Origin of the sequence: Pseudarthrobacter defluvii, from assembly GCF_030816725.1 — a bacterium.
Lineage (GTDB): Bacteria > Actinomycetota > Actinomycetes > Actinomycetales > Micrococcaceae > Arthrobacter > Arthrobacter defluvii_A.
Genome location: NZ_JAUSYG010000001.1, coordinates 1310841 through 1368511, shown reverse-complemented (window position 1 = coordinate 1368511; position 57671 = coordinate 1310841). Strand labels below are relative to the sequence as shown.

46 protein-coding genes, 2 tRNA genes and 2 pseudogenes (2 of these 50 cut by a window edge) are annotated in these 57671 nt (G+C 66.8%); 21 read left to right on the top strand and 29 right to left on the bottom strand.

The genetic code is table 11. The features are described 5' to 3' along the window. Positions 1-19 carry the 5' portion of an MtrAB system response regulator MtrA gene (mtrA, locus tag QF031_RS06425; protein ID WP_307425586.1) on the bottom strand. Its footprint begins 656 nt before the window's first position, so 19 of the gene's 675 nt are visible here — the first part of the coding sequence; the start codon lies at positions 17-19; its stop codon lies off the left edge, out of view. Positions 20-713: 694 nt separating this feature from the next. Here mtrA and QF031_RS06420 point away from each other — a divergent pair. Genes QF031_RS06420 through QF031_RS06390 form a run of 7 tightly spaced genes read left to right on the top strand, consistent with a single transcriptional unit; the run spans position 714 to position 6621 of the window. Next, a complete protein-coding gene (locus QF031_RS06420; RefSeq protein WP_307433186.1) occupies positions 714-1733 on the top strand; it encodes a DUF7847 domain-containing protein in 1020 nt (339 codons plus the stop codon). After that, a complete protein-coding gene (locus QF031_RS06415; protein ID WP_307425584.1) occupies positions 1723-2358 on the top strand; it encodes a DUF4129 domain-containing protein in 636 nt (211 codons plus the stop codon). The genes QF031_RS06420 and QF031_RS06415 overlap by 11 nt, the downstream gene beginning before the upstream one ends. Continuing rightward, positions 2355-2534, top strand: a complete 180-nt coding sequence (locus QF031_RS06410) for a hypothetical protein (RefSeq protein WP_307425581.1) — start codon at positions 2355-2357, stop codon at positions 2532-2534. The genes QF031_RS06415 and QF031_RS06410 overlap by 4 nt, the downstream gene beginning before the upstream one ends. Continuing rightward, positions 2531-3580, top strand: coding sequence for a DUF4350 domain-containing protein (locus tag QF031_RS06405; protein ID WP_307425578.1), 1050 nt, complete (start codon positions 2531-2533; stop codon positions 3578-3580). The genes QF031_RS06410 and QF031_RS06405 overlap by 4 nt, the downstream gene beginning before the upstream one ends. After that, complete coding sequence (locus QF031_RS06400; RefSeq protein WP_307425575.1) at positions 3577-4590, top strand: AAA family ATPase; 1014 nt, start codon at positions 3577-3579, stop codon at positions 4588-4590. Before QF031_RS06405 ends, QF031_RS06400 begins: the two co-directional genes overlap by 4 nt. Then, positions 4590-5882 carry a DUF58 domain-containing protein gene (locus tag QF031_RS06395; RefSeq protein WP_307425572.1) on the top strand — a complete coding sequence of 431 codons (1293 nt, stop codon included), beginning with the start codon at positions 4590-4592 and terminating at the stop codon, positions 5880-5882. Before QF031_RS06400 ends, QF031_RS06395 begins: the two co-directional genes overlap by 1 nt. 25 nt (positions 5883-5907) lie before the next feature. Beyond that, the gene (locus QF031_RS06390) at positions 5908-6621 is read left to right on the top strand and encodes a DUF4166 domain-containing protein (protein WP_307425570.1); all 714 of its coding nucleotides are present in this window, start codon (positions 5908-5910) and stop codon (positions 6619-6621) included. Between the two features lie 3 nt (positions 6622-6624). Here the strand turns inward: QF031_RS06390 and QF031_RS06385 are convergent, their stop codons facing one another. The 9 genes and pseudogenes from QF031_RS06385 to QF031_RS06345 all read right to left on the bottom strand — a co-directional run bounded on the left by QF031_RS06385 (position 6625) and on the right by QF031_RS06345 (position 17297). After that, on the bottom strand, positions 6625-7656 hold the full coding sequence (locus tag QF031_RS06385; protein WP_307433184.1) for a hypothetical protein: 1032 nt from the start codon (positions 7654-7656) through the stop codon (positions 6625-6627). Positions 7657-7688: 32 nt separating this feature from the next. Further along, complete coding sequence (locus QF031_RS06380; protein WP_307425566.1) at positions 7689-8096, bottom strand: chorismate mutase; 408 nt, start codon at positions 8094-8096, stop codon at positions 7689-7691. Positions 8097-8208: 112 nt separating this feature from the next. After that, positions 8209-9889: pseudogene (locus tag QF031_RS06375) on the bottom strand (ABC transporter ATP-binding protein). 47 nt (positions 9890-9936) lie between these two features. Then, positions 9937-10980: an ABC transporter permease gene (locus QF031_RS06370; RefSeq protein ID WP_307425563.1), complete on the bottom strand. Its 1044-nt coding sequence runs from the start codon at positions 10978-10980 to the stop codon at positions 9937-9939. 1 nt (position 10981) lies between these two features. Further along, positions 10982-12073, bottom strand: coding sequence for an ABC transporter permease (locus tag QF031_RS06365; protein WP_307425560.1), 1092 nt, complete (start codon positions 12071-12073; stop codon positions 10982-10984). 127 nt (positions 12074-12200) lie between these two features. Next, on the bottom strand, positions 12201-13841 hold the full coding sequence (locus QF031_RS06360) for an ABC transporter substrate-binding protein (protein WP_307425558.1): 1641 nt from the start codon (positions 13839-13841) through the stop codon (positions 12201-12203). 257 nt (positions 13842-14098) lie between these two features. After that, on the bottom strand, positions 14099-15232 hold the full coding sequence (gene mnmA / locus QF031_RS06355) for a tRNA 2-thiouridine(34) synthase MnmA (RefSeq protein WP_307425556.1): 1134 nt from the start codon (positions 15230-15232) through the stop codon (positions 14099-14101). A gap of 125 nt (positions 15233-15357) precedes the next feature. Next, positions 15358-16587: a cysteine desulfurase family protein gene (locus QF031_RS06350; RefSeq protein ID WP_307425553.1), complete on the bottom strand. Its 1230-nt coding sequence runs from the start codon at positions 16585-16587 to the stop codon at positions 15358-15360. A gap of 44 nt (positions 16588-16631) precedes the next feature. After that, entirely contained in the window at positions 16632-17297 is a 666-nt protein-coding gene (locus QF031_RS06345) for a helix-turn-helix transcriptional regulator (RefSeq protein ID WP_307425550.1), read from the bottom strand. Between the two features lie 90 nt (positions 17298-17387). Here QF031_RS06345 and QF031_RS06340 point away from each other — a divergent pair, with 90 nt between their 5' ends. Next, positions 17388-17810, top strand: coding sequence for a hypothetical protein (locus tag QF031_RS06340; protein ID WP_307425548.1), 423 nt, complete (start codon positions 17388-17390; stop codon positions 17808-17810). Positions 17811-17908: 98 nt separating this feature from the next. Here the strand turns inward: QF031_RS06340 and QF031_RS06335 are convergent, their stop codons facing one another. Then, positions 17909-18646 carry a hypothetical protein gene (locus tag QF031_RS06335; protein WP_307425545.1) on the bottom strand — a complete coding sequence of 246 codons (738 nt, stop codon included), beginning with the start codon at positions 18644-18646 and terminating at the stop codon, positions 17909-17911. Between the two features lie 158 nt (positions 18647-18804). Between QF031_RS06335 and QF031_RS06330 the strand changes: the two genes are divergently transcribed. The 4 genes and pseudogenes from QF031_RS06330 (at position 18805) to QF031_RS06315 (ending at position 21946) form a co-directional block, all read left to right on the top strand. Continuing rightward, positions 18805-19746, top strand: a complete 942-nt coding sequence (locus QF031_RS06330) for a J domain-containing protein (RefSeq protein WP_307425542.1) — start codon at positions 18805-18807, stop codon at positions 19744-19746. Between the two features lie 22 nt (positions 19747-19768). Beyond that, a pseudogene (locus QF031_RS06325) lies at positions 19769-20237 on the top strand (tRNA (cytidine(34)-2'-O)-methyltransferase). A 211-nt stretch (positions 20238-20448) separates the two neighbouring features. Next, the gene (gene sigK, locus QF031_RS06320; RefSeq protein ID WP_307425539.1) at positions 20449-21057 is read left to right on the top strand and encodes an ECF RNA polymerase sigma factor SigK; all 609 of its coding nucleotides are present in this window, start codon (positions 20449-20451) and stop codon (positions 21055-21057) included. 10 nt (positions 21058-21067) lie between these two features. After that, entirely contained in the window at positions 21068-21946 is an 879-nt protein-coding gene (locus QF031_RS06315) for an anti-sigma factor (protein ID WP_307433181.1), read from the top strand. Positions 21947-22010: 64 nt separating this feature from the next. Here the strand turns inward: QF031_RS06315 and QF031_RS06310 are convergent, their stop codons facing one another. The 4 genes from QF031_RS06310 to QF031_RS06295 all read right to left on the bottom strand — a co-directional run bounded on the left by QF031_RS06310 (position 22011) and on the right by QF031_RS06295 (position 26447). Beyond that, a complete protein-coding gene (locus QF031_RS06310; protein ID WP_307425537.1) occupies positions 22011-22790 on the bottom strand; it encodes a PIG-L deacetylase family protein in 780 nt (259 codons plus the stop codon). Positions 22791-22794: 4 nt separating this feature from the next. After that, positions 22795-23742 carry an electron transfer flavoprotein subunit alpha/FixB family protein gene (locus tag QF031_RS06305; protein WP_307425534.1) on the bottom strand — a complete coding sequence of 316 codons (948 nt, stop codon included), beginning with the start codon at positions 23740-23742 and terminating at the stop codon, positions 22795-22797. A gap of 13 nt (positions 23743-23755) precedes the next feature. After that, entirely contained in the window at positions 23756-24547 is a 792-nt protein-coding gene (locus QF031_RS06300) for an electron transfer flavoprotein subunit beta/FixA family protein (protein ID WP_307425531.1), read from the bottom strand. A 256-nt stretch (positions 24548-24803) separates the two neighbouring features. After that, positions 24804-26447: a trypsin-like peptidase domain-containing protein gene (locus tag QF031_RS06295; RefSeq protein ID WP_307425528.1), complete on the bottom strand. Its 1644-nt coding sequence runs from the start codon at positions 26445-26447 to the stop codon at positions 24804-24806. A gap of 283 nt (positions 26448-26730) precedes the next feature. Between QF031_RS06295 and QF031_RS06290 the strand changes: the two genes are divergently transcribed. The 3 genes from QF031_RS06290 to QF031_RS06280 all read left to right on the top strand — a co-directional run bounded on the left by QF031_RS06290 (position 26731) and on the right by QF031_RS06280 (position 31208). Then, a complete protein-coding gene (locus QF031_RS06290) occupies positions 26731-28794 on the top strand; it encodes a TPM domain-containing protein (protein WP_307425524.1) in 2064 nt (687 codons plus the stop codon). A gap of 107 nt (positions 28795-28901) precedes the next feature. Next, complete coding sequence (locus QF031_RS06285; protein ID WP_307425521.1) at positions 28902-29690, top strand: PspA/IM30 family protein; 789 nt, start codon at positions 28902-28904, stop codon at positions 29688-29690. Between the two features lie 90 nt (positions 29691-29780). Further along, positions 29781-31208, top strand: a complete 1428-nt coding sequence (locus tag QF031_RS06280) for a cryptochrome/photolyase family protein (protein ID WP_307425519.1) — start codon at positions 29781-29783, stop codon at positions 31206-31208. 24 nt (positions 31209-31232) lie between these two features. Here the strand turns inward: QF031_RS06280 and QF031_RS06275 are convergent, their stop codons facing one another. The 5 genes from QF031_RS06275 to QF031_RS06255 all read right to left on the bottom strand — a co-directional run bounded on the left by QF031_RS06275 (position 31233) and on the right by QF031_RS06255 (position 37098). Continuing rightward, positions 31233-32165 (bottom strand): cytochrome b/b6 domain-containing protein, encoded by a 933-nt coding sequence (locus tag QF031_RS06275; protein ID WP_307425516.1) that lies wholly within the window; start codon positions 32163-32165, stop codon positions 31233-31235. A 139-nt stretch (positions 32166-32304) separates the two neighbouring features. Beyond that, positions 32305-32378: transfer RNA gene (locus QF031_RS06270), tRNA-Met, on the bottom strand. A gap of 148 nt (positions 32379-32526) precedes the next feature. After that, a tRNA-Met gene (locus QF031_RS06265) sits at positions 32527-32600 on the bottom strand. Between the two features lie 121 nt (positions 32601-32721). Next, positions 32722-35706, bottom strand: a complete 2985-nt coding sequence (locus QF031_RS06260; RefSeq protein ID WP_307433179.1) for a UPF0182 family membrane protein — start codon at positions 35704-35706, stop codon at positions 32722-32724. A 180-nt stretch (positions 35707-35886) separates the two neighbouring features. After that, positions 35887-37098: a YlbL family protein gene (locus QF031_RS06255; protein ID WP_370874493.1), complete on the bottom strand. Its 1212-nt coding sequence runs from the start codon at positions 37096-37098 to the stop codon at positions 35887-35889. A gap of 136 nt (positions 37099-37234) precedes the next feature. Here QF031_RS06255 and QF031_RS06250 point away from each other — a divergent pair, with 136 nt between their 5' ends. Further along, positions 37235-38665, top strand: a complete 1431-nt coding sequence (locus tag QF031_RS06250) for a zinc-dependent metalloprotease (RefSeq protein WP_307425513.1) — start codon at positions 37235-37237, stop codon at positions 38663-38665. 92 nt (positions 38666-38757) lie between these two features. On the opposite strand, the gene QF031_RS06245 is transcribed toward QF031_RS06250, so the two are convergent. The 3 genes from QF031_RS06245 to nudC are packed head-to-tail and all read right to left on the bottom strand — an operon-like array spanning position 38758 to position 42594. Further along, positions 38758-39384, bottom strand: coding sequence for a M48 metallopeptidase family protein (locus QF031_RS06245; RefSeq protein WP_307425511.1), 627 nt, complete (start codon positions 39382-39384; stop codon positions 38758-38760). Next, positions 39381-41516, bottom strand: a complete 2136-nt coding sequence (locus tag QF031_RS06240) for an ATP-dependent helicase (protein ID WP_307425509.1) — start codon at positions 41514-41516, stop codon at positions 39381-39383. The genes QF031_RS06245 and QF031_RS06240 overlap by 4 nt, the downstream gene beginning before the upstream one ends. 55 nt (positions 41517-41571) lie before the next feature. Continuing rightward, entirely contained in the window at positions 41572-42594 is a 1023-nt protein-coding gene (gene nudC / locus QF031_RS06235; RefSeq protein WP_307425505.1) for an NAD(+) diphosphatase, read from the bottom strand. 141 nt (positions 42595-42735) lie between these two features. Here nudC and QF031_RS06230 point away from each other — a divergent pair, with 141 nt between their 5' ends. Next, entirely contained in the window at positions 42736-44034 is a 1299-nt protein-coding gene (locus QF031_RS06230) for a macrolide 2'-phosphotransferase (protein WP_307425502.1), read from the top strand. A 63-nt stretch (positions 44035-44097) separates the two neighbouring features. Here the strand turns inward: QF031_RS06230 and QF031_RS06225 are convergent, their stop codons facing one another. Genes QF031_RS06225 through QF031_RS06215 form a run of 3 tightly spaced genes read right to left on the bottom strand, consistent with a single transcriptional unit; the run spans position 44098 to position 51418 of the window. Then, on the bottom strand, positions 44098-47628 hold the full coding sequence (locus tag QF031_RS06225) for an ATP-dependent DNA helicase (RefSeq protein WP_307425498.1): 3531 nt from the start codon (positions 47626-47628) through the stop codon (positions 44098-44100). Next, a complete protein-coding gene (locus QF031_RS06220; RefSeq protein ID WP_370874492.1) occupies positions 47625-51005 on the bottom strand; it encodes an ATP-dependent helicase in 3381 nt (1126 codons plus the stop codon). The genes QF031_RS06225 and QF031_RS06220 overlap by 4 nt, the downstream gene beginning before the upstream one ends. After that, a complete protein-coding gene (locus tag QF031_RS06215) occupies positions 51002-51418 on the bottom strand; it encodes an MGMT family protein (RefSeq protein ID WP_307425496.1) in 417 nt (138 codons plus the stop codon). The genes QF031_RS06220 and QF031_RS06215 overlap by 4 nt, the downstream gene beginning before the upstream one ends. A 63-nt stretch (positions 51419-51481) precedes the next feature. Here QF031_RS06215 and QF031_RS06210 point away from each other — a divergent pair, with 63 nt between their 5' ends. The 4 genes from QF031_RS06210 (at position 51482) to QF031_RS06195 (ending at position 54983) form a co-directional block, all read left to right on the top strand. Beyond that, positions 51482-52192, top strand: a complete 711-nt coding sequence (locus QF031_RS06210; RefSeq protein WP_307425493.1) for a 3'-5' exonuclease — start codon at positions 51482-51484, stop codon at positions 52190-52192. 326 nt (positions 52193-52518) lie between these two features. Continuing rightward, the gene (locus QF031_RS06205) at positions 52519-53472 is read left to right on the top strand and encodes an ABC transporter substrate-binding protein (RefSeq protein ID WP_307425490.1); all 954 of its coding nucleotides are present in this window, start codon (positions 52519-52521) and stop codon (positions 53470-53472) included. Between the two features lie 12 nt (positions 53473-53484). Further along, the gene (locus QF031_RS06200) at positions 53485-54249 is read left to right on the top strand and encodes an amino acid ABC transporter permease (protein ID WP_307425486.1); all 765 of its coding nucleotides are present in this window, start codon (positions 53485-53487) and stop codon (positions 54247-54249) included. Then, positions 54246-54983, top strand: a complete 738-nt coding sequence (locus QF031_RS06195; protein ID WP_307425483.1) for an amino acid ABC transporter ATP-binding protein — start codon at positions 54246-54248, stop codon at positions 54981-54983. The genes QF031_RS06200 and QF031_RS06195 overlap by 4 nt, the downstream gene beginning before the upstream one ends. Before the next feature lie 131 nt (positions 54984-55114). Here QF031_RS06195 and hemL read toward each other — a convergent pair whose 3' ends face one another. The 3 genes in view from hemL to hemB are tightly spaced (at most 50 nt apart) and all read right to left on the bottom strand, a layout consistent with a single transcriptional unit that may run on beyond the window. Next, positions 55115-56446, bottom strand: a complete 1332-nt coding sequence (gene hemL / locus QF031_RS06190) for a glutamate-1-semialdehyde 2,1-aminomutase (protein ID WP_307425481.1) — start codon at positions 56444-56446, stop codon at positions 55115-55117. Between the two features lie 50 nt (positions 56447-56496). Continuing rightward, positions 56497-57570 (bottom strand): LLM class flavin-dependent oxidoreductase, encoded by a 1074-nt coding sequence (locus QF031_RS06185; protein ID WP_307425478.1) that lies wholly within the window; start codon positions 57568-57570, stop codon positions 56497-56499. Beyond that, on the bottom strand, positions 57567-57671 hold the end of the coding sequence (hemB, locus tag QF031_RS06180; RefSeq protein ID WP_307425475.1) for a porphobilinogen synthase. 879 nt of this gene lie beyond the right edge of the window; 105 of the gene's 984 nt are visible here — the last part of the coding sequence; the start codon falls outside the window, past its right edge; it ends in the stop codon at positions 57567-57569. Before hemB ends, QF031_RS06185 begins: the two co-directional genes overlap by 4 nt.

Here is a 57671-nt window from a genome sequence, read left to right as displayed (position 1 = left end):
CCAGAATGCGTGCCTTCATAGCTATATATTCCCTTATCGGGATGGGTTTGTCCTGTTGAGCGGCTTCCGGCATGGCGGGGTACTAGGCCGTCCGACGCCGGAACTATAGTCTTGGGGTCATGTTCCGCGCTGCCGGTGCGCGCCCTCCGGCGGGCGGCATGCGCGGGCCAGGCGGACTGGTATTGGGGGAGGAATCAGTGTCACCACAGGAGTCGGGGCCGGGAGAGCCCGCACAGGAGCGGCCGGTCGATGGGCCGGACGGCGGCAAACCTGCGTCAGCAGCCACGCCCGGACAAGGGGTGTCCGGTCCAGCGACGCCCAGACCAGGCGGGCCTGGGTGGGAACAGCCCTGGGCCATGCCAGGCCAGCAGTCACAGTCCGGGCAGCAACCACCCTCCTGGCAGCAACCACCCGGACAGCCACCTTCAGGCAACAACCCGTACCCCGGCAGCTCTCCATACGGCGGACACGCTTACGGTGGACAGGCCGATCCAGGCCAGGCCTATGGCGGTAAGCCGTACGGTGGGCAGGCCAACCCGGGCCGGTCTTACGGCGGTCCGGCGTACGGCGGGCAGGGCCAAAGCGGCTCTCTTTATAACGGCTCCCCGTACCCAGTTGCGCCATCCGGAGCCCCTGGATACGGGGCCTCACCCTACGGACAGCCCCGCTACGCAGCTCCACCCAAACCGGGCATCATCCCGCTGCGGCCCTTGATGTTCGGGGAGGTCCTGGACGGATCCTTCCAGGCCATCAGGCGCAATGCCAAGGCGATGCTCGGCGCGAGCCTGCTGGCGCAGTCCCTGTCGGCCATCCTCGCGGCGGTGCTCACAGGGGTCCTTGCCACCTCGACGAGATCCATCGAGGCCTGGGCAGAGACGGCGAACAGTGCCGACGTCGCTTCCCTGGGGATCGGGATGATGGCTGGCTTCGCCGTCCTGTCCATCTTGTCGGTGTTCATCTCAGCCGTCCTCCAGGGCGCCATGGTGGTGCCCGTGGCGCGGTCCATCCTGAACCGGCCCACCGGCTTCCGCCGCATGCTGGCGCTGGCGCGTCCGAGCTTCGGCGCCCTGATCAGGCTGGCGGCGCTGCTGGTGGCGGCGGTTCTCGTCACCGCGGCACTCTTCTTTACCGTCATCGTGTTCCTGTTCTCCAACGTGCGGGGCGCAGGCGTGCTGCTGGTCCTTCCCCTCATGCTGGCTTTCGGCGTCGCGGCCGCCTGGGTGGCGGTCAAGGTCATGGTGGCCCCCGCCGCCGTCGTTGTCGAAGAACTCGGCGCCGTTGCCGGAATCCGCCGCTCCTGGGAGCTGACCCGGGCCAACTGGTGGCGCATCCTGGGCATCACCTTGGTGGTGGGGATCCTGGTCGGGGTGATCACCCAGGTGGTCCTTATTCCGGCAAGCATTCTTCCCACGGTCCTGTCCGGGGTTGTCTCACCGCACGGCGGAAGCGGGCAGGACGCCGCGTTGGGCATCGTCATGGGCATCGTTACAGCAGTGCTCGGCGCCTTGGTGGGCGCGGTGGCTTACGCGTACCAGACGTCCGTCATGGCGCTGCTCTATATGGACCTGCGGATGCGAAAGGACGGCCTGGACATCACGCTGCTGCGCCAAATGGAGACCGGCGCCGATCCCAGCGGCGTGCCGGGACGGGGAACGCAGGCAGGCAGCACCCCGGCGTACCCCGGGTACGGAACGCCGCCAGGATCACCCGGGGCATGGCCGTATGGGCGCTGAACCCCCCGTGCTCCCAGATGCCGGCGAGGCACGGCGCTGGGCCGCCGAGGAGCTGGCCAAACCCGAATACCGGGAGGCCGCCCCGTCCTGGCTGGACACCCTCTGGCGGAACTTCCTCGACTGGTTGCAGTCACTCGACGGCTCCCCGGGAGACGCCGCGCCGGTGCCCAGCCCGGTCATCGCCCTCGTCATTGCGGCCATCATCGCAGCCGCCGTCATCCTCGCCCGCCCCCGGCTGAATGCCCGCGCCAGGAAGGCCAGGGACGTCTTCGAAAGGGAAGTAACCATGTCCGCCGTGGACTACCGGAACCGTGCAGAAACGGCGGCCGGAGCCGGGAAGTGGGGGGACGCCGTCGTCGACCGTTTCCGGGCGGTGGTCCGCAGCGCCGAAGACCGCACCATCCTGGACCCGCAACCGGGCCGCACCGCGGACGAAGCAGCACGTGCGCTGTCCGTGCCCTTCAACAGCGAAGCCGCGCGTCTGGCCCGGGCTGCGGCCCTCTTTGATGGCATCCGGTTTGGGAACAGGGCAGCCGGCAGCTCGGACTACCAGGAAATGGTGGGGCTGGACGCCGCATTGGAAGCGACGAGGCCCGCCCCGCTCGGCGCGGTACAACTGTCATGAGCGGGCCCTCCACTGCCGGAACCAGCCCCCGGGGCCCGGCCGACGTTCTGGAAGGGACCACCGGTGCCACGCCACAGCGCCGCTTTCACGCCGGCAAGCTCGTGGGCCGGCTGCGGCAGCACCGCGGACTGACGGCAGCGGGCGCGCAGTGGTGGTGGCTGCCCTGGCTCTCGTGATCGGCACGCAACTCGCTCCCAAGGGCGACACGGTGCCTCTCTCCGTCCACAATGCCCGGCCTGACGGTGCCAGGGCACTCGCGGAAATCCTGGGCCGGCACGGAGTCACCGTCCACACACCCGCGCGGTTCGATGCCGCGCTGGATGACCTGCGCTCCAGCTCCTCCACCCTCCTGCTCTATGACAGGAATGGGATCCTGGGCGAGCCGCAAGTGGCCGCCCTGATGGCGGCCGCGGACAAAGTGGTGGTGGTCTCCCCCAGGTTGGAAACCCTCGCCGCCCTTGACGGCGGCATTCGCCAGGCCGGTGTGGTTCCCGATGGCTTCCCGGTCCTGGAGCCCGGCTGCGCCCAGCCGGATGCGGAGGCAGCGGGACAGGTCACCGGTCAAGGCGGCTTCGTGTACGACGGCGGGACGTCCTGTTACCGTGCGGCAGGAACCGCCGGGATGCTTGCGGTCAGCGGTGACGGACGGCTGGCCGTGCTCGGCAGCGCGGCGGTGCTGGGCAATGACAAGCTGGACGAACTGGGCAACGCCGCGCTGGCGATCCGGATGCTTGGCGCGTCGCCGGACCTCGTCTGGTACCTGCCCTCGCTTGAGGACGTGGCAGTGAGCGAATCCGGGAAAACACTCGATGAACTCGCACCGGGCTGGGCCCGCTTCCTGGGTCCCTGGTTGCTCCTGGTGGCAGTGGCGGCCGTCGTGTGGCGCGGACGCCGCCACGGTCCGCTGGTCTTCGAGCCGCTGCCGGTGGTGGTCAAGGCTGTTGAGACTGCCGAGGGGCGCGCGCGGCTCTACCAGGATTCCCGCTCCATCGGCCAGGCCCGGGACAACCTGCGGGCCGGGCTGCTGGTGCGGCTCTCCGGAAAGCTCCGGCTGGGCCCTGGCGCCACGGCCGAGGACACCATAGCGGCGGCGGCCCGGCTCCTCGGCAGGGACGCCGCGGCCATCCGCACGCTGATTGGCGAACGCCCTGCAACCGAAGCCCGGCTGGTGGCCTGGTCGCAGGCCCTGGACACACTCGAGAAAGAGGTCATGACGCGATGAGCGAACACAGCAGCGGCCCCGGAGTCCTCAATGCAAGGAACTCCGGCAGCCCCATGGACGACGACGATGCACGGCAGGCGCTCCTTGCTGTCCGGCGGGAGGTGGCAAAGGCAGTGGTGGGACAGGACGCCACCGTCAGCGGCCTCCTGATTGCCCTGCTTTCGCAGGGGCATGTGCTGCTGGAGGGCGTACCCGGGGTAGCCAAAACCCTGCTGGTCCGTGCGCTCTCCTCCGCCCTGAGCCTGGACACCAAGCGTGTGCAGTTCACCCCCGACCTCATGCCTGGTGATGTCACCGGTTCACTCGTTTACGACTCCCACACGTCCGAGTTCAGTTTCAGGGAGGGGCCCGTCTTCACCAACCTCCTGCTCGCGGATGAAATCAACCGCACCCCGCCAAAGACGCAGGCGTCACTGCTCGAAGCCATGGAGGAGCGGCAGGTATCCGTTGACGGAGTGTCCCGGCGGCTGCCCGCCCCGTTCCTGGTGGCGGCCACCCAGAATCCGGTGGAGTACGAGGGGACCTACCCCCTGCCCGAGGCACAGCTGGACCGGTTCCTGCTCAAGCTCACCATGCCGCTGCCCGGGCGCGGGGACGAAATTGAAGTCATCCGACGCCATGCCGCCGGGTTTGATCCCCGGGACCTGGCAGCAGCGGGCGTCAGGGCGGTGGCAGGGGCAGCGGACCTGGAGCGCGCGCGGGAGGCTGTGACCCGTGTGGCGGTGGAGCCGGAAATCATCGGCTACATCGTTGACCTGGTGCGGGCAACCAGGGCCGCCCCCTCGTTCCAGCTCGGGGTTTCACCTCGCGGTGCCACCGCTCTGCTGAACACTTCCCGGTCCTGGGCATGGCTCTCCGGCCGTCCATTCGTTACGCCTGACGACGTGAAAGCGCTGGCCCTGCCGTGCCTGCGGCACCGCGTGGCGCTGCAGCCCGAAGCCCAGATGGACGGGGTCCGTGTGGACGACGTCCTGGGCAGCATCCTCGCGTCCGTCCCCGTTCCCCGCTGATGGCCATTTCGGGCCGGTTCGTGGCTCTGGTGGTGCTTGGCCTGGTGCCGGTCCTGCTGTCTCCCGGGTGGCTGACCGTACTGGCCACTGCCGCCGTGCTCGCGGCCCTGCTGGTTGCCGACCTGCTGTCCGCGGCAGCGCTGCGCAAGGTCGGGATCACCCGTGCGGAACCGGAAAACGTGACGCTCAATAATTCGGTGGACGCCGTCCTCACGGTCCGCAACGGCGGTACCCGCCCGCTCCGCGGCACACTGCGGGATGGCTGGCAACCCTCCGCCGGTGCGCTGAACCCGGTCCAGGACATCGACGTCCCGGCCGGTGAAGGCAGGCGGTACGCGGTCAGCCTCCGGCCGGTCCGGCGGGGCGACCTCGCGGCGCCGCACGTGACGCTTCGCTCTTTCGGACCGCTGCGCTTGGCTGCCCGCCAGCGCACCATTGAATGCCCTGGTTCGGTGCGGGTGCTGCCGCCCTTCCATTCCAGGCGGCATCTTCCCTCCAAGCTGCGGAAGCTGCGCGAACTCGACGGGAAGGCCGCCGTGCAGATCCGCGGCGCCGGGACCGAGTTCGACTCCCTGCGTGACTACGTCCGCGGGGATGATGTCCGGTCCATTGACTGGCGCGCCACCGCCAGGCGCTCCTCCGTCGTCGTTCGGACGTGGCGCCCGGAACGGGACCGGCGGGTGGTGATGGTCCTCGACACGTCCCGCACGTCCGCGGCCAGGATCGGTGATGAGACGCGCCTGGACACCGGGATCGAGGCAGCGCTCCTCTTGGGTGTCCTGGCAGAACGTGGCGGTGACCGGGTGGACTTTGTGGCCTTCGACCGCAGGGCCCGGGCGCGCGCCGGCTCTGCCGGGCAGGGCACCATTCTGGGCCGGCTGGTCCAGGCCATGGCTCCGCTTGACGCCGAACTGATCGAGATGGACTGGCCCGGTGTCCCTGCGCAGGTCAGGGCGGTATCCGCGCACCGGTCCCTCGTGGTGCTGCTGACATCGCTGGACAGCGGGGCCCCGGAAGAAGGCCTGCTGCCGGTGGCCGAGCGGCTGGCCGGCCAGCACGTCGTGGTGGTGGCAGCCGTCCGCGACCCGCAACTGGGCGCCATGCTCAGGGAACGCAATGATGCAACCGGGGTCTTCCGCGCGGCTGCGGCTGAGCGGGCCCTCCTCCAGCGCGCGGCGGTCACCGCCGAGCTGCGCCGCTACGGGGTGGAAGTAGTGGACGCCGAGCCCCACGAGCTGCCGCCCCGGCTTGCCGACATGTACATCCGGCTCAAGGCTGCCGGTAGATTGTGATCACAGGCAACAGGAGGTCCACTTCATGAGCGTTCCCATCTACCAGCAGGCCCTGGGCGCGGAGTTCTCCCGGCTGCAGCCCGAGCTGCAGGAGTACTTCTCCCTGGCGCCGGGATCCGGGCACTACGGCGTGGGGGAAGGAACGTTCGACGTCGTGGGGTGCCGTCAGCGGTGGCTGCGCCCTTTGCTGCGGCTCACCGCGGGCGAAGAGGCCTTCTTCCCTGAGTACGGCGAGAACATCCCGTTCCGGATTGAGAACCACGCGCACCAGGATCCGTTCGGCCGCTCCAGCCTCACCGCCCGCCGCGAAATCCGTTTCCCGGGACGCACCAGGCTCTTCCAGGACACCACCAGCGCCACCACCCGAAGCGGCTCCACGCAGCTGGTGGACTACGTGGGACGGTATCGGCGCCTGGTAACGGACCTGAACCTGAGCGTCACCCTGGAAGGAAGGCTTCGAGGTGTTTCGGAGGCTTCGAGGCTGTTCCTGGGGCGACTTCGGGTGCCCCTTCCGATGGCGCTTGACGCCAAGGCGTACGCCGAACAGTGGTGGGACCCGGCGGAGGGCCCCACCGGACGGCACCGGATCCAGGTGAAGGTCATCCAGCCGCAGATCGGCCTGGTCCTGGTGTATGCGGGAGCCTTCGATTACCGGCTGCGCCCCTACACCGGCGGCAGCTCCGCGCAAAGCTACCTTCCCCGCTACGCGCAGCCTGACCGCTGGGAGAACAGGGCCTGATGCCTAGCCCAGTGCCCGCTGGTTGAGGCCGTCGGCCACCTGGGTAAGCCGGCCGAGGACCGCGGTGGCCTGTGCCGGTGTGATGCCGGCAAGTCCTGCCGACGGCGTCACCCTGGCGGCGCCGAGCAGTGCCGCGGGAAGGCCCAGTTGGCGCCAAGGAGTCCATACTGACTCAACGCAATCTGCAACCCTGGGCAGCGGCCCGGCGGACACATCGAGGGCGCCGGCCCAGAACTGTTTTCCGGCCTCCACCGCTCCGGCCACCATCTCCCACTGGCGGTTGGTCAATGCCTTCAGCGGCAGGGCGACACCGTCAGCGCCTGCGGCCAGGGCCAGTTCGATAGGGGCTTCGATCTCCGGGAATGACACCACCACGTCGGCGGCACCGGCTGCGCGGAGGGCATCCATCACCAGGCGCCAGGATTCGCGCGCTTCCGATGCCGCCACGGCACGAAGGGTGCGGTAGCCGCTGGCGGTGGGGATGGTTCCGGCCAGCACGGCGGCGACGGCTGGCTCGTCCATCTGCACCACCAAACGGGTGCCCGGAACGGCCGCAGCCACCCGGGTAAGGTAGCCCACCACTCCCGCTGCAAGGGAGGCCGCAATGTCACGGCGAGCGCCGTGGTCCAGCAGCGCACGCTCACCGTTGTGCAGGTACAGGCCTGCGGCAAGGCTCAGCGGCCCAACCAGCTGCACCTTGAATTCGTCAGCAGGAACGTCTTCTGCGCCGGCCACATCGGCGAGGACATTCAGGTCGGTGGAGAGCGCAGACACGGCCCGCCGCATGTCCTTGCCCGGGCGGTCCACCAGCCGCCACCCGTGGGGCTGGACGTCCACCGCGAGTTCCTCAAGGAGGGAAGCGGTGCGGCCCAGGGCGTCGGAACCGACTCCCCGGTCCGGAAGCTCGGCCAGGAATGGCAGGTGCGGGCTGCCGAGTTCGCCGCGGATGATCCTGGCGGCTTCGAGCGGGTCTTCGCCAGGCCACGGACCCAGGGCAGTGGCCGTGACCTCCTTGGCCGCAGCCTCAGCCGGCAGCTGGGCGGACCCCCGCTGGTGCTGTTCCGGGCTCACGCCAGCGCTGAGGTCTGGGACTGCTGGCCGGAGGAGGCCTGGTGGTCCTCTGCGATGGCCTCGTGGTGCCGGATCACCTCACCGATGATGAAGTTGAGAAACTTTTCGGCGAACGCCGGGTCAAGATGGGCGTCCTCGGCGAGGCGCCGCAGGCGTGCGATCTGGGCGGCTTCCCGTCCCGGGTCACCTGCGGGCAGGCGGTGGGTTGCCTTGAGGAAGCCCACCTTCTGGGTGGCCTTGAAGCGCTCGGCCAGGAGATACACCAGGGTGGCATCGATGTTGTCGATGCTGGAACGAATGGACAGCAGTTCAGCCATCACCGAATCGTCCACGTGACCTGCCAGGGAACTGGCGGAGGGATCAAAGTCATCGGAGCCAGGAGAGCTGGGGTTGTGCTGCGTCATGGCTCCAGTCTATGGGAGCCGACTGAATCACCGCGGGTGTGAAGCGCCGGTGGCGGTGCCGGTGCCGGCAGCCGCCGGCACCGGCGCTTTCCGCCGCGGTATCCTTGCAGGGTCAGATGCCCAGGAGCGCCCGGTGTTCCTCCCTGCGTTTTGCCTGTTCGGCCGGATCAGGCACCGGCAGCGAGGCAATCAGCCGCCGCGTGTAGTCATGCTGCGGATTGCCCATGACCTGGCTTCCGATCCCCTGCTCCACCAGCTTGCCTTTGTACAGCACGCCCACCCAGGAGGACAAAATGTCCACCACGGCGAGGTCATGGCTGATGAACAGGCAGCCGAACCCGAACTCCTCCTGGATGTCCTTGAACAGCTCCAGGACCTTCGCCTGCACCGAAACGTCCAGGGCCGACGTCGGCTCGTCCGCAATCAGCAGCCGCGGGTTCAGGCTCAGGGCCCGTGCCAGAGATGCCCGCTGCCGCTGGCCGCCGGACAGTTCGTGCGGGTACCGGCCCGCGTACGACGCCGGCAGCTGGACTGACTCGAGCAGCTCACCGACGCGTTTGCGCGCCTGGGCGTCGCTCGGCTTGGTGTGGATGATCATCGGCTCGGCGATGCACTCGCCGATGGTCAGCTGCGGGTTGAAGGAGGCGGCAGGATCCTGGAACACGAAGCCGATATCCTTGCGCAGCGGCTTGAAAGTGCGTTCCCGAAGGTTCAGCATTTCGTAGCCCAGTACCTTGAGGCTCCCGCCGGTGGTCCGGTTGAGGCCGGCAATGGCACGGCCAATGGTGGTCTTGCCGGACCCCGACTCCCCCACCAGACCAAACACCTCACCCCTGGACAGGGTGAAACTGACCCCGTCCACGGCTTTGAAGGCGGGCGTCCCCAGCCGCCCCGGATACTCGATCTCGAGGTTCTCTGCAGCCACCAGGATTTCCTCATCCTGGTGGCGACGCTCGGTCAGGCCTGCCGACGCCGAATTGCGGCCCAGGTGCGGCACTGCGGCGAGGAGGTTGCGGGTGTAGTCCTGCCTGGGTTCGGCGAACAGCGTCTTCGCGGGAGCTTCCTCCACCACGTCACCCTGGTACATCACCACCACACGGTCCGCCAGGTCTGCCACCACGCCCATGTTGTGCGTGATCAGCACAATGGAGGTGCCGTACTTGTCCCGCAGATCCCGGAGGAGCTCCAGGATTTCGGCCTGGACGGTGACGTCCAGGGCGGTGGTGGGTTCATCTGCCACGATGAGCCCTGGGTTTAGCGCCAGGGCCGCGGCAATCACTACACGCTGCTTCTGCCCGCCCGAAAACTGGTGCGGATAGTAGTTGACGCGGTGTTCGGGATCGGGGATGCCCACCTTGCCCAGCGCCTCGATGGCCCGCGCTTTGGCTTCCTTCGCGGATACCCGTCCCCCCGCCGTTGGCGCCGGCGTGGGCACGAATGCCTTCGGCAATCTGCCAACCCACGGTGAAGACGGGGTTCAGGGCTGTGGAGGGTTCCTGGAACACCATGGCCACGTCCCGGCCGCGGATCTGGCGCAGCCGCCCCGGACTGAGGCTGATGACGTTGGCACCGTTGATCAGCACCGTTCCCGAACTGACAGCCGTTTCGGGGAGCAGGCCCAGGATGGTTTTCGCGGTGACCGTCTTGCCTGACCCGGATTCGCCGACGATGGCCAGCACCTCGCCGGCCCTGACGTCCAGGCTGACATCCTTGACGGCGTGCACGTCGCCACCGTCCGTGGCGAAGGTGACCTTCAGGTGGTCTATGTCCAGGACTGTCTTCCGGTCGTGGATGTGCTGATCGGATAGTGAACCGAGGTTTTCGGAACCGGGGTGTTCGCTCACGGGTTGCTCAATTCTGTTTCGGGGCCGGATCCACGAGGAGCGGTGGTTGCAGCAGGCACGGCCGTAGCGGCAGCAGTCCCCTTGCGTCCGCTCCGTTTGCGCCCGCGGAGCCGAGGATCGTTGAGGTCATTGATGCTTTCGCCCACCAGAGTGAGCCCGAGAACGGTCCAAACGATGGCCAAGCCGGGGAACAGACCCGTCCACCAGATGCCCGATGTGGTGTCGGCGAGCGCCTTGTTGAGGTCGAAGCCCCATTCTGCCGCCGAGCTGGGCTCAATACCGAAGCCGAGGAAGCCCAACCCTGCAAGGGTCAGGATGGCCTCGGACGCATTGAGGGTGAAGATCAGCGGCAGCGTCCGGGTGGCGTTTCGGTAGATGTGCCGGGTCATGATGCGGATGTTCGACGCCCCCACCACCTTGGCGGACTCAACGAAGGGCTCTGCCTTCAGCCGGATGGTCTCAGCCCGGATCACCCTGAAGTACTGCGGGATGAACACCACGGTGATGGAGATGGCGGCTGCCAGGATGCCGCCCAGCAGGCTGGACTGGCCTCCGCTGATGACGATGGCCATCACGATGGCAACCAGCAGTGACGGAAACGCGTAGATCGCGTCAGCCACAACCACCAGGATGCGGTCCAGCCACCCGCCGATGTAGCCGCTCACCAGGCCGAGGATGACGCCGGCGAAGATGGAGAGGATTACGGCCACGATGATGACCAGCAGTGCTGTCTGGGTACCCCAGATGACACGTGACAGGACGTCGTAGCCGCCCACCGTTGTGCCCAGGAGGTGTTTGCCGCCCGGCGCCTGCTGGGTGGGGAAACTGCCGTCGGCGTCCGACAGCTGCGCGAAGCCGTAGGGCGCCAGCAGTGGTGCGGCAAGCGCGGTGAGCAGGAAGATGCCGGTGAGAACGAGCCCCACCACCAGCATGAAGCGCTGCAGGCCGACGCTCTTGTTGAAGTGCGAAACAACCGGCAGCCGCCGGATGAAGGAAGCCCGCGGGTTGGCGGTGGGTTCGAGAGTGGGAGCGGTGGTCATGTCAGTACCTCACGCGGGGGTCGATCAGCGCGGCGATGATGTCCACGATGAAGTTGGTGACGGCGACGATGACGGCCAGCAGCACCACAATGCCCTGGACAGCCACGAAGTCGCGCGCCGTGAGGTAGTTGGCCAGCTGGAACCCGAGGCCCTTCCATTCGAAGGTGGTTTCCGTGAGCACGGCGCCGCCCAGCAGCACAGCGATCTGCAGGCCCATGACCGTGATGATTGGAATCAGCGCCGGCTTGTAGGCGTGCTTGGTCACCAGCCGGAACTCACTGACGCCGCGTGAACGGCCGGCCTCGACGTAGTCCTTGCCGAGGGTGCCGATGACGTTCGTCCGGACCAGGCGCAGGAACACCCCGGCGGTCAGGAAACCCAGTGCCAGCGCCGGAAGGACGGCGTGGGACATGACGTCGCTGAAGGCCGCCATGTTTCCGCTGCGCAGCGCGTCCAGCCAGTAGATCCCGCTGGGAGCCTGCAGTGCGGTGAGGGACAGTTCGGTCCTTGTGCCGGCGCGGCCGGCCACGGGAAGCCAGCCCAGCCATACGGAGAACACCAGCTTAAGCAGCATGCCCGCGAAGAAGACCGGGGTTGCATAGAACAGGATGGCCAGGATACGGAGTACCGCATCGGGCAGGTGGTCACGCCGGTGTGCGGCGACCATGCCCAGCGGGATGCCGACCAGCAGGGCGACGATAAGCGCGTTGATGGCCAGCTCCAGTGTGGCCGAGCCGTAGGTGGTCAGCATCTCGGTGACCTGTCGGTTGTCCGAAAGCGTTGTGCCAAAGTTTCCTGTGACCAGCTGGCCCAGGTATTCGAAGTACTGCACGAGCAGCGGCCGGTCGTAACCGGCAGCATGGATCCGTTCCTGCAGCTGTTCCGGGGGCAGCCGGCCACCCATGGCGGCCGTGATGGGATCACCGGTGATCCGCATCAGGAAGAACACCATGGTGACGAGGATGAGGATGGTGGGGAAGATCAGCAGGAAGCGGACCAGGATGTACTGGCCCAGCCCTCCGCCAGCCTGCTTTTTCTTGGGCGGAAGGAGTGCGTCCGCGTCACTGGGTGGCGCGTCAATCAAAGTTGTCATCGGTACCTGAATTCGTGGTGACCGGGAGCCAGCAGTCCCCTCGGTGCTGGCTGATGACCGGCAAAAGGCGGGACACCGTTGCGGCGTCCCGCCTCTGGCCTGTCAAAGCCCGATGGGGGTGGAGTGCTTACTTGGACAGGACGCCAAGGCGGGTCTTGAAGGAGGGATCAAGGGTCTTTTCGACACCCTTGACGTCTTTCCCTGCCACCAGCAGCTGCGAGCCCTGGAGGAGCGGCAGCGTGGACAGGTCCTTGGCGACAGCCGTCTGTACGTCGCCGATCAGCTTCTGGCGCTCGGTCTTGTCCGGGGTGGTGAGCTGCTTCTGCACCAGGTCCGTGACGGTCGGGTTCTCGTAGTGGTTCTTCAGGAAGTTGCCAGGGATGAAGAACGGCGTGAGGTAGTTGTCCGCATCCGAGTAGTCCGGGAACCAGCCCAACTGGTACACAGGGTAGGCGTCTGCGGTGCGTGCCTTGGAGTAGGTCACCCACTCGGTGGACTGCAGGTCAACGGTGAACAGGCCTGACTTCTCCAGCTGCTCCTTGACCATGGCGTATTCGTCACCGGAGGACTTGCCGTAGTGGTCCGGGTTGTACTGCAGCTTGATGTTGACCGGCCCGGTGACTCCGGCATCCGCCAGGACCTTCTTGGCTTTGTCCAGGCTCGGCTTGCCGCTGCCGTCGCCGTACATCTCCTTCATCGGCTGGGTTGCACCAGGCAGGCCGTCCGGCACCACGGAGTAGGCCGGAACATACGTGCCCTTGTAGACCTGGTCCGAGATGGCCTGGCGGTCCACGATGTCAGCCATGGCCTGCCGCACCGCGAGGGCCTTGGCGGGGTTGGCTTCGGGTGTCTTGGCGCCGAAGGGCATGGTGTCGAAGTTGAACACGATGTAGCGCAGTTCCCCGCCCGGACCCTTGTAGACCTTGACCTTGGAGTCCTTGTCCAGGTCTGCGGCATCGGTTGCGGTGAGGCTGCGGCCGGCAACGTCGATGTTGCCGCCCTGGACGTCCAGCTTGAGGTTGTTGGAGTCGGCGTAGTACTTGATGACGGCACTGTCATTGGCCGGCTTGCCCAGCAGCCCGCTGTAGTCCGCATTGGCCTTGAGGCTGACCAGTTCGTTCTTCTTGTAGGAGTCGATGGTGTAGGGGCCGGCGAAGGGCTTGCCGGCGACGATGTCCTCATCGCTCATGATCTTGTCTGCCGGGAACACTTCCTCATCGATGATCGGTCCCGTGTTGGTGCCCAGGACGCTGGGGAACACCTGGTCATTGGCCTGCTTGAGCGTGAAGACCACGGTGGTGTCGTCCTTGGCCTCAACCGACTTGAGGTTTGACAGCAGGGATGCGGGCCCATTGGGGTCATCGATCTTAACAACGCGGTCGTAGGAGAACTTCACGTCCGAGGCGGTGAGGGCATGGCCATTTGCGAACTTCAGGTTGGGCTTGAGCTTTACCGTGAATTCCGTGGGCGCGGTGAATGATGCAGACTCCGCGATGTCCGGGCTGACCTCGGCAGAGCCGGGTTTGGAGTTCATCAGGAAGGGGTAGACCTGGTTCATGACCAGGAAGGACCCTGCGTCATAGGAGCCGGCGGGGTCGAGGGTGACGACTTTGTCTGTGGTTCCGAAAGTGATGGCACCGCCGCCGGCGCTGCCGCCGGTGGACGTTCCACCGCCACCGCCCGATGGCCCTGTGCAGGCTGTCAGGGCCAGGGCGGAGATGCCTGCCAGCGCGATGGCGCGGTGCAAGGCCGTTGTGCTCTTGATCATCTGTGAACTTTCTGTCCGATGAGTACGCGCGCGCCGGAGACATGGGCAAAGGTGGCCCCTGCCCCGGCGTGCAGTGCTGATCCCTTGATTCAATCAGAGAGTCTGCCCTCAGGACGGCCAATCCTGTGAGTTGAAACACAAACTTTATCTCGTTGATACCTTCATTGATTCGCTGGCCCGCAAGGCATGTGGAGAGCCGGGCACAGCAAAGCACCGCCCCTATGGAAACCGGGGGCGGTGCTTTGTTCAGCTGTGGATTACAGGGCGGCCCGCTGGAGCGAGCGGGCGGCGTCGATGGTGGCCTGGCCCAGAACCCGGCTCCCCTGGTACAGCACCACTGTCTGGCCGGGAGCCACGCCGCGCAGCGGCGTCACCAGCCGGACCACGAGCTGGCTTCCGGCGGCACCGTCCGCTGCCGGTTCCATCCATGCAGTGGCCGGAACCGGATCCCCGTGTGCCCGGACCTGCGCATAGCAGTCGAATTCGGCAGCGGATTCCACCTCGGCGATGGGCAGGCCGGCCCAGGAGACCTTGATGCCGCGGATCTCATCGATGGCCAGCAGCGCCTCCGGACCCACCACCACTTTGTTTTCCTTGGGCCGGATTTCGAGCACGAAGCGGGGCTTTCCGTCGGCAGCAGGCGTGCCAAGCTTGAGTCCGCGCCGCTGGCCGACGGTGAAGGCGTTGGCGCCGGGGTGCTCGCCTACCTTTGTGCCCGTCTCATCGACGATGTCACCACTGGTCATGGCGATCTTTTCAGCGAGCCAGCCGGCAGTGTCGCCGTCGGGGATAAAGCAGATGTCGTGGCTGTCCGGCTTGTTGGCTACCGAGAGGCCGCGGCGCTCCGCTTCGGCCCTTACCTCGGCCTTGGAGGGGGTGTCCGCCAGCGGGAACATGGAGTGCTTGAGCTGTTCGTGGGTGAGGACGCCCAGGACGTAGCTCTGGTCCTTGGCCCAGTCGGCTGCGCGGTGCAGTTCCCGGTTGCCGTCGGCGTCCTCGATGACCTTGGCGTAGTGGCCGGTGCAGACGGCGTCGAAGCCCAGGGCGATGGCCTTTTCCAGCAGGGCGGCGAACTTGATGCGTTCGTTGCAGCGCATGCAGGGGTTGGGCGTCCTGCCGGCGGCGTATTCGTCGATGAAGTCCTGGACGACGTCTTCCTTGAAGCGCTCGGAGAAATCCCACACGTAGTAGGGAATGCCCAGCACGTCGCACGCCCGCCAGGCGTCCCGGGAGTCCTCGATGGTGCAGCAGCCGCGGCTGCCCGTCCGCAGGGTGCCCGGCATGCGTGATAGGGCCAGGTGGACGCCGACGACGTCGTGCCCGGCCTCCACCGCGCGGGCGGCGGCAACAGCGGAGTCAACTCCGCCACTCATGGCTGCTAGTACTCGCATGCTGGCTTTCTGTTCGGGTTTGCTGGCTTTCCGGGTCCGTGCGCGGCGCGCCGGCGCGGAAATGATCTTCGCCTATCCATTCTACGGCGGCAGGCAAATCGGCCGGAGAGGCCGCTTGCGAAGGGTCAGGCACCGCCCAGCGCCTGCCGCGCCACGGTGCCGGCGGTCTGGATCGAGGACTCATGGCCGGCCATGCCCGCCTGGCGCGCCCGCGCGTATGCCTCGGGGAGTGCTGCAAGCAGGGCATCCACGTCAGCCCCGGTTGACGCGTGCCCCAGGCTGAACCGCTGGGCTCCACGCGCCGTTTCCTCATCCAGGCCCATGGCCAGCAGCACGTGGGAGGGCCGGGGCACGCCGGCGGTGCAGGCCGAACCGGTGGAGGACTCGATGCCGGCCAGGTCGAGGAGGAACAGCAGCGAGTCCCCTTCGCAGCCGGGGAACGTGAAGTGTGCGTTGCCCGGAAGACGCCCGGCCCCGGGTGCGCCGCGAAGGACGGCCTCGGGCACGCGTTCACGGACGCCGTCAATCAGCCGGTCACGCAGCCCGGCGATCCGGGCCGCCTCGGCGGGCAGGGCAGCAGCGGCGGCTTCCGCGGCTGCGGCGAACGCGGCGATGGAGGCGGTGTCCAGTGTGCCCGAGCGGACGTCACGTTCCTGCCCGCCGCCGTGCTGCACGGGCGTCAGCGTCACCGCCCGCCCCAGCAGGAGTGCGCCCACGCCGACGGGGCCGCCGATTTTGTGCGCGGAGATGGACATGGCCTCCAGGCCCGATTCCTTGAAGCGCACCGGTACTGAGCCGAACGCCTGGACGGCGTCGGAATGCACCGGGGCGCCGGCGGCGTGCGCCAGCTCAACGATGCGCTGGATCGGTTGAATGGTGCCCACCTCATTGTTGGCCCACATGACGGTCACCAGTGCCACGGTTCCTGGCTCGCGCGAAAGTTCCGTTTCGAGGACCTCCAGGTCCAGGACCCCTTCGCCGTCCACCGGCAGCCAGGTCACCTCAGCACCTTCGTGGCGCTCGAGCCATTCCACCGTGTCAAGCACCGCGTGATGTTCGACGGCGGAGCAGAGGATGCGGCGCCGCTTGGGGTCTTCTGCCACCCGGGACCAGTACATGCCCTTCACCGCGAGGTTGTCCGACTCGGTCCCGCCCGACGTGAAAATCACTTCCGAGGGGTGGGCTCCCGCTGCTGCGGCGATAGCCTCCCGTGCGTCCTCCACGGCACGGCGCGCCCGGCGGCCGGATCCGTGCAGGGATGAGGGGTTGCCGGTGCGTGCAAGTTCGCGGGTCAAGGCGGCGAGCGCGGCGCCGGAAAGCGGCGTAGTGGCGGCATGGTCGAGGTAGGCGGGCATCCTGCAATTCTATCGCGGCATGCCTTCGCCCCCGCCGGCGCGGGTCAGCCTGCGCCCTTGATCCGTGCACAGCAGTGACCGGGTCCGGCGGCCTCGGCAACGCGGCCTTCCGGGCTGCCGCAGCCGGTCGCTGCTCCCCGAAGGAAGGCTCCGTTCATGTCGCACACTACGCCCGCATGTGCCCGGGAGAGGCGGTGGAAGGGGCAGTTGGGAAGGAGGTAGCCGCCGTCGCCGTCGGGCTCCGGCTGGTAGCCCGCTTCCGCCAGGAACTCCTCCAGGCCGCCGGCTGCCTCTGCCAGCTCGCGGCCCCTCCGGAACGCGACTGCGCGCAGAGACTCCCCCACCGGGTCCCCTTCGGACTGGGAGGCCTCGATGGCAGCCGCCATCAGTTCCCCGGCGAGGTCATAGTTCCGGTCCGGCACGGACGCACCCACTTCGTTGCCCACGGGGCGGTACATTTTGGCCGGCCGTCCGGAGCCGGGCCCCGCCCTGCCGGCGGGCTTATGGAATTCCACGGCCAGCAGCCCGTCCTGGACCAGCCTGTCCAAATGGAACGAAACGGTGCTCCGGGCCATGCCTGCGGCCTCGGCCACTTCGTCGCGCCCCACCGGCCGGGGTGACGCTGCAACCAGCTCGAACAGCTGCAGCCTTTTTGCATCCGTGAGCGAGGCGACGGCGGCAATCCTGTCCGCCCAGGGAAGTCGGTACATGGGAGCCTCCAAATCCAAAGTCAATATCTATTGATTATAGAGCCGTGCGCTTTCTAAAATTGGCATACCTACTTTTAGAAGGAGAACCCCATGAAATCAGCATCGGCAGTGCGCACCCAGCATGCACCCGGCACCATGCCGGCGGAGCGACAGGCATTCCTGCTGCTGCGCACTGTCTTCACCGTCGCACCCATCCTCTTCGGCCTGGACAAATTCACGAACATCCTCACTGACTGGACGGTCTACTTAGCGCCCCAAGCCACCGCCGTCGTGCCTTTGGCGCCGCAGACCTTCATGTACGTTGTGGGTGTCGTGGAGATCATTGCGGGCCTCGCCGTGGCACTGCGCCCCAAGTATGGCTCGTTGCTGGTGGCCGCCTGGCTGGCAGGGATCATCGTCAACCTGCTGCTGCTGGGAAGCTTCTACGACGTGGCCCTGCGCGACTTCGGGCTCCTGGTGGCCGCCCTTGCCCTCAACCGGCTGTCAACGGGGACCCGCCGAACCGCGGTGTGACGACCCCAGCCGTCCCGCCTAACGCGGGCACTGGGCGCAAGGAATCCGCCGGCAGCTGTGCCCTCCAGCCACCGGCGGCTTTGCGCCGGCCTGGCCGCTCAAGCAGCCGGCGGAAGCAACGGCAGGAACCGGACCACATCTGCACGTGCCAGGGCAAGGGTTGCCGCGTCCGGGCAGGACAGCGATATGTACGTTGACGAACCCGCCGTGCCAAAAAGCCTTGCCAGCACGGCAGTTGACCTTCCGCCCGGGGCCGTTTGCTGGAGTGCCAGCACTTCCACGTTCTTGCCGGGGGCATCGGCAGTACCACCCCACCGCAATGTTTCCGTCTTCAGGTACGAAGGCTCGATGGTGGCATCCAGGTATTGGAAAAGCGCAACGGTTGAGTCCCGGTCCCCGCCCCGTACCAGCGGGCCCTGCCCGGTACTGACCCTGGCGGCAGCAACGCAGCCATCGGCCTTGGCGTATTGGCTGGCACCGGCCACATTTTCCTTCTCCAGCCGCCAGCCCGGCGCGCCCTTCAGCTCATCCGAGATGCCTACGGCCACCCCCGGCGCCAGGGTGTCTCCGGCGGCGAAGGGCAGGTCGCGAGCCGCAACGGCGGCGGCATCGTGTCCCGGGGTGATGGTGGGAGTGGCCAGCACTGGAGGGCCGGCAGTTGCCGCGGGTACTGAGGGGTCCGGAACGCCGACGCTGCAGCCGCCCAAGAGCACTGCGCCCAGGAAGGCGATGGCAAGTGGCGTCCCCCGGTACCGCGCCCTGCCGGGCCCTCCCGCCGTCGTCGGCATCTCGGTCTGCACTTCCGTCGCTTCCCCCTTCGGCCGGTGGTCGGCCATGCAGGGACGAGTCTAGACGCCACTCCCCCGGGAACCCGAACGGCCCGGGCATTCGTTGTTCACGGCAGGCCACCCACCAGCGCTGGCTAGACTGGGCGGGCAGTTGGCAACCCCTTCCGGGGAACCAGGACGCCGCGCACGATGAAAAGGAAGATTGCTTGACCGAGAGCAGCAGCTCCCACTACCAGATCCTTCGCGTGGCCGTCACCGCCACCGAAAAGGAAATCAAGGTGGCCTACCGGCGTGCCGCGAGGATGGCGCACCCGGACCACGGGGGCGATGCCGCAGCCTTCCGCCGCGTGACCGCTGCCTATGAGACCCTGATCGATCCGCAACGGCGCAAGGCCTACGACCGCTCCTATGGCGCCGGTACAGTCAGTAACGCTTCGTCCGACGACGGCGCGCACTTTGATGCCCCGCCGGCCGGAAGCCGGGCGTCGGCCACCGTGCGCAGGCCGGGCAACGGCAGGAACACCGCCGGGGACCCTCCGGTCTACGTTCCGCCGTACGACGGAAACGACGTTCCGCTCATCCCCCTGACCCAAGCCCGCCAGCAGGTTCACGGGATTCCGCGGAAACGGGGAATCTTTGGTGCCGAGGCCCGGATCCAGCGCGAAATGCGGACCGTGCAGCTGCTGACCCGGCAGGTACTGCCCGCCATCCCCGCTGCCCGGCTCATTAACGGCCTGCAATCGCCGGCGGACAACAGCCACATCGACCATGCAGTCCTTTCCGGCTACCGGCTGGCGCTGGTGAACTCAATGCTCCTGCCCAAGGGCGCCTACGCCTGGGACGGCCGGACCCTCAACCATGGCGGCCGCGCGGTGGCACCTCCGCAGCTTGCCAGGGTGGTGTGGGCCATGCAGGAAATCTTCCCGGAGCTCAACGTCACCGGGTGGACCGTAGTGCTCAGCTCCGGTGGAAACCTGCATGAGCCCGTCATCGACCACCACCGGCGCCCGGCCGGTGCTTTGGAGACTGTCCAGATCGTCAATGCTGCCGGTATGGTGCGGGGATTGAAGGAGTTCCTTGCCTCCGGTCCCGCCCCCAACACTGTAAACGTCCCGGTCCTGGCGCGGCTGCTGCGCGGCATGCACTGACCGCGATGGCTAGGATGGGGAGGTGTTCCGCATCCTTTTCCATGAACCAGAAATCCCCGGCAATACCGGCAACGCGATCCGGCTTGCGGCCGTTACCGGCGCAGAGCTGCACCTCGTGGAACCCCTGGGTTTCGATTTTTCGGACGCCAAACTGCGCCGGGCAGGGCTGGACTACCACGACCTCGCCGTTGTTACCGTGCACAAGACCATTGAGGACGCCTGGCAGCACCTCCAGCCTGAGCGCGTCTTCGCGTTCACCCTCTGACGGCACCACCAGCTACACGGACATTGCGTACGCTCCCGGAGACGTCCTGATGTTTGGCCGCGAATCCGTAGGGTTGCCGGCCGAGTTGAAGTCCGATTCCCATGTGACCGCCACGGTGCGGCTGCCCATGTTGCCGGCCCTGCGCTCCCTCAACCTTGCCAACGCGGCGTCCATCGCCGTCTACGAGGCCTGGCGCCAGCAGGGCTTCGCCGGGGCCAGGCTCTAGCCAGGAGTCCCTGCCCACCGGCACGCAAAATCTTCACCCCGCCATCCCATCCACGGCCACCCCTGCGCCGAATAGCTCCTGAAGGCATTTCGAGCGGAGCAGAACCTAGGAGCGGCAGGTGACACTACTGGAGGCAGGATCCAGGCAGGACCGCCGCGGCCGGCCTGGCACTGCTGAGCATCCGCCGCCCGGAGACTTATGCTTGGACGTAATGGAAACTCCCAACGCGCCGAATTCCGAGGGCTCCGCAGCGGTGACTGATCCACCGGCGGACCTCAGCCAGCGCCTCTCGCTCCTGCTGGCGGGCATCGCCCGCGGGGACCAGGCGTCCTTTGCCGAGTTCTACCAGCTGACCTCCCGGCGGGTCTTCGGCATGGCACGACGCGTCCTGATCGATCCCGAACTCAGCGAGGACACCACCCAGGAAGTCTTCCTCCAGGTCTGGCAGGGCGCCTCGAAATTTGATCCGCAGGCGGGGAGCCCGCTCTCCTGGCTGATGACCATCTCGCACCGGCGGGCAGTGGACAAGGTGCGCTCGTCCCAGTCGGCCACGGACAGGGAAGCCAGGTACGGTGCCAGCACGCAGGACATCGATCACGACACCGTTTCCGACGAAGTGGGGAGCCGGCTGGAGGCGGAGGCCGTGGTCCGCTGCCTGGGGACACTGACGGAGACACAGCAGGAATCTGTGCGCCTTGCCTACTACGGGGGCCTTACGTACCGGGAAGTCGCGGAACGGCTGAACGCAGCGGTTCCCACGATCAAGTCCCGCATCCGCGACGGACTGATCCGCTTGAAGACCTGCTTGGGGGTGAGTTGAGATGAGCGAAATGGATGAAGGCCGCAATGGCCGGTCAGGTTCCTTCGGCGACACTGTGGCGATGGATCTTGCCTCCGGCCGCGCCGTGGACCTCGCCGAGCTCTATGCACTTGACGCCGTCACGGAGCAGGAACGCGACGCCATCGACCGCTACATCTCCACGGCGCCGGAGCCGGAACGGCTGGCCTTCCTTGCGCGCGTCCGGCAGTCCCGGGAGGCGCTGGCCCGTACGTTCCGGGCAGAGGAGGAACCGCCGTCGGACCTCTTTGACCGGATCGTTGCCCAGCTTCCCGCACAATTCCCCAGCCGGAATGCAGTGAGCGGCGGCGACGCACCGGCATCAGCCGTAAGCACGCCACCGGTTCCTTCCGAGGGCACGCATGACGGACGTGGGGAAGTCGATGAGCTGGCGCAGGCCCGCAGGCGCCGGCAGGAACGGCGCGGCCCGTCCGGCACGCGGCGGTGGCTGGTGGGCGTCGCAGCGGCAGCGGCCATCGCACTGGGCGGCGTGGGCGTGGGTGCCTACATGGCTGACCAGAACGACCCCGTCAACCAGGTTGCCAGGGCCGGTGACCTGCGCGAAGCTTCGGTGAACGTCGCCGGCGGCGGCAAGGCAACGCTCCTGATTTCAGCATCCGAGGACGCAGCCGTGGTGAAGATGAGCGGCGTGCCTGCTCCCCCTGCGGGCAAGGTTTACCAGATGTGGCTGATTCCCAAGGACGGTTCGGCGCCGGTATCGCAGGGGCTGATGGACGAGCAAGCCCTCTCCAAGCCCGCCGTGGTCCAGGGCATCCACTCGGCCGCGTCGCTGGGCATCACTGTTGAGCCGGCAGGAGGCTCCAAGGCCCCCACGCTGCCCACAGTGGCGGCGGCTCCGCTGGGCGCTTAGCACCTTCATCAACGCCAAGTGCCCCGTTCCTTTTCATCAAAGGAACGGGGCACTTTTGCGTGGCTCAGAAGCCGGCGATGGTGCCGGGTCCGTTGACAGCCACCACATGGAAGGCCTCGGCACTGCGCCCTTCCGGCATGCCTGCCCTGGCGGCGTTGAGCTGCATCCCTCGGCGGACGGTGGCTTCCATGGCCGCCACGTCAGGGTGCTGGCTGACGTGGACATGGATGGCGGACAGCTTGGCGTCCACGTGGCCCGTGACGTCGACGAAGTGGTTTTCCCGTTCCTCCGGCCCCGCGTACAGCCAGAGCCAGGGCAGCTTGTAGGCCTCCAGCCCGGCTTCGGCCAGTTCCGGATAGGCGAACGGGTTCTCGAGTGCCGGATACACTGCCCGGGTCACCGCCTCCCCCACTGCCAGGTGGTCAGGGTGGCTCTTTTGGATCCGCTGCCAGTTCCGTTCCGGGTGCATGGCAAGGACGACGTCGGGACGCAGCTTGCGGATCAGCCGCACCACCTCCTTCATCACCTCGTGCGACGGCTCGAGGTACCCGTCCCGCTGGTGGAGGTAATGGATATCGCTGACACCCACCATCTCCGCAGCCCGGCGCTGTTCGGCGTCGCGCATGGCGATGATGTCCGCACGGTGCGCGGGATCGAAGCCGCCCGCGTCGCCGTCGGTCATGATGCAGTAGCTGACCTGCACGCCGGCCGCCGTCCAGGCTGCGACGGTTCCGGCAGCGCCAAAGTCGATGTCGTCAGGATGGGCCGCAAAACAGAGCACCCGCCCAACCCGGTGGATGTCCGGGTTGAACGGGCTCCCTGCCTGCCCAAGGGAGGCAGTCAAAGAATCAGCCCTTGCGCTTCTTGATTTCGGCGGCGGCCTGCGGCAGGACATCGAAGACGTCGCCGATGATACCGAAGTCCGCGATCTCGAAGACCGGGGATTCAGCATCCTTGTTAACCGCGACGATGACCTTGGATGTCTGCATGCCGGCCTTCTGCTGGATGGCGCCGGAGATGCCCGCAGAGATGTACAACTGCGGCGAAACGGTCTTGCCGGTCTGCCCCACCTGGGCATCGTGGCTGATCCAGCCCGCGTCCGTGGCGGCACGGGAGGCGCCGACGGCTGCGCCGAGGGCATCTGCCAGTTCTTCGACGGGGCCGAAGTCGCCGTCCATGCCGCGCCCGCCAGCCACCACAATCCGCGCATCGGTGAGGTCGGGGCGGCCGCTGGCCACCTTCTGCTCCCGCGCGGTGATGCGGGCCGCCGCGGCCACCGCGGGAACCTCCACGGTGCCGGTCTCAGGGCTGGTGGCGGCCGGGGCAGGGTCCGGGGTGACGTTGTTCGCCTTGAGGGTCAGCACGGACACCGGGGTGGTGGCTTTGCAGGCAGTGTTGTAGGAACCGGCCAGCACCGCTTTGTGGGCCGTGCCGTCCGGGTCCACGGCGACAACGTCGGTGATGACGCCGGCGTTCAGCCTGATGCCCAGCCGCGCAGCAATCTCCTTGCCTTCCGGCGAGTTGTCCAGCAGGACGATGTTGGCGCCTGTGGTCTCGGCAGCGGCGGCCACATAGGCGGCCTTGGGTGCCACCAGGAAGTCATCCAGGTCCTGGGCCGACGGGCGCAGGATGCTGCCCACGCCGTACTCGGCAAAGGTGGCAGCGACGCCGTCCGAAAGCTCGCCGTTGAGCGCGACGGTGCTCTCGCCGAGGGAACGGGCCAGGGTCAGCAGTTCGAGGCTGCTCTTCTTGAGTGACGCGCCGGGGTTGTCGATGAATACGAGTACTTTTGCCATGTCGATGTCCCTCTTAGAGCAGCTTCTGGGCGGCCAGGAAATCAACCAGCTTGATGCCGGCGTCGCCCTCGTCGGTGATGATGGTGCCTGCGGTCCTGGGCGGCCGCTGCTCCGCGCTGGTCACGGTGGTCCAGGAACCGGCGAAGCCCACCTGGGCGGGGTCAACGCCGATGTCGGCCAGGGACAGCGTGGTGATGCTCTTGCGCTTGGCGGCAATGATGCCCTTGAAATTGGGGTACCGGGGCTCGTTGATCTGGTCCGTGACGGACACGACGGCGGGCAGCGGTGCCTCCACCGTTTCAGAGGAGGTGTCGGCGTCGCGGCGGGCCGTCAGCCGGCCGCCGTCCACCTCAAGCGTGGAAGCGAAGGTGACCTGCGGGAGCCCGAGCCGCTCGGCCAGCTGCGCCGGAACCAGCGAGGTCTCGCCGTCGGTGGAGGCCATGCCGGTGATGACCAGGTCCACGCTGCCCAGGTGGCGTACGGCTGCGGCGAGCGCAAGCGAGGTGGCGGCGGCGTCGGAGCCGGCCAGGGCGTCGTCGGTAAGGTGCACGCCCTCCGTGGCGCCCATCTGCAGCGACTTCTTCACCGCGTTCACTGCCCGGGCCGGGCCCATGCTGAGGGCGATGACCTGGTTGCCGGCTTTGCTTCCGCCGCGCGCCTCCGCCAGCTGCAGCGCTGCTTCGAGGGCGTATTCGTCAAGCTCGGACAGAATGCTTTCGTCGCGGTCCGCGGTGTTGCCCTCCCCGTTGAGGTGGCGGTCGAACTGGGCGTCCGGTACATGTTTGACCAGGACTACGATCTTCAATGTCTCTTCCACTGTGTTTACAGCAGCCTTCCATGCTTGTGGACAGCCAGCCGGGTAGGCATGGCCGCGGAATGCCCGGCAGGCGGGTAGCTCCTAGCTAACCATATCGGCGCGTCCCGGCGCCCTCTTCCGTTAACGCCTGTTTCAGCCCCGTTCCCGGGGCAGCAGCGCTTCCCCGGCGCAGCACGACGACGGCGGCGCCCCCACGGGTGGGGACGCCGCCGTCGTCAATTAATTGGCGCTGCGGCCGTCTGGGTTAGCTGGCAGCCGCACCCAGCGTGACGTCGAACGTCTGCTCGCTGCCGCCGCGCTGGACAGTGATCTTGACCTTGGATCCTGCCGGCTGCTCGCGGACGGCCGCGGTCAACTGGTTGGGTTCGCCGATGGTGAGGTCGTTGAACTTGGTGATGACGTCGCCCACCTTGATGCCCGCCTTTCCTGCTGCGGAACTGGCATCAACGGTGGCTACGTCGGCTCCGACGGAGAATTCTGAGGCTCCGCCCGACGTGGTCTTGGCCTTGACACTCACGCCAAGCTGGCCGTGGGAGGCCTTGCCGTTGTCAATGATTTCCTGGGCCACCCGCTTGGCGTTGTTGATGGGGATACTAAACCCCACGCCGATGTTGCCGCTCTGGGACGTGGAGGTGCCGGACCCGGCGGAGGCGATGGCCACGTTCACGCCGATGATTTCGCCCCTGCTGTTCACCAGGGCGCCGCCTGAGTTGCCGGGGTTGATGGCTGCATCAGTCTGGATCACATTGATGGCGATTGAGCCCTCATTGGAGTTCTGCTGGCTCTGCCCGCCGCCCGGAGGGGCGAACTGGAAGCCCTGGTCGCCGCCCTGGCTGTTATCCCCGCCCTTGGGCGCAGCCGAGGATGCCACGCTGATGGTCCGGTTGAGGGTGGACACGATGCCGTCCGTGACGGTCCCGGTCAGGCCCAGCGGGGAACCGATGGCGATGGCAGTGTCCCCCACGTTCAGCCTGGACGAGTCACCGAGGGTTGCCGGGGTCAAACCGGAGGTGTCGTCCACCTTGATGACGGCGAGGTCGGACAAGGGATCGGTGCCCACCAGCTTCGCCGGCAGGACCTTTCCGTCGCTGGTGCGGATTTCAAGGGTGGCGTTGGCGGTCTGGCCATCCAGGGTCACCACGTGCGTGTTGGTCAGGATGTGCCCTTGGTCGTCCAGGACGATCCCCGAACCGGTGCCACCGGAACTGCCGCTAGTGGCGCTGATGGTGACAACGCTGGGCGAGGCCTTCACTGCCGCTGCGGTGATGGCGTTGACGTCGTCCTTGTTGTTGACGATCACCGTGCCGGGCTGGCTATTGCTGCCAATGCTCGAGGTGCTGGCGCTGTTGTTTCCGGCGAGCTCCCCCGCACCGACCGTAGCGACTCCGCCGCCCACCAGGCCTGCGGCAAGGATGCTGGCCACAAGGGTGCCGACGCCGAAGGAGGCCTTCCGGCGCGGGGCGTCCTTGGGATTGGGGGCCAGGCCCACGCTCCCGTTAGGCATGCCATGCCCCGGCCCGTCCATGGGCCGGCCGTTCTGGTTCTGCTGCTGGCCGTAATATCCGGGCTGGCCGTCCTGGCGCTGCTGCTGTCCGTACTGTGCGGACTGCCCGTAGAACGGCTGGCGCTGCGGGTATACCGGACGTGGCGCCCCCGGCAACTCTTGGGTGTGATGGTGACCTGACTGCGGCCGGTCAATCCGCTCCGTAGTGTTTTCGGGGGCATGATTCTGCGGAGCTGGGTTGTTTTGAGTGCTCCCGCCTGCGTTCCCATACTGAGTGTCCGCCGGGCGGTCTCCGGGTTGCTGCGGGCCCTGCTGCTGCCAAGCGCTCCGGCTGTCAGCGCGGTTGTCCTCCGGGACCGGTCCTGGGGTTTGATTCTCAGTCATGGGACTTCCTTTCATCCTCGTCTGCCATTAACTATGAACCGTCCCGCTGGAACAAGCTCGGATGTTTGCTGAGAGCTTCCTGAACGCTTGGAGGAAGGCCATCCTCCCCGCGAGGCGTTTTCGCTGGAGGCATATTCGGCCGCATGGACTGGCTGTGGGGTGCACCATAGAATCAAGATGAATTGCCACAGCGACCTGCGGCTTCACACCAAGCGTGGGGGCGCTGTTGGATTCGACGACTGATTCGTCCCGAATCGGTGTCAGGCGTGCTGAAGGGTTGCACATGCGGTCAAAGTTCAAACGTATCCTCGCCGTGATCGGCCTTGCCGGGCTGCTGGCGGTACCCGCCGGCGCCGCATGGGCTGAAGACCCGGTGACCATTCCTTCCGGGACCAACATCGTTGACAACGCCAACGTGCTGGGCAGCCGCAAGGGTGAGGTCCAGGATGCCATCCAGAAGCTGTTGAAGGACCACAAGTACAACCTGTACGTGGTCACGGTGAAGTCGTTCGACAACCCCTCTGACCCCACGGCCTGGAGCCAGGCTGTGGCAAAGGCAAAGGGCATGGGCAAGGCGGACGTCATCCTTGCCATTGCCACCGATCAGGGCAAGTACTATTTCTCCCCCAATTCGGCGAGCGCCATCTACTCCAAGCGTTCCAACATCACCCAGAATGCGGTGGTGGCCAACCTCGCCGGCGGCAAGCGCGACTTCGCCCAGGCCGCCATTGACACCGCCTCGGCCGTCGGAGATGCGGCCGGCGGGGGCAGCGGCAACGTCTCATCCGGTGACGGAGCCGGTGCCGGCCTGCTCGTGGGTGCAGGCGTCGTGGCCGTCGGAGGCGGCGCCTACCTGTACTACCGCAACCGCCGGAAGAAGGCTGCCGGCCAGGCGGCGTCCAGCGGAAGCTACGGTCCCCAGGGTGCCGAGCTGGACCCGCTGGCGTCGCTTAGCGTGGAGGAACTCCGCCGGAAGAGCGGTTCACTGTTGATCGAGGCGGATGACGCCATCAAGTCCAGTGAGCAGGAACTCGGCTTCGCCCAGGCACAGTACGGGGATTCTGCCGTCGGCAACTTCACCAAGGCCCTCGCGGAAGCGAAGGCCCACATGACGGAGTCCTTCAAACTGCAGCAGCAGCTTGATGACCACATCCCCGATACCGAGGAACAGCAACGCACGTGGCTGGGCGAGATCATCCGCCGCTCCGAGGCCGCCCTCGAATCCCTCCAGGAGCAGAAGGCGGACTTCGATTCGCTGCGTGAGCTGGAGAAGAACGCTCCGCAGGCCCTTGCGGCCGTCAACGCCGGCGCCCGCGAGGCGGACACCAAGATCGCCAGCGCAGAGCAGTCCCTGGCGGCCATGCGGTCCAAGTACGCGGACAGCGCGCTTGTGCAGGTTTCGGACAACATCGTGCAGGCCAAGGAACGCCTGGCCTTCGTGCAGAATGCCACCGAAACAGCCCAGCAGAAGCTCGGCGAGGGCGAGGGCAGCATGGCCGCAGTCGCCGTCCGGGCCGCAGAGGAAAGCCTGCACCAGACCAACGTCCTGCTGGACGCCATTTCCAAGGTCGCCGCCAACCTGGACGAGGCCCGCAACGGCCTCGAGACCGCGGTGGTGGACACTTCCCAGGACCTGGCCCAGGCGAAGGCCATGATCCAGTCCGGCGCCCACGCGGAGCTGGCGGGCCCTGTAGCCGCGGTGGAGGCCGCGCTGGCCCAGGTGAAGACCGAAATCCAGGGCGGAAAGATCGACCCCATCGCCACCCTTCAGCGGGTGGAGACCGCCCACCAGTCGCTGGACCAGGCCCTGACCGGCATCCGCGACCAGCAGGAGCAGGCAAGGCGCGCACAGGCATCCCTGCAGCAGACCATCATGTCGGCCCAGGCCCAGATCAGTGCCACGTCCGACTACATCACCGCCCGGCGCGGCGGTGTAGGGACCGAGGCACGTACCCGGCTCGCAGAGTCACAGCGGAACCTCGACTATGCGCTGTCCATCGCCCGCACCGATCCGGTCACCGCGCTCACCTACGCGCAGCAGGCGCATGCCCTTGCGGCACAGGCGGCGCAGCTGGCCCAGGCCGACGTCGACCATTTTGACGGTTACGCCAACCAGGGCTACGGCCGTGGCGGCATGTTCGGCGGCGGAGGCGGCGGCGGACTGGGCGGCGCCATCCTGGGCGGCATCCTGATCAACTCCATCCTCAACGGGGGCCATGGAGGCTGGGGCGGCGGCGGTGGCTGGGGCGGAGACGGCGGCGGCGGCTTCGGCGGCGACGGCGGCGGCTTCGGTGGCGGGGACTTTGGCGGCGGCGATTTCGGCGGCGGAGACTCCGGCAGTTTCTAAAAACTTCCGCCGGACACGCCGGACGATCCCGGCAGGCGGACAGACGCAGTACACCACTGTGCACCGGTTCCAGTGGTCAACACAGAGCAGGACGAAAGGCAAACACCATGGTTAAGCAGTCCATTTTCGGCCGGATCGCGCAGCTGGCAAAGGCGAACATCAACTCGTTGCTGGACAACGCCGAGGACCCGCAGAAGATGCTGGACCAGATGGTCCGCGATTACACCAACAACATCGCCGAAGCCGAGTCGGCCGTGGCACAGACCATCGGCAACCTCCGCATGCTGGAAGACGACTACAACGAAGACGTCAAGAACGCCCGCGACTGGGGGAACAAGGCGCTTGCCGCCTCCCGCAAGGCTGACGAGTTCCGCGCTGCCGGTGACGTAACGGACGCCGAAAAGTTCGACAACCTGGCAAAGGTGGCCCTGCAGCGCCAGATGGCTGCGGAGAATGAAGCCAAGGGTGCAGAGCCGAGCATCGCCTCACAGCGGGAGGTGGTGGACAAGCTGAAAACCGGCCTGGACCAGATGAAGAACAAGCTCAACCAGCTGACCAGCAAGCGAAACGAACTGGTAGCCAGGTCCAAGACGGCAGCGGCGCAGTCCCAGGTCCACGACGCGATCAAGAGCATTGACATCATGGACCCCACCAGCGAAGTGGGCCGCTTCGAGGAGAAGATCCGCCGCGAAGAGGCCAAGGTCCGCGGCCAGGAGGAACTGGCCGCATCCAGCCTGGACGCGCAGTTCAACCAGCTGGAGGATCTGGGCGAGCAGACCGAAATTGATGCCCGCCTGGCGGCCCTCAAGGCCGGAAACTCCAAGCCTGCCCTGGGTGCAGCGAGCCCCGCCTCGTCAGAATCAACGCTGGACGAGGCAGACTTCGACAAGCTGTAAACCTGGGCGTCACGCCTTCAGCGAATACACGGCGATGGCCGGGACCGCAGTCCCGGCCATCGCCGTGTCATCGGTGTGTAGCGTGGTGCCATGACTTCTTCCGAAGGAACGTCCCTGGTCTGGCTGCGTGACGATTTGCGCCTGGACGATAACCCGGCCCTCGCCGAGGCGGCGGGACGGGGCATGCCGCTCACGGTGGTCTACATCCTGGACGAGGAGTCCGACGGTGTACGCCCCCTTGGTGGGGCGGCCCGCTGGTGGCTGCACCACTCCCTGGCTGCACTGTCCGAGGACCTCGAAGGCAAGGGATCACGCCTGGTGCTTCGCCGGGGTCCGGCGGGAGAGGCCATCAGGAAGCTTGCCACCCAGACGAAAGCCACCCATGTCTTCTGGAACCGCCGTTACGCGCAGCCGGAGCAGACCATCGACGCCGACCTCAAGGACTGGGCCGGCGCCAATGGCATCCAGGCCGCCAGCTTCCAGGCAAACCTGCTGTTCGAGCCCTGGACCATCCGCACCGGCTCCGGTGGGCCCTACAAGGTCTACTCCCCCTTCTGGCGCGCCTGCCTCGCGTCACAGGAAATCCGCGACCCGCTCGAGGCACCGGATTCGCTGCCCGCTCCCGCCCCAGCCGGCCCCGGGCTGCCTGGCAGTGACACTCTGGCCAGCTGGAAGCTGCTGCCCACCTCTCCCGACTGGAGCGGGGGCCTGGCTGCCACCTGGCGGCCAGGCGAGAATGGCGCACAGCAGCGCCTGCAGGACTTCCTGGACGGGCCCATCGAGGAGTACGGAACCGGCAGGAACCTGCCCGGGACGGAAGGCACCAGCCGGCTGTCGCCGCACCTGCGTTTCGGGGAGGTCAGCCCCTTCCGCGTGTGGCGGGAAATCCGGCGCCGGCATCCGCGCCAAGTCCCTTCCGACGTCGGCACCTACCGGGCCGAGCTGGGGTGGCGGGAATTCAACTGGCATCTGCTGTACCACAACCCGGACCTGGCCACCCGCAACTTCCGGCCGGCGTTCGACAACTTCCAGTGGGCTTCCACCAGCCGGCAGGAGCTGGCTGCGTGGCAGCAGGGAACCACCGGGTACCCCTTGGTGGATGCCGGGATGCGGCAGCTGTGGCAGACAGGCTGGATGCACAACAGGGTGCGGATGGCGGCCGCGTCCTTCCTGGTCAAGAACCTCCTGACCGACTGGCGGGTCGGGGAGCGCTGGTTCTGGGACACGCTGGTGGATGCCGACGCCGCCAACAACCCCGCCAACTGGCAGTGGGTGGCCGGGTCCGGGGCGGACGCCTCGCCCTACTACCGGATCTTCAACCCCGTCACCCAAAGCAAAAAGTTCGACGCCGACGGCAGTTACCTGCGGACCTTCATTCCCGAGCTCCGGGGCCTCAAGGGCAAGGCCATCCACGAACCGTGGGCGGCTGATGCGGAGGGCTATCCCGAACCACTCGTCGATCTAGCCGGGTCGCGGGAACGGGCCCTCGATGCGTACCAGAAGATCAAGAGCACCTGACGGGGTCCTCGCGGAGGTACAGCCTTAGCGGCTGACCTTGCCCATGAGCGAGGCGATGGGCCGCAGGAAGATGGGGCGGGCCAGGAACCAGGCGGCCACCATCACGGCGACGGAGGCGAGGAATACCCAGAAACCGAACCAGCTGTCGCCGTCGCGGACACCGTACATGTGGTTCAGGTTCCGCAGGGCACCGGTGGTGAGGACCAGGAAGACGTGGACCACGATGAAGGCCACGAAGTAGATCATTACGGGGAAGTGGACGGCGCGGGCCCATTCGATCGGGAACGCCTTGTTGAGGCCCGCCGCCTTCTTTGGCCAGGCACCGGACATTCGCAGGCCTGTGATGAACGCCAGCGGCGCCGCGATGAAGACAGTCACGAAGTACGCAAGGAGCTGCAGCGCGTTGTAGTTGATCCACCCGTCCTCCGTAGGCCAGTCCAGCGACGCATACTGCAGGGCGGCTGAGACGGCGTTCGGGAAGATGTCCCAGCTGGTGGGGACGATGCGCATCCACTGCCCGGTAGCGAACAGCAGGACGGCGAAGATGACGCCGTTCAGGATCCAGAGGGCATCCAGTGTCAGGTGGAACCAGAGCTCAAGGCTGATCTTGGTGGGCGCGTTCCTGGTGCGGATCAATCCTTTGTTGTTCCTGGTCCAGTGCCCGCTGGGCCGCGTGGTGGTCCGCACCTGCCACCCGGTGCGGATGATGAGGAGCAGGAAGAAAGCGTTGAGGAAGTGCTGCCACGCCAGCCATGCGGGGAATCCCACCGGGGCGTTGTCCGGCAGCTCCGACTGGCCCGGATAAGCGGCAACGAAGGAGGCCACCGCTGGAAGCCCCATGAGCAGCTTGGCGATCAGCACCACCAGGACCATGGCCACGAGGACGGCGGGAACCATCCAGTAAAGCCGGGACCGCTTACCCGTCGCGGCGCCGGGCTTCTTCGTGGGTGTGGCCATCGAACTACATACCTCTCAGGAATGACTGGGGTCTGCCCGCAGATGGCGGGACCCTTCGAAAGAGAATACTAGGAACCAAGCGCATCCAAGGAAAAGGAAAACCCCGACCGGCGTAACTGCCGGACGGGGCCTTCATAAGTTGCGGGGACAGGATTTGAACCTGTGACCTCTGGGTTATGAGCCCAGCGAGCTACCGAACTGCTCCACCCCGCGTCGCTTGATTAACACTACCCTACTTTTGCCGCCGCCCGGACCAGTCGCGCTGGCGTCACTTTCCGAACGTCCGACGGCGGTGCTGCCGCTGGCAACGGGGAAAGCAAAAGGCCCGGACACTGTTTCCAGTGTCCGGGCCTTTCCTCAGTTGCGGGGACAGGATTTGAACCTGTGACCTCTGGGTTATGAGCCCAGCGAGCTACCGAACTGCTCCACCCCGCGTCGCAAGAACTACTTTACCGGGAGGTGAACCGCAGGCCAAATCGGAACGGGGTGACGTCCGTTACGCCAGCCCGGCACCCGCTCCCCCAAAGGGCTCGGATGCCGGGCCGCCGCCGTCGTACTACTGCCCGGCTGAGGCGGACGGCGAAGCTGTGGCCGAAGGTGAGCCGGAAGCCGCAGGGGCCGGGTTGGCCTCCGGAGCCGTCACCGGAATCTTGGCCTCGGCGTCCATGGCCTTCTTCAGCGCTGCAGAAACCTTCTTCTGCGCGTCACCGTAGGCAGCGAAGTCGCCGGCCGCCAGCGCGGCCTGGCCCGCCTGGATGGCCGAGTTGGCCTCGTCCAGGGCCGCCTTTAGCTGGGCCTTGGCGTCCGCTTCCGCAGGCGTGGCGGGTGCTGCCGGGCCAGCGGGGGTCTGGCCGTTGTTGGCGGAGTCACCCGCTGCTGCACCCGAGTCCCCACCGAAGAGCTGCTTGAGCGCCGCGTCCAGCGTCGGGGCGAAACCCACCTTGTCACCGAACGCCACCAGGACGCGCTGCAGGGTGGGGTACGACGTCTCACCTGTCGACTTCAGGTAGACCGGCTGGACGTAGAGGATGCCGCCGCCCACGGGCAGGGTGAGCAGGTTGCCGTTCAGGACGTCCGAGGCACCCTGCCGAAGCAGGTTAAGCGCCTGCGACACGGTGGGATCGGAGTTGAACTTGTTCTGCGCCTGCCCCGGGCCGGGAACCTGCGTCTCTGGCGGGATCTGCAGGAGCCGCAGCTTGCCATAGCCGTCGGCCTTCACGCCGGCCTGGTTGCCTGCATCGGAATCCGCCGCGAGGAAGCCGTACAGCACGTTACGTGCGTTTCCATTGACAATCTGCGGGATGAAGGACGACGTCAGCTGGAAGGCCGGCTTCTCCTGGTCCGGCATCTGCAGCGACATGTAGAACGGGGGCTGCTTCACGTCGGTATCCACGGTGGGATCGGCAGGCACGCTCCACGCGTCGTTGTTCTTGTAGAAACTGATGGGATCGGTCACGTGGTACTGCCCCAGCAGCTCCCGCTGGACCTTGAACAGGTCCTCCGGGTAGCGGACGTGGCTCATGACCGCCCCTGACATCTCCGAGTACGGCTTCACGGAGGACGGGAAGACCTTCTGCCAGGCCTTGAGGACGGGATCGGTATCGTCCCAGGCGTAGAGGGTCACCGAGCCGTCATAGGCGTCCACAGTGGCTTTTACGGAGTTGCGGATGTAGTTCACGGTGCTGTTGGGCAGGGCCACCGCACGGCCGGAACTCGTCTGGGAATCGGCGGTGGCATCCGACAGCGACTTCTGCTGCGAGTACGGGTAATACTGGCTTGTGGTGTAGCCGTCCACGATCCACTTGACCCGGCCGTCCACGACCGCCGGGTAGGCGCCGCCGTCCACCGTCAGGTAGGGGGCCACCTTCTGGACACGTTCGCGGGGGTTGCGGTCGTACAGGATCTGCGACGCCGGGTTCACGCCGTCCGAGAGCAGCAGGTCGGAGGACTGGAACTTGATGGCGTAGAGGATCTTGTTGAAGAAGGAGCCAACGTTCGGCCCGCCATTGCCCTTGAACGTGTACTGGGTTTCGCCCTCCCCTTCCTTGCCGGAGGGCCGGTCCTGCTCGCGGGGCGTGGCGCCGTCGGGGGCGCCCACGATCGAGTATTCGGGCGAGGTCTCACCGAAGTAGATCCGCGGTTCATAGGTGGTGTCGTTGCCCAACACGCCAGTGGACGGGATGCCGGACTGCAGGAATTCGGGCTTGCCGTCCACGGTGAACTTGTTGCCCTTGGCCGCCACGACACCATAGCCGTGCGTGTAGACGACGTGCTGGTTCAACCAGCCCTGCTGGTTGGTTGCGACGTTGGTGGGGTTCAGTTCCCGCACGGCAATTACGGTGTCCTGAACCTTGCCGTCCACCTCGTAGCGGTCCACGTTGAGGGCCTTGGGGAACTGATAGTACGGGCGGTACTGTTCCAGCTGCGCAAAGGCGTCAGAAATCAGGTTCGGGTCCAGGAGCCGGATGTTGGCGGTGGTCTGGGCATCCGGGGCGAGCGCGCCGGTGTTTGCCGTGTTGGTTGCGTCGTACCGGGTTTCCTGGACGCTGTCCAGGCCATACGCCCTGCGGGTGTTATCAATGTTGCGCTGAATGTACTCCCGCTCCAGTGTTTGCTCCGAGGGGCGGACCTGGAACTGCTGGATGACCCACGGATAAACGCCGCCGGCCAGGATGGAGGTGATGATCAGCATGGCGGTGCCGATCACCGGCAGCCGCCAGCGGCCGATCACGGCGGCCACGATGAAGAGGATGGCCACCAGGACGGCGGCAACGGCAAGGATGGCCTTGGTGGGGATGACGGCGTTGACGTCGGTGTAGAGGGCGCCGGCCCAGCGGCCGCCGTTGCCCTGCACCGAAGAGTAGCGGTCAAGCCAGAAATTCACGCCCAGGAGCACCAGGAAGGCTGCACCCGTGACCGCGATGTGGATTTGCGCCGCGCGGCTGGTGAACACGCCGCGCTCCATCAGCCGGATGCTGCCGTAGAGGTAGTGGGTGAGGATGCCGGCGATGCCTGCAATCACCACGACGCTGATCAGGAACCCGGTGACAAAACCGAGGAACGGCAGGGTCATCAGGTAGAAGCTGATGTCCATGTTGAACTGCGGATCGGCCTGGCCGAAGCCAACCTGGTTGAAGAACAGCAGGACCTTCTGCCACTGGCTCGCCGCCGCGCTGCCCGCGAACAGGCCAAAGAGGACCGGCAGGCCGACCATGACAATCCGACGCACAGGCTCCAGCTGGGCCTGGTACCGGTTGAGGTTGTCCCGGATCTCGGAGTCAGGCGCGTAGACCGGCCTGGCGTTGTAGGCGATGCGGATTGAGAAGAAAACGGCCGCGAACATGATGGCGAAGCCCGCGGCGAATGTCGCGAGCTTCGCGAGGTTCTCGGTGACGAAAACCTCGACGAAGCCCAGCTGCCGGTACCAGAGGACGTCGGTCCAGACGTTGGCGAAGAAGATGAAACCCACCACCACAAGGGCGACGACGATCAAGGTGGGCGTCAGGGCGCCCCGTCGTGAAGGGGGCCTGCCTGTGGACATGGTGCTGGCGGGACGGGACAAACTGGGTACCTCATAGCTGGTCGTCGAAATTCGAAGCGTGCGAGCGACGTACGGTACCGGTCAAACGGCTGGTTTCGTCCGTCATCATTGCCACGAGTGGCGGTAGAGCTTAGTTCCTGTCGAGTCTAGTTGGGCGCAGTCTATCTGCTGGCCCAGTGGCTATTTGCCGGTGCATGCCGGCAGGGCGGAGGCATCCTGCCCGGTTCCTGCCAGTTCCACCGCGTGCCGGGCCTGGGCAAGGTTCTCCACCCGCACCACCTGGAGGCCGTCGGGAACGTGGCCGGCAACCTCCTCGCAGTTGCCGGCGGGGGCCAGGAAGAGGGTGGCCCCGGCCGAGCGCGCACCCCGCATCTTCTGGGCAATGCCTCCGATAGGGCCTACCGCTCCGTCCGGGGAGATGGTGCCGGTGCCCGCGATGTGTTTGCCGCCTGTGAGGTCGCCCGGCGTGACGGTGTCGATGATGCCCAGCGAGAACATGAGCCCGGCACTGGGCCCACCCACCTTGTCCAGGGAAATCTGGACCTGGAAGGGGAAGGTGAAGAGGTATTTCAGCATGACACCCAGGATGAAGCGGCCCTGGCCGTTGTCCTTGGGGGTGATTTGGACAGTGACGGGCTGGCCTGCACGCTCCACCGTCACCGTGGCCGGCGCGCCTTTGCCTGCGGCCAGTTCATCCTGGACGACGGACAGCGCGGTGATGTCCTTGCCGTTGATGGTCTTGAGGATGTCCCCCTGCTGGATCTTGCCCGCGGACGCCGAATCCTTGGACAGGTCCGCGGCCTGGAGCTGCTGGCCGAACGGGATCTTCAGTTCGTTGAGCGCGGAGGCCACGGCGTTCTCCTGGGACGTGGCCATCGCCACCGCGCTCTGCTCCTGGGCCTCTTCCTTGGTGGTGCCCGTGGGATAGATCAGTTCAACCGGGTAGACGGACTTGGAACCGTCCAGCCAGGCGGAGAAGGCAGTCAGGATGCTGACGGAGCCCGTGGGGCCGCCGTCGACGTACACCGTGGTCAGGTCCAGGCTCCCGGCAGCGGGATATGTCTCATGGCCGCTGACATTGATCACCGGATGGCCCTGGCTCTCCCCCAGCGTGTTGTAGGTGGGTCCGGGCGACTCGATGACGTAGGGCACGGGAAGTGTGCCTACGGCGATCCCCAGCCCCAACGCCGCCAGCCCGGCAACCATCATGGTGGAAAGCCGCCGGACGGGACGTCCGCCGTCGGCCGCTCCGTTGCCTTCGCCCGCGCCCGCAACACCGGTGCTGCCCGTGCGTTCCCGCGGGCCGCCGGCTCCAAAGGGGCCGGGAGTGGAGAAGGGGGAAACATCGGGAACGTGGTCCTCGGAGGGATGGCCGCCACGGGTTGTAGTCACCCCACCAACAGTACGCGGTGAGGGGGGCCGGGGACGCTTTGCCTAGAGCGAACGACGGCGGCAGGCGGCAGACAGCCGACCCCCGCCGGGGTACCGTGAAGGTTGATCAACAGTCACACCATCGATCGGCGGGACCATGACCTCCAACCCACTCAATCCGTCCAACGGCGACGACAATCCAAAAGATCCGTTGACCGAAATGCTGCAGAACCTGATGGGCGGCAAGGGGATGGAGAACTTCGACCCCGCCGAACTCGCCAAGGCTGCCGGCCTGCCGGATGACCCCAACCTGCTGGCACAAATGTTCTCCCAGGTGCAGGCCATGATGAGCTCCCCGTCCGAGGGCCCCGTCAACTGGACACTGGCCCACGACAATGCCCGCAGGGTGGCCGCAAGCAGTTCCGACCCGTCGGTCACCGCACAGCAGTCGCGGGACGTGGACGAGGCCCTCCGCCTCGCGGAGCTGTGGCTGGACCCTGTCACCGACCTGCCCTCCACAGGGCTGATCGGCAAGGCCTGGTCCCGCGCAGAATGGGTGGAGGCCACCCTGGGGACGTGGAAGCGGCTGACCGAGCCCGTCGCCAACAGCATCGCCAACGCCCTGTCCTCCGCCATGACGGAGCAGATGCCCGAGGAAATGAAGGCCATGATGGGCGGGGCCTCCTCCATGCTGCAGAACATGGGCGGCGCCATCTTCGGCATGCAGCTGGGGCAGGCCATCGGCGCCCTGTCCCAGGACGTGGTCAGCTCCACCGACATCGGCGTACCGCTCGCCGACCTTGAAATGGCGCTGCTGCCAACGAATGTTGCCGCGTTCGGCCAGGGCCTGTCCCTGCCTGAGAACGACATCAGGCTGTTCCTCGCCGTCCGGGAAGCCGCTCACGCGAGGCTCTTCGTGCAGGTCCCCTGGCTCCGCGGACACCTGCTGGGCGCCATCGAGGCTTACGCCCGCGGCATCCACATCGACACCTCACGCATCGAGGAGCTTGCCCGCGACCTCGACCCCAGCAACCCCGAGGGCATCCAGGAGGCCCTGTCCCAGGGCGTCTTCATGCCGCAGCGGACCCCCGCGCAGGAGCAGGCCCTGGAGAAGCTTGAGACAGCGCTGGCCCTGGTGGAGGGCTGGGTGGACGAACTCACCGCTGCTGCCACCGAAAAGGTCCTTCCGTCAGCCGGCGCGCTGCGCGAAACGGTGCGGCGCCGGCGCGCAACGGGCGGTCCCGCCGAGCACGCTTTCGCTTCCCTGGTGGGACTCGAGCTGCGTCCGCGCCGGCTCCGCGATGCCGCCACCCTGTGGGCCACCCTGAAGGAGGAACGCGGCATTGAGGGCCGCGACGCGATCTGGCACCACCCCGACCTGCTGCCCACCGCCGAGGACCTGGATGACCCGAAGGGCTTCAGCTCCCGCCGCAAGCTCGCCGAAGCCAGCGACAGCGAGGTGGATGATGCCCTGCAGAAGCTGCTGAGCGGCGGGTTTGACGACACCTCCGAAGAGGGCGGATCCGCGGGTGGCGGAGCTGACGGGGGCAAGGACGACGACGGCGGAACTGACCAGCCGAAGGGCTGACACTTAGACATCCCGGCCTAAAACCCCGGTGGGCCAGGACCTCCTGGCCCACCGGGGTTTTTGGCGTCGCGACCGGTGCTCCGGACAATGAATTAGTCGGCGTCAGCGCTGCTGGCCGTGCCGTCCCTGTCCAGGCCCCGGGACGTGGCAAACGAGACGCCCTCGAGGAATGCCTTGGCCCGCTGGGTGTCCGGGTATGCCTCCAGCAGCTTCCAGAACGCCGCGTTGTGCGAGGCCACCAGGAGGTGGGCCAGTTCGTGGAGCAGCACGTAGTCGATGACCCATTGCGGCATGGGCCGGAGTTTGTCCGACAGCCTGATGGTTCCGTCGGCCGGAGTGGCGGAACCCCACCGGGAGTTCTGGTTGCCTACCCACCGGACCGCGGCAGGCCTTGACCGGCCGCCAAGATATTGTGCGGACAGCTGCGCTGCATGGGCTGCAAGGGCTTCGTCTGTGGCAGGACGCCGCCGGCCGGATGCCGCGGGCCGCTCCCCCTGCTTGTGCAGTTTGGCAAGCATGCGGTGGACCCACTCCCGCTCCTGTGCGGCAGTGAAACGGGCCGGAATGGCAACCACCGCCGTCCCGTCCTCCCAGAAGGCCGCTACCGTCCTGGTGCGCCGGGTGGACCGCCGAACTTCCACCGGGGAGCCGTCCGGCGTTGTCAACCCCGCCGGCTCTGCGGCTGCCTGCCGGGAAGCGCTGTTGGGGCTGCGCCTCACAGGACAGAGCTCTCCGCCAGGACCCGGAGAACGTCTTCCCCGTATCTTTCCAGCTTGGAGGGACCGACGCCGGCAAGCCCCGACAGTTCCTCCAGCGACGAGGGCCGGGCCTCGGCGATGGCTGTGAGCGTGGCATCGGTGAAGACCACGAAGGCCGGAACGTCCGCGGACTGCGCCACCTCGCGGCGCCAGCTGCGAAGGGCGTCAAACGTCTGTTCCTCGTATGTGGGCGGGCACGCGTTGCAGCGGCCCACCTTCCGTTCGGCACCGGTGGCGAGCATGCTGCCGCAGACCCGGCAGACGGCGGGCGCGGCAGCCTTGCGGCGGGGTACGGTTCCCTTCCCGCGGGTGCTTGAGCTTGCCACCGAGTCGGGCCGCAGGCCGTCGAGGAACCGGGACGGCTTGCGGTTGGCCCGGCCCCCGGGAGTCCTTGCCGTGCTCCACGAGAGGGAAAGGTGCTCGCGCGCGCGGGTAATGCCGACATACAGCAGCCGGCGTTCCTCATCCACCGATTCAGGGGAATCGGCGAAAGAAATGGGCATCAATCCTTCGCTGAGGCCTACCAGGAAGACGGCGTCCCATTCGAGGCCCTTCGCGGCGTGCAGGGATGCGAGCGTGACGCCCTGCACTGTTGGTGCGTGCTGGGCGAGGGAACGTTCCTGAAGTTCGGTGACGAAGTCGCCCAGTCCGAACTGCGGTCCGCGGTTCTGCGCGAGCTCGTCAGCCAGCGCTACCAGGGCTGCCAGGGACTCCCAGCGTTCGCGCAAGGCACCGCCGCTGTGCGGCGCGGAATCGGTGTAGCCGAGGGAGGAAACGATGTCGCGGACCAGCTGCCCCAGAGGCTCGGGGGTTTCCGTTTCGGATACAGCCCTAGTGGCTGCACGCAGCTGAAGGATGGCATCCCGGACCTCCTTCCGGGCGAAGAAGCGTTCGCCGCCCCGGAGCTGGTAGCCGATGCCCGCCGCTGCCAGCGCCTGCTCGTAGGCCTCGGACTGGCCGTTGGTGCGGAAAAGGACGGCGACCTCGCTGGCTGGAGTGCCGGCGTCGAGCAGTGCCTTGATCTTCTGTGCCACCGTGGCGGCTTCGGCTTCGTCATCCGTACACTCGGTGAACTGCGGCGCGGGCCCGGCGGGTCGTTGCGCCACGAGCTGCAGCGGCGCTGCCCAGGCGGCGTCGGCGGTGGGCCCGCCGCTGGGGCGCCCCGCCAACAGGTCATTGGCCAGCTTCACCACCTGCGGCGTGGAGCGGTAGTCCCTGATGAGCTTGACCACATTGGCCTGCGGGTAACGGGTCTTGAAGTCCAGAAGGTGCCGGGGTGAAGCGCCGGTGAAGGAGTAGATGGTCTGGCTGGCGTCACCCACCACACAGAGTTCGTCCCGGCCGCCGAGCCAGAGCTCCAGGAGCCGCTGCTGCAGCGGTGACACGTCCTGGTATTCGTCCACCACGAAGTGCCGGTACTGTTCACGAACGGTGGCGGCTACCCTCTCGTCCTCCTGCAGGATGCCCACCGTGATCAGCAGCACGTCTTCGAAGTCGATCACGTTGCGGTCGGTCTTGACGTCCTCGTAGGACTGGAAGACCCGGGCCACGGCAGTAAGGTCGAACCCGCCTGGCGCGCCCCTTCCCTGGGCGTTTTCAAGGTAGTTGGCAGGGGTCAGCATGGACACCTTGGCCCACTCGATTTCCGACGCGAGGTCACGAATGGACGCCCGGTCAGTGCTGAGCCTCAGCCGGCGGGCTGCCTCTGCAAGCATCTGGGCCTTGTGGTCCAGCAGGTTGGGCAACGTGCCCCCCACAGCCTGCGGCCAAAAGAACTGCAACTGCCGCAGGGCTGCGGCGTGGAAGGTCCGGGCCTGGACATTTCCCGCGCCAAGGTCCCGCAGTCGGCTGCGCATCTCCGCCGCGGCCCGGGCGGTGAAGGTTACCGCGAGCAGGCGCTGCGGCGTATAGACCCCTGAGTGCACGCCGTAGGCAATTCGGTGCGTGATGGCACGGGTCTTCCCGGTTCCCGCGCCCGCCAGCACGCAGAGCGGGCCGTTCAGGGTGCTGGCCACCTCACGCTGTTCGTCGTCCAGCCCTCCAAGGATCCGGTCTTCGAGGGAGCCAGGTCCGTCAAAATTCTCTGTAGTCACTTCTGCTGCTTTGTTTCTCGACTACCGCGTGCTGGTGTCTGGTGGATGGAATAACTTATGCGCCGGCCAGGTCCTGGATCCGGCCGCCGTACCAGTGCTCAATCAACGAGCGGGCGATGGAGAGCCTGCTGGAGATCGTGATCTCCCCGCTGAGCACCGCGTCCTGGAGCTCCTCACGGCTGAACCAGCGCGCCCTGGTAACCTCCACGCCGTCGGGCGTTGCCTGGGCGTCCTCGGTGACGGCGGTAAAACCAAGCATAAGGGAGGCCGGGAACGGCCACGACTGGGAGCCAAGGTACTGGCAGGCGGTGACCCGCACCCCAACCTCTTCCTGGATCTCGCGGACCACGGCCTCTTCCAGAGACTCCCCCGGCTCGACGAATCCGGCCAGGGTGGAGTAGTTCCGGGCATCCACGGGACCGCCGCCGCCGAGGAGCAGCCGGCCGTCCGGGCCGACCACCGTGACAATGATGGCCGGGTCAGTCCGGGGAAAGTGTTCCGACCTGTCCGCGGGGCACCGTCGAACCCAGCCGCCGGACTCCACCTCGGTAGGCGTACCGCAGCGGGGACAGTGGGTGTGGGCCGCATGCCAGTTGGCGATGGCGCTGGACTCCACGAACAACGCGGTGGAGGTGGCGGTCAATTCTGCCGCGACCTCCCGGAACCCCGCCCAGACCGCGTCACCGGGTATACCGGCGGTGCCGGGCTCGGGTGCTTCAGGCAGCACAAACAGCAGTAACTCGGTGCCGGATGGAAGATCGGCCGCCGGAAGTGCCGATCCCAGGTAGACCACGAGCTCGGGCGGGGAGCCTGCTTCATTGAGTTCCGCAAGGAGTTCCCTGGCGCCGGTCAGCGCCAGGCTGCTGCCCTGCACAAGCCCCTGACGTCCGGACAGTACAGCGGCCACGGCGTGGGGACCGGCCAGCAGCTCCTCGACCATGCCGGGCCTGCCTCGCACGGCGGATCCGCGGTCCACCAGGGCCGGCCTCACCGGGAGGAGGGTATCCACCAAATGATTCGCCGGCAATGGTGCAGGCGCAGCCGGGTGGACGGGTGTTACGGACTCCGCATGGCTCATGGTTCCACCGTACTGACTGCCACCCACATTTCACATTTCCCGGACAGCTGCTGTGGGTAAGTACCCCCTAATTTGCAGGTATCTCGAGACTCGCCGCGGCCGGACCGCCCTGTGGGACGGCGGGCAATCTACCGTGGAACGGTGAGAAGAAAACCGATTGAACTGGCGGCGATTGCAACCGCGGCAGTCCCCGGACTGACCCCGACGGCCGTTAGCTCTGCGCCGGACGACCCCGCGGACTTCGACTCAGCCCTGCTCCTTGACTCCGAAGGGAAACGCTGGCGGGTCCGGTCGCCTCGGCACGCGGAAGCCAGCGCCCGGCTGGAAACGGAGTTCCTGGTGCTGCGGGCCTTCGCGCCGGCGGTTCGGGCGGAACTACCTTTCCTCATGCCGACCGTGGCCGGCAGCGTCCGGCTGGGCACCTTGACCACTTTCGTCTACTCACACCTGTCCGGAAGTACGCGCAGTGTTGAGGAGTTGACGTCGGGTCCCGCCAGCCTGGCCCGCGAAATCGGTTCCGCCCTGGCCGCGATCCATGACCTGCCGCGATCGCTGGTCAGCAACGCCGACCTTCCCAGTTACACCCCCAACGAGTTCCGCCAACGGAGGCTGAACGAACTGGACCAGGCTGCGACCACCGGACAGATTCCTGCCTCCCTGCTGCGCCGGTGGGAACACGCCATGGAGGACGTGTCCCTGTGGCGGTTCAACCCCAGCGTTGTCCACGGCGACCTGCACGAGGACAACCTGCTGGTGGAGTCGGGGCGGGTCACCGCGGTCACCGGCTGGACGGACCTGCGCATCGGCGACCCTGCGGACGACTTCGCCTGGCTGGTGGCGTCCAATGAACAGGACTTCATTGACAGCGTGCTGGCGGCCTATACGTCAAGCCGCCGCGACGTTCCGGACCAGCACCTGCTGCGCCGGGCCGCGCTGTCAGCTGAGTTCGCCCTGGCGCAGTACCTGGTCAAGGGCCTGGCTGCGGGTGACCGGGACATGGTCAGTGAAGCCGAGGGAATGCTGGAAAGCCTGGCCAGCGACATTGCGGAATACGGCGGGCAGCCGATCAGCGTTGAGCCGCTTCCTGGCAAAAACGAGCCCGACACCTCCGGGACGGCAGCACCTGCACCGGCGGAAGCTTCCGGGGGCGCCCACGGAACAGGGAGAGGAAGTTCCGCCGTGACTCCCGCCGTCACGGTGATACCCGTCCCCGTGGACTCTGCTCCTGCCGAACCCGGTCCTGTGCAGTCTGCCCCCGCTACCGCTGCCGTGCAGGCACCACCGGGCGTGCACTCCAGTCCGGCCGTGCACGTGGCCCCCATTCCGGCGGAGCCGGCCGCAGCCGCAAGCAAAGCGCAGGAAAAGCCGGAGCGGGAAGAAAACGGTCCGGACGATACATCAACGGCCGCCATCTCGATCATCAACGTAAAACAGGGCTGACCTTTGCGGGACGCTTCCCCGGCGCCGCGCCGGTGACTGTGCCGGCGCAGGTTCGAAATGGCCTTACGGGCGGCTGAGAGCAGCAGCAACGATACCTTCCAGCTCGGCTCCGGTGGCGAGGTCGTGCGGCCGCACCACGGCGTTGTCGGCAACGTAAAAGAACGCGGCCCGCACGTCCTCAAGCGGCACCTCCTTGAGGCGCGCCCACGCCAGCCGATACACCGCGAGCTGAATCGACCGGGTCTTCAGCTGGGCCCCGGAAGGGCGCCGGCCGGTCTTCCAGTCCACCAGGTCCCAGCGGCCATCGGCATCCTGGAAGACGGCATCCACGCGACCGCGGACCACCACCTCCCCCACCCTGGTTTCCACGGGAACCTCAACGAATGCGGGCGACCTGTCAGCCCAAGGGGAGGCCTTGAAGGTGGCCACCATCTCATCCAGGTCGTAGGCAGCATCGATGTGGTCGTCCGAACCCGGCGCCTCATCAAGGTCCAGCATGCCGGCCCTTCCGAAGTACTCCTCCACCCACGCATGGAAAGCGGTGCCCTTCCGCGCGGACATGCCGGGTTCGCGCGGCACCGGGCGGCGCAGCTGTCCCAAGACAGCCTCGGGATCGTCCCCGAGGTCAACCAGGGTGGACGCCGATATATGGCTGGGCAGGTGCACGTCCTGGCCCCCCGACCTTCTTGCCCTGCGCTCCAGCAGCAACGCAGCTTCGCGGGCCCAGCCTGCCGCCGCTCCCGTAAGTCCCGGGCGGGGCCCAGCCAGTTCACTGCTCCCCTGCCCCGATCTGCCGTTATGCCCCGACACCCCTCCGGGAACCAGGTGACCGGTGTCTTCCGCCAGGATGCCGAGTACGCGGCGGGCGGCTGCTTCCATAGCTGTCCGGCGTCCGCCGGCCAGGCGCAGGCGCTCACCGCTCCGTGGGTCCACCGGACCTTCCAGCGGATCGTACGGCCAGCTTGCTTCTTCGGTTTGGAGCGTCAACGGGCTCTGGTCGGGCAGGGCAGCCTCTTCCAGCGACAGCGGGTGGACCGCCGCATTCGGGCGGGACGCACCGTCGGCGGGGTGCGTCAGGGTCTCGAGTTCTGCAAGGAACGGTGACATCTCCGCCCGCCCGGCCCGGGAACCAACCCAGGCGGCACTGGACACCCACAGGACATGCTTTGCCCTGGTGTAAGCGACATAGGCCAGCCGCCGTTCCTCCGACTCGCCGTGCGCCTGGACGCCGGCCTTGTAGTCCTTCTCGGCATCGAGCCAGCCTTTCTGGTCCGGCTGGTCAAGGTCCCATTGCGGGAGGTCCGCCCGGTCCCCGCGCAAGGGCCAGGGCAGCGCGGCAGCGCCGCTGCTCCAGCGGGAATCCCTGTCGCTGGGGAAAGCGCCCGCGTTCATGCCGGGGACAAACACAACATCCCACTCGAGGCCCTTGGATGCGTGAACGGTCAGCAACTGCACCGCTTCCCGGTTAACGTCGCTTGCGGGCGCTTCCAACCCGTTCTCTTCCGCCGACGCGGCCTCCAGCCAGGACAGGAACGCAAGGATGTCCACCCGCTGGGAGGTGCGGAGGAACCCGGCGGCAGCGTCCTGGAAGGCGTCGAGGTTGCGGCGGGCCTGGTGGATGCCGATCCCCGGCCGCGCGGCCACCTCGATGTCCAGCAGCATGGCCCTCTCCACCTCGCCCAGGAGAGTGGTGAGGTCGTCACCCAGGTAGGCCCGCAGTTGGCGCAGCTCGACGGACAAGCGCGCCAGCCGGTTTCGGGCCGGAGTGCTGAGGCTCCGGCCGTTCGGCGAGGTCCACCCGTCCCGCGGCAGGAAGTCCAAAGCCTCCACCAGGCTGGCACCATCGGTCAGGTCACCCTCCAGGATTGGAGCGTCCGCTTCGTCGCTGTCGCTGTCAACGCTGGCGCCGTCGAGCCCCTGCGCCGCCTTCCCCCGGCTCCTGGCTAACTGGCTGGACCAGTCGCGCAACGCCATGAGGTCGGCGGGACCGATCCGCCACCGTGCCCCGGCAAGCAGCCGCATCAGGGCGTCGGAGCGGCCGGGATCGGCAAGGACCCGCAGCGTAGCCACAAGATCGACGATCTCCGGGGTGTCCAGGAGCCCTCCGAGGCCCACAATTTCGTAAGGGATTCCCCGGGCTTCGAACTGCCGCCGGACTGTCTCCATCTGGGCCCGCCTGCGGCAGAGCACGGCGAGGGCCGGAGGCACGGCAGTGCCGTCGGGCTTCAGCTCAAAATCGGTCACCCGGTATTTCAGGACGTCCTCGGCCAAGGCGGCCGCTTCCTCCACGTCGCTGGCAAAACGGCCCAGTACGACAGTGCCGTCCACGGCAAAAGGACTCGGCTGCAAGGGAGGAACCTCAGCCGCGGCTGCCTTGTGCCCCGCAGCTGCATTGTTCGCAGCCGCCCTTCCAAGGGACTGGGACATGACATTGGCGGCGGAGAGAATTGACCGGCCGTTCCGCCACGCCGTTGTCAGGTAGGAGGTCGGGGCCGGTGCCCAGCCGAATCCATCTTCAGCTGTACCGGTGTGGACGGGAAACTCCCGGACGAAATGGAACAGCTGCCCTGCCGACGCGCCGCGGAACCCATAGATCGACTGGTTGGGGTCGCCGACCGCTGTCACTGCGTGGCCGCCGCCGAAGAGGCGCGAGAAGAGGACCAGCTGAGCGTAGGAAGTGTCCTGGAACTCGTCCAGCAGAACCACCTTGTACCGCCGTCGTTCCATTTGGGCTGCCAGCGGGACATCCTGGGACACCTTGGCGGCGAGCGCCACCAGGTCGCCGAAATCGAGCGCGCCGCGGGCACGTTTGGCTGCGGCGTAACGGCCCACCATGTCAGCAACGCTGGCGCGGGTCCGGAGCATGCCGGCGAGGTCTGCGGCCGCTTTTGGCGGGTTCTTCTTCTTGTCGGCCAGGTAAGGCAGGGACTCAAACTCCGCGAGGCGCGCCATGAGCCAGGCTTCGACGTCCTCGGGTTCCTGGAGGTGCTCGGCGCACTCTCCCGCCAACTGGATGACGGCTTTGACAAGGGTGGACTTGGCGGCCCTGAAGTGGGCGTATTCGCCGTCGTAGGCCTCGACCACTTCGCTTGCCAACTGCCAAGCCTGCGCGCCGCCCAAGAGAACCACGTCCCGCTCCACGCCGAGCCTCAGCCCATAGTCCGAGACAATGCCGCTTGCGAAGGAATGGTAGGTGGACACCTTGGGCTCCAAGGCGTCGCTGCTGAGCAGGCCCTCCGGAATGATCCCCTTCCCTGGGGCCGTGGCCGCGAGTCGCTGCAGGGCCAGGAGCTTTGACCTGATCCGGGTGGCCAGCTCACCAGCTGCCTTGCGGGTGAAGGTTACGCCCAGGACCTCCTCGGGGGTGACCCAGCCGTTGGCCACGAGCCACACCACCCGGTCCGCCATGGTGGCGGTCTTTCCCGATCCGGCTCCCGCGATCACCAGGCGGGGTGCCAGGGGGGAGGAGATAATGGCGGATTGCTCGGGTGTGGGGGTGTTCTTTTCACCGAGCAGCACGGACAGCTCTTCGGGACTGAAGCGTACCGACTGGGCCACCTGCGCCGCAGGCGGCGAGGACAGGGCGTCGCTCATTCTGTCACCTGCCTTCCACGCACACACAGGGGGCATACCTCGGGAAGCCGGCAACCGTGGCCGCCATGGCTGCCCTTTGAGGGGTCGTGTCGCGCCATGAATTCGCTGCCACCCATCACGGCGGCGGCGTCCTTGACCATGTCCAATGCCCAGTTCTCCTGCGGGTCGAGTGGTTCCTGCTGCTGGATGGCGGGACTCTTGGCTGTGGTGCCGAGCTGCGCCAGCACCGCTCCACCGGGCTGCCCGTTTTGGGCGGACCCGGTGTCGAAACCGTCAGCCAGCACCGCGGCCTGGTACGCACCAAGCTGCGGATGGCGGTTCAGTTCGTCCTTGCCCGGCTGCCGCTTTCCGGTCTTGAGGTCCACCACCACCAGCCGGCCTTCGCCGTCGATTTCGAGCCTGTCCACTTGGCCGCGGAGAACCGCATCCCGGGGCGGTGCTTCGTCCACGGCCACTTCACCCAGGGCCACTTCGAAGTCCTGTTCCACGCCCAGCAGGCTGCGGCCCTCGCTCCTCATGGACAGCACGTACTGCGCCAGCTTCCGCACCATGGCCTCGGCACGCTGGAAATCGAGCCTTCCCTCCCAGTTGTCCTTCATGCCCAGTGCCGGCCAGCGGCGCACAAGTTCAGCAACGTACTCGGATCCGGAAGCGTCCGGCATGTCCTGGGCGATCGCATGCACCAGGGTTCCCAGGCTCCGGGCGAAGTCAGTGGCCGGTTCCCCGCCTGCCGCCTGGACGAACCAGTCCAACGGCGACTTTTGCACCGTCTCCACCTTCGACGGCGATACGGAAACCGTTCCTCCCGGCGGAACCACAGCTTCGGAAGAAGTCAGGGGCGCCAGTCCCCACCAGCTGTCCGGGTGCGCACCCGCAACGGCCGGTTGCGCCGAGGCGAGATGTGCCAGGATCCAGGCGGCTTCTTCCGCTTGTGCCGAACCCGCTTCCAGCTGGGCATGCTGCCGGAGTTCAGCTACCAGGGCGCGCAGGGTCATGGGCCGTTCCACCTGTGTGAACGACCTGCCCTGCTGGCCCGGTTCCAAGGGTGCAACAAAGTCCAGGAAGGACGATGGCTGATCGTCCTCCGACGAGACTGCGGTGCACACCAGCAGTTCCCGTGCCCTGGAGACCGCCGTGGAGAAGCTTCGAAGTTCGTCGTAGCGGATGTCCCGCAACCGGCTCAGGGGGTCACGCTGGAGGGCATAGGCGGGACCATGCTCCACGGCGTCAGCGTAAAGAGTGCTTCCCAAGAGTTCACCGCGGAGCCTCGTGTTGGGCCATACTCCTTCCTGGAGCCCGGCGATGATCACCACCGGCCATTCCCGCCCCGCCGCACTGGCCGGGGTCATCAACTCAACAGCATCATCGAGCTGGGCACGGGCGGCGAGGGTGTCCATGGGAAGCTCCTGGTTGAGGAGGTATTCGAGGAACTGCTCGGGGCCGGCGCCAGGCATCTGGTCCACATAGCGCTCCGCCGTCTGGAAAAGTGCCATCATGGCGTCAAGGTCGCGGTCGGCCCGGGCGCCATGGGGCCCGCCCGACAGTGCCGTGGCCGTCCAGGCCGAGGACAGCCCTGTGGAGTTCCAGAGCGCCCACAGGACCGACTCCGCATTGGCGCCGGGGAGGCCCGCAGCTTTCCGCCCGGCGTGGATCATCCGCGCCGTGCGCCGTGCGGCGCGTCCCTCGATCCCCAACGCCCCCAAGGCTCCGGGCTCGAGCAGGGCCTCGACCAGCAGCACGTCGCTGGCGCGGCCCCCGCCGCCCAGGAGTTCTTCACGCCGCAACGATTGCCGGAGCCTGCGCAGCTCGATGGAGGTAGCCCCGCCGATGCGGGAGGTAAGCAGGGATACCGCAGCTTCCGGCGTCAACAGGGACGGATCCAGGGCGATGGCGAAGGCATCAAGAAGAGGACGTACAGCCACCTCGTCCCTGACCGCCGATTCAGCCACTGGTACCCGTACCGGAATGCCCTGCCCGGAAAGGTAACGCTGCAGCTCACTCACCTGCCCGCCGTTGCGCACGATGACTGCAATGTGGGCCAGATCGCGGTTGTGGTTGATGTGCTGGTCCAAAATCCGCTGGGCGACGTAGCGCAGCTCATGCACGGGGGTAGGGACCAGGTGGGCCTCCACTCGGCCCGCCACCGCGTGGTGTCCGGGCTGTGCAGTACTTGTTGGTTGCTGCTCGGACAGTTCGGGTTGCTCGCGTAGTTCGGGCTGCTCAAGGCGGCGCGCCAGTTGCCCGCCGGCGCGCTGGGAAATACGCCCCGCAACATTCAGCCATGCCTGCGCCACGGCCGGCGTGAGGCCATGCGCGTGCCAGAGCGGGCGCTCAATGACAGCCGCATTGGCCGAGAGCAGCCGGGGCAATTCAGCCACCAGATCAGGCCGGGCCCCCCGGAAGCCCTGGACCACCGTGTCCGGCGACGACGTCACATAGCAGTCCTTGCCGGCGGTGATATCTGCCAGCAGCTCGAAGATCGCGGTGTTCGCTTCCTGGATGTCGTCCACCAGGACAACCTGCAGCCGGGAACGTTCCGCGGCGAGGAAATCCGGTGCATCCTGGAAAATCTGCCGCGCTGCCGTGATGATGCCGGCGGGGTCGAAGGCCTCCGGCATCCGCAGGTCAAGGATGTCCCGGTATTCGGCATACAGGGATGCTGCCGCTTTCCAGTCCGGCCGGCCGCAGTGATCCGCCAATTGGGCAAGGTCTTCGGCGGTACGGCCCGATTCAATGATGCGGTCAAAGAGCTGCCGCACCTCCTGGCGAAAGCCGCGGGTCTCCAAAGCCCCGTCAAGATCCGCGGGCCACGGCAGTTCGAGTCCCGGAAGCCGGTGGCCCTCGAGAAGCTCCTTGATGATGAGGTCCTGCTCCGGACCCGACAACAGGCGCGGGGGCCTGGACAGCGGAATCACGCCTTCGGCCTTTGCCCGCCGGATGAGGTCGAATGCGTAGGAGGCCCATGTCCTGGCCGGCGTGGTGCTGAGGCTCCTGTCCAGCCGGGCGGTGAAACGGTCCCGCAGGAAATCAGCTGCAAGGCGGGTGGGGGCGAGGATCAGCATGCGTTCGGGATCGACGCCGTCGCGGAAGACGCGCTGGACAGCGGCCTCGACGAGGACCGTGGTCTTGCCCGTTCCCGGCGCGCCCGGCACCAGGACGGGCCCGGAGCCCTGCACTACGTCGACCGCTGCAAGCTGGTCCGGTGTGAGCCGGGGAGCTTCCGCGTGCACCTGCCGTGGCGGAAGCAGCCGAAGGGCAGGGAATCCCGGCAGGGCACTGCTGCCGGCCAGGTCCAGGGGGGCCCCCGGCTCCTGGCCGATACCGGGCTCTTGCCGGTGCGGGCCCCAGGGGCCGGTCAAAGGAATCGTTACGGTCACAAAATCATTCCATCATCAGGCACCGACAATCTGTGGAGGCGGCGCTCCAGATCCTCGGCGACTGCGTCGACACCGTCAAAATCACTGTCTGTGGGCGTCCAGCGCGCGGCGGCCAGGTCCACCCGCCACCGCCCCTCCCCGGTCCGCAGATAAGAACTGTAGGCGCCCACGAGCGGGGTGCCTTCCTCAAGGTAAAGGAGCAGCGCCTCGGCTTCATGGCCCTCGGGAGCATGGCCGCTGGCTTTCAAAACCCGCCACCAGGGTACCCCGCCCCCGTGGTGGCTCATGACGAACCCTACTTGACGCGGACCCCCTGATCCCAGGAGCTCGGCAACGTCCCCGTACGCCACTGCGGACCCTGCCGGCACCATCCTGACGATGGCCAGGACCGCTTGGACATACTCATTCCGCATTGATCCAATGTAGCCGCAGTGGCGTTCCCCGGAATTGTCGGGGGGTCCCCTTAGCGTTGAAGCATGAGCTCCTGGAACACACTCCCCCGCGCAGCCTTCGACCTTGAAACCACCGGCCGCAACTCACGGGCGGCACGAATCGTCACGGCATCGATCACCGTGGTGGACCACGAAGGCGGCGTTATCAAGGAGCACGAGTGGTTGGCCGATCCAGGCGTGGAAATCCCCACCGAGGCAAGTGACATCCACGGCATCACCACCGAGCAGGCCAAACGGGACGGCCGGCCCGCGGACGAGGTCACGCGCGAAGTGGCAGGGGTACTCCAGGAGCTCTTTGATTCCGGAACCCCGGTGATCGCCTTCAACGCCAGCTACGACTTCACGGTCCTTGCCGCCGAATCGGCCAGATACGGCGTCCCCCAGCTCACCCGCTTCCCGGTCCTGGATCCCTACATCATGAACAAGCAGGTTGACCGCTACCGCAAGGGAAAGCGAACACTCACCGCACTGTGCGAGGAGTACGGAGTGGTCCTGGACAACGCGCACACTTCCGCGGCGGACGCCCTGGCAACCCTCAGGGTGCTGGATGCAATGGCAGGCAAGTTTCCCAAGCTGATGATGCCGGCCAGCCAGCTGCACCAGCTTCAGGTGGACTGGGCGGTCAGCCAGGCATCGGACTTCCAGGAGTACCTTCGGAAGACGAAGCCGGCCGCTGTCATCGAGGGAGACTGGCCGGTGTTGCCGCCGCAGGATGCCACGACAGGCGGCTTCTAGTCCGCTGCGCCAGGTTCAAGTGGGAGGCATGTCACAGTCATGGCGGGCAATATAAGGGCCCGCCCAAGCCGCGGCCCGTTCGCCACGGTGGGCCCCGGGCCCTCCCGATGAGTGCCTAGCCGCCCCTGCGAGTGCACAAAGTTCGGCCTTTACGGGAAGAGGCTCCAGCTTCTTCGGTCAAGGTCGCAAACCCGCCCAGGTGAGACAATAAAGTTTTGCGGTCACCCCTGCCCCGGACAGCTGGACCAGCGCCGGGCAGGTGCCAGGCGCCACAGCGCTGCCTTGCGGCCCGGTCGACTTATGCCCCATATGAAAGTGACAACCTGATGAAAATCAAAGCGATGAAGTGGCTCACTACCGCTCCCGTTGCACTGGCCCTCGCGGTTTCCCTCGCTGCCTGCGGTGGCGGGTCCTCCCAGCCCAGCGGCACCCCCACCGATGCCCTCGCGGGCAGCGACCAGCAGACGCTGGACAAGTACACCACTGCCAGCGTCACCCCGATCGATAAGATCGACAAGACCAAACTCGGCCTCATCACCGAAGGCACGCTGCGTGTCGGAACCCTCTCGGACGCCCCGCCGAACATCTTCATCGACCCCTCCGGCAAGTTCACCGGCTACGACAACGAACTGCTGCGCGCCATCGGTGACAAGCTCGGCCTCAAGGTTGAGTTCGCCTCCACCGACTTCTCCGCCCTGCTCTCCCAGGTAGCAAACAAGCAGTTCGACGTCGGATCCTCCTCGATCTCCACCACCGACGCCCGCCGCAAGACCGTTGGCTTCACCAATGGTTACGACTTCGGCTACATGGCCGTCGTCACCAAGAACGACTCCAAGGTCAACGGCTTCGCCGACCTCAAGGAAGGCGTCCGCATCGGCGTTGTCCAGGGAACCGTGCAGGACGACTACGTCACCAACACCCTCAAGCTGGAACCCGTCCGCTTCCCGGACTACAACACCGTTTACGGCAACGTGAAGAACGGGCAGATCGACGCCTGGGTGGCTCCGTCCCAGCAGGCGACCGGGCAGGTCAAGGAAGGCGACAACACCAAGATCGCCGAAAAGGTCGTCAACACCCAGAACTTCACCGCCTACGCAGTGAACAAGGACAACCAGCCGCTGATCGACGCCCTGAACTCCGGCCTTGACGCCGTCATCGCCGATGGGACCTGGACCAAGCTGACGTCCGAGTGGTACAAGGACCGCCCCACCGTCGCCGAGCAGACCCCGCAGGGCTGGAAGCCGGGCAGCAAGGCCGTCCAGATCCCGGCCGCCAAGTAACCAGGACGTTCCATGGATATCCTCAAGCAACTCGCTGACACCTTCCTTGACTGGAAGGCGATGGGCGAAGTCATCCCCAAGATGTTCGCCGTCGGTTTGCCGAACACCCTCGTGCTCGCCATCATCTCAGGCATCATCGGGACAGCCCTGGGGATGCTGCTCGCCCTGATGGGGATTTCCCGGAACGCCGTGGCGCGCTGGATCGCACGGGTCTACACCGACATCCTGCGCGGCCTTCCGCCGGTCCTGACCATCCTGGTCATCGGATTCGGGTTCGGACCGATTATTCGAGAACTGACTGGTTCCACGAGCCCCTATCCCATGGCGGTCGCCGCGCTTTCCTTGATGTCCGGCGCCTACATCGGCGAGATCTTCCGCTCCGGCATCCAGAGCGTCGACAAGGGACAACTCGAGGCATCCCGTGCCCTGGGGTTCGGCTACGGCGCGTCCATGCGCCTCGTAGTTGTGCCCCAAGGCATCCGCCGGGTGCTTCCGGCCCTGGTGAACCAGTTCATTGCGCTGATCAAGGAATCGTCCTTGGTCTTCCTTCTGGGCCTGCTGGCCAGTGAGCGGGAAATCTTCCAGATCGGCAAGGATGCGGCGGCCACCACCGGTAACCTTTCGCCCTACGTGGCGGCAGCAGTCTTCTACCTGGTGCTCACCGTCCCATTGACGCACTTCGTGAACTGGATCGACCGGCGCCTTCGCACCGGCCGGCCGGAAAAGAAAGAACCGGACGAGGCCGCAGCCGTCGTTGGAAAGGGAGCGCAGGCATGAGCGAGTTCGCGTCGGGAACGTTAAGCGCCAAGAACATCCACCTTTCCTTCGGCAGCAACCACGTGCTGCGGGGCATCGACCTGCATGTCCCGCAGGGCACCACGGCCTCCGTGATCGGCCCGTCCGGTTCGGGCAAGTCCACCCTGCTGCGCGTCATGAACCGGCTGATCGAACCCGACCAGGGGGACATCCTGCTGGACGGCCGTTCGGTCCTGAAGGATAACCCGGACGAACTCCGGCGCCGGATCGGCATGGTGTTCCAGCAGTTCAACCTCTTCCCGCACAAAACGGTGGAGGAGAACGTCTCACTGGCCCTGCAGAAGCTGCGGAAGTTGCCAAAGGACCAGGCCCGCGCCGCGGCGCTGGAGCAGCTGGATCTGGTGGGCCTGAAGCACAAGGCGGATTCCCGTCCGGCCAACCTCTCCGGCGGGCAGCAGCAGCGCGTGGCCATCGCCCGCGCGCTTGCCATGAAGCCGGAGGTCATGTTCTTCGACGAGGCCACCTCTGCCCTGGACCCGGAGCTGGTCAAGGGCGTGCTGGCGCTGATGGCGGACCTGGCGAAGGGCGGCATGACCATGGTGGTGGTGACGCACGAGATGGGCTTCTCCCGCAACGTGTCGGACTCCGTGACGTTCATGGATGCCGGCGTGGTGGTGGAAACCGGTCCCCCGGAGCAGCTCTTCACCGATCCTCGGACTGACCGGCTGAAGGGCTTCCTCTCGGACGTCCTCTAGCCCACGGACCAGGCACAAACGGAAAATCCCCGCCTTCCGGACTTTTCCCCCTCACAGGAAGGGGGGAATTGTCCGGAAGGCGGGGACTTTTCGGTTAATGCACGACGGCGGGACGCGCCTTGCGCCGGCAACTAGCCCCGGGCGGCGGCAGCGGCGTTCGCTGCCGCGGGGAGGGCGTCGTAGATCCGGTTCATGGCGGCGTCGTCGTGGGCGGCCGAGAGGAACCAGGCCTCGAAGACCGACGGCGGCAGGTAGACCCCCGACTCCAGCATGGAGTGGAAGAACGGCGCGTAGCGGAACGCCTCCTGCGCCTGGGCGTCCGCGTAGTTGTGCACGCCGTTCGCGGACGTCCCGAACGCAACCGAGAAGAGGTTCCCCGCGAACTGGATGGAGTGGTCAACGCCCGCGGCGTCCAGGGCGTTGGACAGCGCCGAGGAGAGCTCCAGCGAGCGGACGTCGATGAAGGAGTAGACGTCGCGGGTGGCGTTGGTCAGGGTGGCAACGCCGGCTGCCATGGCCACCGGGTTGCCGGACAGCGTTCCGGCCTGGTATACCGGCCCGGTGGGGGCCAGGTAGTCCATGACGTCGGCACGGCCGCCGAGCGCCGCCGTCGGCATGCCGCCGCCGATGACCTTCCCGAAGGTGAGCAGGTCCGGCGTCCACGGGTCTTCAGCATCCGGCGCTCCGCATGTGAGGCCCCAGTAGCCGGAGTAGCCGGTGCGGAAGCCGGTGAGGACCTCATCAACGATGAGGAGTGCGCCGTGCTCGCGGGTGATCCGTGAGAGCCCTGCGTTGAATCCCTCCGCAGGAGTCACGACGCCCATGTTCGCGGGGGCCGCTTCGGTGATCACAGCGGCGATGTTCCCGCCGTGCACGGCGAAGGCTTCCTTGACGGCCCCGAGATCGTTGTAGGGCAGCACCAGCGTCTCTGCGGCCGTGGCTTCGGTGACGCCGGCGGAACCGGGCAGGGCGAGGGTTGCCAGGCCGGAGCCCGCCGCGGCCAGGAGGCCGTCAAGGTGACCGTGGTAGCAGCCGGCGAACTTGATGATGAGGTTGCGGCCGGTGAAGCCGCGGGCCAGCCGGACGGCCGTCATGGTGGCTTCGGTGCCGGTGGACACCATCCGGAGTCGTTCGACGGCGGGCACGCGCTCCTTCACGATCTCCGCCAGGTTCGCTTCGTCAGGGGTGGAGGCACCGAAGGACAGGCCACGGTCGACGGCGGCGTGCACTGCATCCAGCACGGCCGGGTGGGCGTGGCCCAGGAGGGCGGGGCCCCAGGAGCAGACGAGGTCCACGTATTCCTTGCCGTCGGCATCCGTCAGGTACGGCCCCTTTGCGGAGACCATGAAGCGCGGCGTTCCGCCGACGGACCCGAAGGCCCGGACCGGGGAGTTGACTCCGCCCGGCATCAGCTGGCGGGCGCGGTCGAAGAGTGCCTCGTTGCGAGGATTGCTGGAAGTCATGGTTCCTATTCTCTCAGTTAGCCGGGGGCTCAGTTAGCCGGGGAGTTCAGTCAGCCGGCGAGCAGTTCTGCCACCCGGGGCGCCACCGCCGTGCCCATCAGTTCAATGGAGCGCATCATGGCCGCGTGCGGCAGCGGGCCGTTGCTGTATTTGAGGTCGAAGCGGTCAACACCGAGGTTCCGCTTCAGACGCACAATCTTCTGGGCAACCGTTTCCGGCGACCCCACGTAGAGGGCCCCCTCCATGGAGCACAGCGCGTCGAACTCGCCCCGCCCCGCCGGACCCCACCCGCGCTCGGCCCCGAGCCTGTTCCGCAGCGCAAGCCAGTGCGGGAACAGCTCCTCGCGGGCCTGCTCATCCGTGTCGGCCACGTGCCCCGGCGAGTGGGTGGCGACCTGCTGCATCGGGTGCCCGTACTTGCCCATCGCCTCACGGTAGAGGTCGGCCAGCGGCCGGAAGCCGCGCGGCTGGCCGCCGATGATGGCAAAGATGATCGGGTACCCGTACTGGGCGCAGCGGAGCACCGATTCAGGCGTTCCGCCCACCCCGATCCATGTGGGCAGCAGGTGGTGTTCCAGCGGCGGGTAGGCGCTCAGCCCGTGCAGGGCGGGCCGCGTGCGGCCCTCCCAGTGCACCGGCTTTTGCGCCCGCACCTTGTCGAACAGCTCGAGTTTCTCCTCGAACAGCACCTCATAATCCGCCAGGTCCAGGCCGAACAGCGGGAAGGACTCCACGAACGATCCGCGGCCCAGCATCACTTCAGCCCGGCCGTTGGAAAGAGCGTCCACGGTGGCGAAGCGCTGGAACACCCTGATCGGATCGTCCGAGCTCAGGACCGTCACGGCGGAACCCAGCCGGATGCGGGACGTCCGCGCCGCTGCGGCGGCCAGGAAGACTTCCGGCGCGGAGACGGCATAATCCTTGCGGTGGTGCTCCCCCACCCCAAAGGCATGGAGCCCGACGGCGTCCGCCAGTTCCGCCTGCTCCAGCAGCTGACGCAGTACCTGGGCGTGCGGTTGGGGGCTCCCGTCGGGATCCGCACCCACGTCACCGAAGGTGTTCAGGCCGAGGAGGATCCGGTCCTCCCCCACCGGTGCGGTGGGCGAGGCGGAAGGTTCGGTCACCGGGATTCCTGCAGCCAGCCGGCCAGCTCGGCCGCCCAGTAGGTGAGGACGGTGTGGGCGCCCGCGCGGCGGATGCCCAGCACGGATTCGGTGATGGCGGC

Bases quoted from the DNA above. Each gene is read 5' to 3' on its own strand.
- QF031_RS06420 (WP_307433186.1), top strand. From the start codon at position 714: ATGTTCGGGGAGGTCCTGGACGGATCCTTCCAGGCCATCAGGCGCAAT.
- QF031_RS06415 (WP_307425584.1), top strand. From the start codon at position 1,723: ATGGGCGCTGAACCCCCCGTGCTCCCAGATGCCGGCGAGGCACGGCGC.
- QF031_RS06410 (WP_307425581.1), top strand. From the start codon at position 2,355: ATGAGCGGGCCCTCCACTGCCGGAACCAGCCCCCGGGGCCCGGCCGAC.
- QF031_RS06400 (WP_307425575.1), top strand. From the start codon at position 3,577: ATGAGCGAACACAGCAGCGGCCCCGGAGTCCTCAATGCAAGGAACTCC.
- QF031_RS06395 (WP_307425572.1), top strand. From the start codon at position 4,590: ATGGCCATTTCGGGCCGGTTCGTGGCTCTGGTGGTGCTTGGCCTGGTG.
- QF031_RS06390 (WP_307425570.1), top strand. From the start codon at position 5,908: ATGAGCGTTCCCATCTACCAGCAGGCCCTGGGCGCGGAGTTCTCCCGG.
- QF031_RS06380 (WP_307425566.1), bottom strand. From the start codon at position 8,096: ATGACGCAGCACAACCCCAGCTCTCCTGGCTCCGATGACTTTGATCCC.
- QF031_RS06370 (WP_307425563.1), bottom strand. From the start codon at position 10,980: ATGACCACCGCTCCCACTCTCGAACCCACCGCCAACCCGCGGGCTTCC.
- QF031_RS06365 (WP_307425560.1), bottom strand. From the start codon at position 12,073: ATGACAACTTTGATTGACGCGCCACCCAGTGACGCGGACGCACTCCTT.
- QF031_RS06360 (WP_307425558.1), bottom strand. From the start codon at position 13,841: ATGATCAAGAGCACAACGGCCTTGCACCGCGCCATCGCGCTGGCAGGC.
- mnmA (WP_307425556.1), bottom strand. From the start codon at position 15,232: ATGCGAGTACTAGCAGCCATGAGTGGCGGAGTTGACTCCGCTGTTGCC.
- QF031_RS06350 (WP_307425553.1), bottom strand. From the start codon at position 16,587: ATGCCCGCCTACCTCGACCATGCCGCCACTACGCCGCTTTCCGGCGCC.
- QF031_RS06345 (WP_307425550.1), bottom strand. From the start codon at position 17,297: ATGTACCGACTTCCCTGGGCGGACAGGATTGCCGCCGTCGCCTCGCTC.
- QF031_RS06340 (WP_307425548.1), top strand. From the start codon at position 17,388: ATGAAATCAGCATCGGCAGTGCGCACCCAGCATGCACCCGGCACCATG.
- QF031_RS06335 (WP_307425545.1), bottom strand. From the start codon at position 18,646: ATGGCCGACCACCGGCCGAAGGGGGAAGCGACGGAAGTGCAGACCGAG.
- sigK (WP_307425539.1), top strand. From the start codon at position 20,449: ATGGAAACTCCCAACGCGCCGAATTCCGAGGGCTCCGCAGCGGTGACT.
- QF031_RS06315 (WP_307433181.1), top strand. From the start codon at position 21,068: ATGGATGAAGGCCGCAATGGCCGGTCAGGTTCCTTCGGCGACACTGTG.
- QF031_RS06305 (WP_307425534.1), bottom strand. From the start codon at position 23,742: ATGGCAAAAGTACTCGTATTCATCGACAACCCCGGCGCGTCACTCAAG.
- QF031_RS06295 (WP_307425528.1), bottom strand. From the start codon at position 26,447: ATGACTGAGAATCAAACCCCAGGACCGGTCCCGGAGGACAACCGCGCT.
- QF031_RS06290 (WP_307425524.1), top strand. From the start codon at position 26,731: ATGCGGTCAAAGTTCAAACGTATCCTCGCCGTGATCGGCCTTGCCGGG.
- QF031_RS06285 (WP_307425521.1), top strand. From the start codon at position 28,902: ATGGTTAAGCAGTCCATTTTCGGCCGGATCGCGCAGCTGGCAAAGGCG.
- QF031_RS06280 (WP_307425519.1), top strand. From the start codon at position 29,781: ATGACTTCTTCCGAAGGAACGTCCCTGGTCTGGCTGCGTGACGATTTG.
- QF031_RS06275 (WP_307425516.1), bottom strand. From the start codon at position 32,165: ATGGCCACACCCACGAAGAAGCCCGGCGCCGCGACGGGTAAGCGGTCC.
- QF031_RS06260 (WP_307433179.1), bottom strand. From the start codon at position 35,706: ATGTCCACAGGCAGGCCCCCTTCACGACGGGGCGCCCTGACGCCCACC.
- QF031_RS06250 (WP_307425513.1), top strand. From the start codon at position 37,235: ATGACCTCCAACCCACTCAATCCGTCCAACGGCGACGACAATCCAAAA.
- nudC (WP_307425505.1), bottom strand. From the start codon at position 42,594: ATGAGCCATGCGGAGTCCGTAACACCCGTCCACCCGGCTGCGCCTGCA.
- QF031_RS06225 (WP_307425498.1), bottom strand. From the start codon at position 47,628: ATGAGCGACGCCCTGTCCTCGCCGCCTGCGGCGCAGGTGGCCCAGTCG.
- QF031_RS06215 (WP_307425496.1), bottom strand. From the start codon at position 51,418: ATGCGGAATGAGTATGTCCAAGCGGTCCTGGCCATCGTCAGGATGGTG.
- QF031_RS06210 (WP_307425493.1), top strand. From the start codon at position 51,482: ATGAGCTCCTGGAACACACTCCCCCGCGCAGCCTTCGACCTTGAAACC.
- QF031_RS06205 (WP_307425490.1), top strand. From the start codon at position 52,519: ATGAAAATCAAAGCGATGAAGTGGCTCACTACCGCTCCCGTTGCACTG.
- QF031_RS06200 (WP_307425486.1), top strand. From the start codon at position 53,485: ATGGATATCCTCAAGCAACTCGCTGACACCTTCCTTGACTGGAAGGCG.
- QF031_RS06195 (WP_307425483.1), top strand. From the start codon at position 54,246: ATGAGCGAGTTCGCGTCGGGAACGTTAAGCGCCAAGAACATCCACCTT.
- hemL (WP_307425481.1), bottom strand. From the start codon at position 56,446: ATGACTTCCAGCAATCCTCGCAACGAGGCACTCTTCGACCGCGCCCGC.